The organism is Rhodococcus sp. YH3-3, assembly GCF_001653035.1.
Classification (GTDB): Bacteria; Actinomycetota; Actinomycetes; order Mycobacteriales; family Mycobacteriaceae; genus Rhodococcus_F; species Rhodococcus_F qingshengii.
In genome coordinates this window covers 379,264-436,934 of the sequence record NZ_BCWH01000001.1, presented here as the reverse complement: position 1 = coordinate 436,934, position 57,671 = coordinate 379,264, and the positions used below count along the sequence as shown (strand labels likewise).

Genomic DNA, 57,671 nt, shown 5'->3' with positions numbered 1-57,671 from the left:
TCGCTACCCGGGCCACCCTTGCCGGCGCCTTCGGAGCCGAGTTCGTGCTCGGTGCGCTTACGCACCACGTATGCACGACGCTCGAGATCCATGCCGGTGTACTTGTCACCCTCGGAGCCGATGAAGATCTGACGGAACGTCGGCATCGCGTCGCGCGCCAGTGCGCCCAGCGAGGAGTCGTCGGTTCCGACCTCGCGCCAGCCGAGAACCTTCAGGCCCTCTTCGACGACGATCTTCTCGACTGCAGCAGCAGCCTCGTGTGCATCGGCATCGCCCTGCGGGAGGAATGCGATACCGGTTGCGTACGCGCCTTCGGCGGGCAGCGCGAAGTCCACAACAGCTCGGAAGAACTTGTCGGGAACCTGCAGCAGAATGCCCGCACCGTCACCCGTGTTGGGTTCTGATCCGGCAGCGCCGCGATGCTCGAGGTTGACCAGAGCGGTGATCGCCTTTTCGACGATGTCCCTGCTGCGGCGACCATGCATGTCGACAACAAATGCGACTCCACAGGAGTCGTGCTCATTGGACGGGTGATAGAGGCCCTGGGGGCCTGGAAGTTGCTTCATACCCAGCCTTCGTATGCCATAAAGATGCACCGACGACCAGCAGCGCTGATGGCCATCAACTTGCAATGCAAGTCCTTCAAAGCACCGACACGACGATGTGTTCGGTACCACCGAAGTAGCCGCCCTGCGCAGACGCGATGGTGTGCGTTCTGGCACCCGGCGACGTGAGTCTTCGGTCGGTTGAAACTTTTGTGAGTCAACCGTGTAACGAAAACGATAATTCAGAACCCCGGCACGGGCGCAACTAAGGTCGCCCTATAATTGCTCTGAACTGCGGCGATGCAGGGAGCCAGAAGGCCCCTCGACAGATCTCGGAGCTGCGTCTGTGCAGAGAAGTTCCGATTCACAGGATACCGAATCCGCAGGAAACAGGCGCGATGGGCGATGAATGCAACAACTGGCCGCAGCGATAAGAATCAGCTGCGGCCAGTGCGCCTCGAACTGTAACAAAAGTTGATCGATCAACCAAGGTCTAGGCCTGAATTGTTTGCTCGCAGAATGCCATCGCTGTAATTTCCGTAGGCTCACACCTGAGAAGACGGGTGGCGAAGAGCAAATGACAACAGCAGTAGTGGTGGGCAGTGGCCCCAACGGTCTCGCGGCGGCGATCGAACTCGCCCGCGCAGGAATCGACGTTCATGTCATCGAGGGTGCGGACAAGATCGGCGGTGGCACCCGCAGTAGCGAATACATAGTCGACGGACTCGTCCACGACGATTGCTCCGCCTTCCATCCCACAGCTTTGGCGTCTCCCTACTTCAAGGAACTCGACCGCGAATTCGGGCTCGCCAAGCACGGCCTGACGTGGCTGTGGCCCGAGATCCAACTGGTCCATCCACTCGACGACGGCACCGCCGGGGTTCTGTGGCGCGACATCAACCGGACCGCTGAGGGACTGGGTGTCGACGGTAAGAGGTGGCTCGACGTCTTCGGATACCTCTCCGAGAACTTCGACGAGTTGGTGCAGGACGTCTTCAAGCCGATCGTGCACGTTCCGAAGCACCCGCTGATGCTCGCGCGTTTCGGGACGGGCGCTCTGCTTCCCGCGACGGGTTTCGCGCGGATGTTCAAGACGCCACAAGCGCGGGCGCTCTTCGGTGGCGTCGCGGCGCACATGTTCGGGACGCTCACCCTTCCCCTGTCCAGCGCTGTCGGCTCGATGCTCACTGCTGGAGCCCATGCTCACGGTTGGCCTGTGGCACAAGGTGGTTCGGGGTCAATTGCAGCCGCGCTCGCCTCGATTCTGCGCAGCCTCGGTGGCACCATCGAAACCGGGAACTGGGTCACCAACTACTCCCAGATCGCCGACTACGACATCGTCATGCTCGACATCGCACCCGATGCGGCCGGGCGCCTGCTCGACGGCCGGCAGCCTGATCGCATTGCCCGGGCCTACCGCAAATTCCGCTACGGCACCGCCGCCTACAAGGTCGACTACGCCGTGCGCGGTGACTCCGACGGAAGCGTCGTGCCGTGGACGAATCCGCATGCCCGCAAGGCCGGCACCCTGCACCTGTCCGGGACGATTTCGCAAACTGCTGCTGTCGAACGTCAGACCGTTCGGGGTCAGATGCCGGACAAGCCCTTCATTCTGTTGGGCCAGCAGTTCTTGGCCGACCCTTCCCGTTCCGTCGGAGACATCCATCCCGTGTGGGCGTATGCGCATGTGCCGCATGGCTATCCGGGCGACGCGACCGATGTAGTCACGCGTCAGATCGAGCGGTTTGCGCCGGGGTTCCGGGACCGGATCGTGGGCGTCCACGTGCGCAATGTGCCGCAGATGCAGGCGTACAACCCCAACTACGTGGGCGGCGACATCTCCGCGGGTGCGAACACGGCGCGGCAGATCATCGCGCGCCCCAGGTTCGGACTGGACCCCTATGCCACCGGGGCCCCGGGCGTCTACCTCTGCTCGTCCGCAACTCCCCCGGGCGGCGGGGTCCACGGGATGGGTGGGTTCAATGCTGCGCGGGCGGCGCTGAAGGCGCGGGGTTGAGGCGTCCCCGATGGGGACGACATTTCGGACAAACGCCTTCGGAGGAGCCCCTGACCCAGCCGGCGAACACGGACGAGCCGAAGACGCCCGGCCCAGTGGCCGAAGCGAACCCACGACAGAGCAACTAAAGGCATGAGACGCAGGACATGCATTGCTGGTCAGGCACCTCGCCGTTGGTGTCGAACCACCCCGCTCCGACCTCGAGGGATTCCGCGACTAGGGTGCGGATGCTGTGGATTCCCATGTTGTCGAGCTCGCGCTGAGCTGCCTCGATCTGGTCGAGTCCGGCGGCTACCGGACCGGTGCCGACGCGCGCGACAAACGCGAGCGTGACCGGTGATCCGGTGAGAGCGATCATCACGACGGAATTGGCGGGAATGAATCCGAGCAATGCCGGGATTGCGGCCAAGACGTCGGTGGCGGCCCTCAAACAGATGTTCTACATGTCGTTCCCCTTGCTGTGAAAGTGACCGGGCCCCGTGCCCCGCCAATTTTTTCGCCTTCTGGTAAAGGAGAATCGCGTCGGTATGAGGGCCGGAGTGCCACCCCCGGGCCGAGAAAATTTTGGTGGGAGCGTGCGAGTGGCGAAAATTTCTCGGAGCCACCGGCCGGCGCTTGCGCCGCCAGGGGTTGTGTGCAGGTCACCGACGACGAGAAGCGGAAGGCCAGAAGTGAAAACAAATCAATGCTTTTCACAGGACGGAGCGCAGCGGATTTCATTTCAGGGGACACCGAAGGTGGCCGGTCGCCGGTCAGGTGGATCCAGATCGTGAGTTTGGCAGCTCTGCGTCGCTCGCCACTTCGGTGGCAGCCTCTACCGGTCGTCGTCTCTGTTAACTGCGCTGAAGCCGGGTATCCCATCCCAAAGACAGGGGTACGCGATGAGATCACACCATGGCTTACGGCGAACATCGACCGTCGCCGGCATCGGGGTCGCGCTGCTCTTCGGCGCACAACCTGCCGCTGCCGCACCGACCGACACCGTCTTCCCCGTTCCTGTCGTGGGGGCATCGGTCACTGCGACCGGCCTCCCTTCTGTGGGCGCCATGTACGTCATCGCCAGTACCGATCCGGCGGCGCCGGGCGTCACCCGATTCATCGCAGACCGCTACTGCTGCGTCTTCATTCACTGGCGAAACATCTCCACCGGAGCGGCGGGCATCGCGTACCTCGGATATCCGAGCGTCGAGGCCCAGACAGGGGCGGGCATCGTGGTCGCCGCCGTCACAGTGCCGACCGGGCCGCCGAATTATCCGGCAGTGATGATTCAGCCCGGTGGTGGTGCCTGGACGGTCCCCTGACCGAACCGGTAGAGCGCGTTCACCGGCAACTGCTGGGACAACCTTCGTGGCGTTGCCAGACTTAGTGCTTCACAAGGACGCTGCCCTTGGTCCGGAGGTCTCTAAGGCGCTTTCGAAGGGGCATGGAACCGGAGCCGTCCGGCGAAGTAGCGGCGTGTCGTCCCCGGAAGGGTCGCAATTTTCCCCTCGACGATATGTCGGCCACCCCAGATCCCAGCCGCTTCCTACCGGTCGAGCGCACCCGTCAAACACTGATGAAGGTGAGAGCATTTGCGGCACAACGCTATTGCAGTCGACAGTTCGCTGCGGACCGACGAGAGCCACAAATCCGGGTCGTAGGATCGACACGGAACCTCTGCACTGTCCATGCCGTCATCCTGACATGAACGCGGCCGTCATCCTGACATGAACAAGAAGGTTCACATCGTTGCGGAAGGACTCCTTACCCATGTCCACAGTGAGAACCTGCACAAGGCCGGACCTCATGGTTTCACTCGGCTGAGAAGCGCTCGAAGAAACCGGCACACCGCGGTCACCGCAAAGAGAGGACACTCGGAAGTGGTCCGGTTCTGTGCTGAATCGAGCCGCTAGAACCCGTCGAGTACTCTCTCATTCGTACTCGGCGGGCACAGCACGAGACCTTCTTCGGTGCTCGTCGATCTCGAATGCGCCGCTGTTCCAGCCGAAACCAGGTGGAGTGAGCGGGCGGCGACGGTGCGATGTGCCCCGACAACGACGTGCGAGGCACTCCTCACAACAAAGCACTGGCGGGTTCTCGCCACCGTGTTTCGCGGCAGATCTGCCCAGCAGTCGTCATGAGGATTAGGTCGCCACGTAGACCGATCTGCACGGTTTGTGCAGGTCAGGACTTCAGCTTTCGCTGCGGTCAGGTCAGAGTGGCGACCTGCTGCTCGTCGCGGTTCCAAGAATAGTTCAGGGTCCGACAGTGATGATGTCCCTAGTTCCTGACGGCCGAACCTCTAGGTGCGCCTGTCGCCGAGTAGGGCGGTGGTTTCGCTGTGGCGTGTTTTGGCCGGAAGACTTCCCTTGTCCAGAACCGGCACTGTAACGCACCACTATCAGGCGCGATGAACGAAGTAAGTCGGGGGGAGGAGAGATGCATGATCGGACGCCTACCTGATTTTCCCGAAGAAGTGCTGTTCTGGTACGCATTCTTGCTGCCACTGGCCGCCTGGCGGAATCCACTCTGAGGAGACCAACGATGATCGGATACTTACCTGACCTGTTTGTCATGCCTCCCGTCTGGGGGTGGGTCAGCACAGCCTGGAACGCATTTGCCACATGGTGGAGTCAGTTCTGACTTCGCTTAATCGCCACCAATCCCGCCCTCGATACAGCCGAATTGTCAGCGTGGAATATTTCAGAAATCAAACCATCAGTTGGTTTGCACTGATATCAAGAGTTGCACTGATATCACGAGACTGAGGGGCGGTACGGGTCTGGAAGTCGAATGTTTCAACGAGGTACCGCACTCTTCCTGAATTTTGGTGTGATGGGCGGTAAATGACCGGGGTTCGTCCGCGGCGGACGGTTCGCCGGTAGGTCAGTTACGGTTCTCGAGTTTGTCTGCTACTCGCTTGCCTAGGAGTTTGTCCACGGGGTGCCGATCGATCTGATTCAGTGTTAGGGACGACTCGGGGTGGGTCAATCGGGTCACGATCGCGGTCGATGGCTCCGGTACCTCCAGTGCGACCTCCCGTGCTTCGGTGGAGTCGATGTTCTCGTACACCCATTCGTTCGCGTCGTCTTCTCGTCCGAAGTCGGCGGTCAGGAACCAGTTTGCGATGAACATGCGGCTTTTCGGCAGCAGCGTCCACACTTTTTCGCGGTCGATCGCAGCGCGTGCGCCCGGTCGCGTGACGGCGAGCCATTCCAGTGCGCCGCTCGACGCATTGCTGACCCGCCAAAATTCCCAACCATCTTTAGCCACGTACGTCACTTCCTCGTTCTGATCAGTGGTCCACTGGGTTCGCCGAAAACTTACCTTGCCGCACCTTCATCATTTCTGCTGGCAAGTCAACGTCCTTCGCGATACGCCTGCGGCATTGGCGAATTGATTTGATACTTCTCGCGATGCCGGCGCAGCTATACGCAATGCAAGCTGACCCAAGGTGTCGGAGAGGTATGAGAGCATCCGATATGGGCCGACGACGGAAGAAGCAAAATTCGGTAGAGCCGCCAAGTGAAAGCAAACGCCAGAGGGTTGCACGTGCCGAGTTGAAGCAGGTGGAGCAGTTCTTACGAACGGCGACCGACGTCGCATCTGCTCGTCCACTCTCCGAGCGTGAGCGCGAACTGGTTGCCGAAGCTCGTCGACTGCGCCGGCAGTTGTACGTGCGGCTAGGTCCGAAGCCTCTTCCTGTCGCGAAGAAAGTTCCGCATTGCGGAAGGCCGGCCCCGGCCGGAGGGATCCGCTTCGTCGTTTCCGGCGGTCTGCCCGGAACGAGTAAACGCCGATAAACAAACGGCTGACAGTCCCGCAGGGCACACCTCCTACTGTGATCCCGGTCCGCCCACCGGCCGTCTGTGAGACGTACAGTGCACTCGCTCTGTATGAACGGCACTGCGCAGGTTCTGCAAGTTCGCCAGTCCACTCACCGGCGTCCCCGGCGTGCAGAATCACGCCAATGTTGCCCGAACCGCGTTCGACCGAGAAAGAGGACATCGACCAGCGCATCACTCAGCGGCGGCTACGGGACTCGACTTGGTAGCGATCGAGATCCCCGCGACAGCGTAAACCATTGCTGTGCAGCATCTCTCGCAGTTCATCTGACATAATCTATGTTATCGGCGACCCAGGGGGCTCGGTGCCGCAAGCAGAACTCGACGAATGTGCGGGCAGCGTTTTCACTCCACCGGGTAGGGATGCCAACCATGTTGACGCCATCGCCTAGTCCGCCGAGCCTTCTTCAGCTCCGCGACACTGGTTCCGACGTAGCGGGTTTCCAGTTCCGGATCCGCCGGGCCGGAGAACCGCCACGCTCCGCCCTGCCCGCTCTGTTCCCAACTAGAAGCCCTATACACCGCTCGGACGATGTCTGCGGCAACGAAGAAAATCGGAACATTCGCTGTGTTGCGAATAACCGGGCCGGCGTGCCACCAGCCTCGACCTTCTTCGTAAATCTGCTCCTTGGAGTTGTCTGGGTTCAGTGCCGCGTTGACAATGAGAACAACGAACGGCCGTTCGATCTCAGGCGCCGCGGCCGCGGCGTAACGCCTGATCAGTTCCGGTAGCGGGATCACGCCCCACTCTGTGGTGGTGTGACCGCCCGCGATGTTCGCCAACACTGCCGTACCCATAGGCGCTTCTATCAGGCGGAGCGCATCGATCAAGGTTTGCTCGATGGCGTATGCGCTCTTGTCGGCTGTCGCGTCGGGTTCGATCCGATGCCGCAGGATGACGTGTTCGACTGTTTTGCCCGACTGATAGATATCTCGAATGCGTTGGTTCTTTGCGGATTTCACTGCGCGGGCTTCGCGTTCGATTCCGTCTTCGATGAGGTCAGTGGCTCCCATTGCGGACCAGACGTGGCTGTAGACGCGATCTCCGACTCCTTTACCGACGTAGAAGATGGAGCGATCTCGTGGATCGATCAGCGCGTAGACGTAGACACCGAGTTTCTCGGTGACTCCCGGCGCCATTCTCGGCGGTAACACGTACTCGCCGACGATCTGCTGGGTATGGAGTTGGTCCAGGACCCCTGCTCGGAGAACCGATGAAATACCGAAGCCGCCGCCATCGTCGAACAGTGCCTCCGATGCCGCCTCCGCGGTGGTGAAAACGCGGCCCGCGTGATCTTCGAGATGTCGGAGCACTGAACGCAACTCGGCCCATCGCATCACTGGATCGGGATTGATTCCGTCGATCTCAAGGGTGATGAAGTCAGCGGCAAGTCGCGAATCGCGAAGCTCGCGAGCGGAGTTGTCCGTCACTGTCCATACTGTCTGCATCAGTGCACAGTACTCACGGGTCCCGACGAATTTTCAGGTGTGATCCGGGCATCGCAGCTCAGGCAGTACAGTCCATCCACTCGCGGTGATCCACTGCTGCACCGGATCCGGCAGGGCGCCACTGCGTGCGGTCTGTGCGAAATCGCCGGCGAGGATTGGTCCGTCGCCGCACACCGTGCATGCGACATCGAACGCCGGCGGCCCCGGCTCGCACTGATGGCAATGCGATCGGGCGATCACCGAACCAGGATCGGCCGGATTGTCGGTATGAGGATGCAGCCAGATCACGGCCAGATCGCCGCGTTGATGGGCTGCTTCGGCTCTGGTGCTCGGCTCGTACCCGCAGGACGGGCAGATCCGCGACGTTTGCGCCGGCGCAACAGGGACCGCAGCTACCGTGCTCACCGGATCAGTCGACGCACTCGCCGCCCGTGTGCGCTTGTTCAGGTGTCCGTAGACAGTAGTGCGGGGAACATTCAACATCGCCGCGATCTGTGCCACCGTCTTCTGCCCCACGTCGTAGAGCTGCTGGGCGAGCACGATCTGATCGCCGGACAGTTTCGACGGACGGCCGCCGGTACGGCCTCGGGCGCGCGCTGCGGCCAATCCGTCGCGGGTGTTGGCAACGATCAGCTCACGTTGGAGTTCGGCGAGTACGGAGAGCATCCCGAACATCGCTCGCCCTTCCGCGGTGGCGGTGTCGATGCCCTGCTCGAGGACCTTCAATCCGATTCCCCGCTCGCGTAAATCGGAACCGAGGGTGATCAGATGCAACACCGAACGCCCCAACCGATCCAGTCGGGTGATCACCAACGTGTCACCGCTACGTAGACGGGTCAGCACCGCGTCGAGTTGCGGTCTCGATGCTTTCGCACCACCCGCGTGGTCGGTGTGGATGTTTGCGGCGTCGATCCCCGCCCGCGTCAGGGCATCGATCTGATGGGCAGGATTCTGGTCTGCGGTCGACACCCGCACGTAACCGAACAGCATGTGTCGAAAACTACGCCTGTTTGAGGTTTTCGACAGAAGTTTCAGCGCACGCTCCCTCGAAAAACTCCCGGCTCCGAACGAACGCGGCGACACCGCCGTACGATGGCCGTGCCTGTCAAGCTGCACCGGAAGCAATCACCTCAGGCTGCAGCACTGCACCCGAATCGACCCGATCCGAGCACCGGTTCGTTCCAGCAGACCGGCGAATGCAGGTTGGCCGCGACCCGAATCCACATCGAAACCACCCGGCCAGCGGGCATTTTCATCGCCTTCCTGCTCTGTCGGACTGCAGGTCTCCACCGCACTACCTATCGATGCTCTGTAGCGAGGCTGTCGTGGCCGGGCATGCAAGGATGGGAAACGAGATCGGGACTTCGATGTGAAACCCGGATCAAGTGTGTAGGGAGTATCGGTATGGCACAGGGCATCGTGAAGTGGTTCAACGGCGAAAAGGGCTTTGGTTTCATCGCTCCCGACGACGGAACACCGGACGTGTTCGTTCATTACTCTGAAATCTCGGGCAACGGCTACAAGTCGCTCGACGAGAACCAGCGTGTGGAGTTCGAGGTTGGCCAGGGCCAGAAGGGTCCTCAGGCCACCGATGTGCGCGCTGTCTAATCAGTGACACAAGAAGAGGGCCGCACCGCAAGGGTGCGGCCCTCTTCTGCATAGCGGAGGCCCTGTCGGTACGGCCAAGCTAATCGACTGTCCGTCGTCGAAAACCTCACGATACACAGCGACCTGACATAGTTTTCCGACACGAATTTATCGACGGATCCGAACCGCACAAACTCTATTTTCAACTTCGGTGGCAGATTCAGGTTCCTTTGCACTCAGCGATCCCCGTCGTCGACAAGCGCAATCGCTGGGACAATCGGGTACGACCGGCACTGATTGAGATCGCTGTTTCCACAGTGAATTTCATCTGGATCCACCGTCGACAGTCACGTGGGGCGGGAATCGACGTGCCGGACCGTGGCAGGTTACGACCGGAAGTCCGGGCGGCGCGGCGCAGCGCCTACCCGGGATAACGACTGTCGCGCGTTGCCCGGCGGTATGCCCACGCATATTCGGATTCGATGTTCGGGTGTGCTTGGCCCAGGTCCTGGCGCCGAGTAGCGGTTCAACCGACGGAGGGGTCAGAGAGGTGATGTCGTGTCAGTGACCAGCGCAACCGAAAGTTCCAATCGGTGTCACCATTCTTTTCGAGAAACGTAATTTTGGGACCAAAAGAGGTATTTGTCGCATCGCGATGGTAGAACTAATCGAATTTTAAACCGCAAGGGAGCTGCGAGCGAACTCTGCGAACAAATAAGAAGAAGGACACATGAATCCCGACCCGAACAACCCAGCTAACAGCAGCGACCCACAAAAAGCGCCGCAGCAGCCGTACGGACAACAACCCCCTCAGTACGGGATGCCGCAGCAGCCATACGGACAACAACCCCCGCACTACAGGATGCCGCAGCAGCCATACGGACAGCCGCCGCAACCGCCAAAGAAGAAGCGATGGGGTTTGTGGATCATCCTGGCGATCGTTGCATTGTTGTTCGCAGGTTGCGTGGCCGCAGTCGCTGGTGGGGGTGACGAGCCAGCGACAGTAGTGGACAACAACGGATCAAGTTCTGCGGATTCCGACAGCGCAGCCAGCCTGGATTTCCCAGGAAAGACGAGCAAGGACACCGGCGCCGACGCGGGAGCTACCGTCGATAAAAAGGGCGTTCAAATCACTGCTGCACCTCTGGAGTCGGCAGAGCGTTCATACGGTGGTCCTCTTCTATGCACGAACGTCACCGTCGTCAACGGCACTGACAAGCAGCAACGTTTCAATGGTTACTTGGATTGGAAATTGCAGGATCCTAACGGTGTCTCAAAAGACGCGACGTTCGTCTCCGACCGCTCCACGCTGGAATCGGGTGAGTTGGCTCCCGGAGGTCGGGTCGCAGGCGACGTTTGTTTCGACGATCCGGCAGCCTCCGGACAGTACGTAGTGCTTATGGAAACACTGCTCTCCTTCGACAGCTCACGCATCGGGTGGATCAACCAGATCTGAACGCCCCGATACAACCCTGGGGCAGGCGAGCGTTCATTGACGCTCACCTGCCCCAGCCCGATAAGTATGCAAGCCACGCCGTGGCCCTGGCCGGACACCACAGCAACCGCAGCGAATACGAGCTCCGGCGACGCACCATCGCCAGCCCACTCGCCGACGTTCGAGGACCCGAGGGTCGCAGCCGCATTGGTCTCGACGAATTACCAGGTGCGGTCCGGGCACCGCAGCTCAGGCAGTACAGTCCATCCACTCGCGGTGAGCCACTGCTGCACCGGACGTGGCAGGGTGCCATTCCGTGCGGTCTGCGCGAAATCGCCCGGCGGACGGAAACGATCCGACGGTGCCATCACCGACATCGCCAGGATGCTTTCCACCGGAAACCATCACACCAGCAGAAAGCGGACATCGATGAACGAGACGCCCTCCTCGAGCAGTTCACCGTCAGAGTCCACTCGATCAGGCACTGCTGCAATGGACCTGTTCGCCAGCACCGACTCCGGCAGCGAACTCGCCGTATCCGTCGAACCAGAAGGCATCCTCGTTGCCGGGAACCCGGAGGTCGTAGCCGGATACCTCGCTCGCCTGACCGACATCGCCGGCGAAGCACTCACCGTGTCCGGAGTCAGCAAAACCTCGATGGCCAATGTCGCCGCCGCTGCCGTCGGAGCGAAATCTGTTGCCGCCCAGGCCGGTCAGTTCGTGCGGTTGTCCCCGAACAGCGTCCAGGCGTTGAACACGTACAAAGCGTTGCCCGGTGACAACGGCTTCTTCCGAATGACCGTCGTCGACCAAGCAGGGAAGTTCCGTCACCAACTGCAATGGCAGAAAGTGTCCCTCGGCCCCACCCAAGCATTGTCCTTCCAACTCATCGCAGTGCAGGTCGCACTCTCGGCGGCCATCGCATCGGTGAACGAATCGATCGCCCGCGTCGAGGGCAAGGTCGAACAAGTCCTCGTCCTCGCCCAAGCTGCCCGTGTCGGTGACGTGGTCGGGCACTTCGCAACCCTGGATCGGCTCGTCACCACACTCGACGAACACGGAGCACTCCCGACCACGGACTGGGAATCTGTAGCCGGTCTCCGCCCCACCCTGAGTATGACGATCGAACGACTCCGAGAACACGTCAAACGCACCTTGGCCGGGTTCGATGCCACTCGCCCGGTCCAGGACCGCGCCGACTACCTCCGCCGCGCAATCGAAGAGAACCGGCTCGGCGAAACCCTGCACCTGTTAGTGGTCAGTGAGCAATCGCTTTATCTGTGGCAACGACTCCGGATCGCCCGCGTGCAGGCCACCGAACCGCAACATCTGCAGATGGTGCTCGACGACGCACGCACACTATTGGCAGAGCATTTCGAACGCGACGGCGAACTGCTGCTGCACGCGCGGTCGGAACTCTCGAACTTCGCAAAAATGCACCGACTCGACGGGTTCCGGTGGGGCGCCGCCCACAACCTCAAACACGACATCGTCACCCTCAAAGACGACCTCGACAACTTCGCGCAGGCACGCGACAGTCAGGTCATGGGCTGGACCGAACACGAGAGTCCCAGCGTCGTCGACGCCCTGGCGGAAGTCGGAAGTCGGGCAGCGTCCGCAGGCAGCGCTGTCGCCGGCGCGGCTGGCAAAGCGATCGGTGCCGGCGTCTCAGGAGTCGGATCCGGACTCGGTCGATTGGGCCGCGGGATCGGAAACCTCGTGGGTTCGGGAAACCAACAAGCAGACAAAGCCGAGATACCGACACCCACAACGGAACATCATGTCGAGGGTGCAGTCACCGCAACCACACAACCTGACGAGCCGAATCCGAACTCGTGCGACGGCGACGGCGACGGCGACGGCGACGGCGACGGCGACGGCGACGATTCGACATCCGAATCCTCAATGCTCACAAACCAACCCGATCGAATCATGCCGTCTTCCGCCCCGATCGCTTACGACGATGACATCTTGCAGCTCATGCTCTTCGGCCATCTACAGGTCGGCGACCAGCTGACGTATCACGACGGCGGCCGCGGGCTCACCTACGTCGCAACGATCACGCGGGACGGGGCCCTCGAAGTCGACGGGAAACGCTACGGGCCACCCTCGGCGCCGTTGACGGACATCATGGGCCGGCAACGGCACGGATGGAGGGCCTGGCAACTGGCCGTTGGGCGGCAACTTCGACAGCTGCGGCGCCAGGCGTACGCAGAAATGCGCCGCTGACACCCGTCCTAGCTCTGCCACCACACGCCGACCCGTCCACAGAATGAAGCGATCGCAATGAAAATGAAAAAGGCCTGGCTAGCAGCGCCGATCCTCCTTCTCGCGCTCAGTGCGTGCAGCGACCAGGGCTCGTCTACCGAACCTGCCTCGTCTGAGAGAGCAACTGCGACCGCCACGGCGCCGAGCTCGTCAGGGACGCTCACACCGGTTTCCAGTGCCACGATTGTGGAACCCACGACGGAAACCATCGTCGAACCGCCCACCGCTGAGGCAACATTCATCGACACGCCAACGCCGGTGGTGACCAAGCACATCGACTACTGCACGTCGCCCGGTCCGAACACCGCGTTCACGGACGGAACATACGGTTGGACGGACGAATGCGCCGGCCCCGCAGCCATGAACCGGGTCAGCGAAATCACCGCCAACTGAGGATCCTGCGACGGAACTACGTGCACCAACTCACTCGGAATGCCCTTCCCCGACCCTCGGGCCGAAGCCGGAATGACCGATGCACCGCCAACAGCTGGCGCTCCTCGGACCACGACAAGCACGCCGACAGTAACGAATCCGCCGAACCATCCCCAGGTCCTGTGGTCGAATTGCCTACAGCAAGGCAACACCCCGGAACAATGCCGCGAAATACTCGACAACTGATGTCACGCCCAGCGAAAGCCCGACCAGTCCTGAGCACTTTGGAGCTGCAATTCCGGGGCGGTCTCGACACTCTCGCCCAACTTTGATCCACTCATTCACTGAGTAGGTCCTGTGGTTTGACTGTACGTTTTTCCGCATCAGCACTCGAGTACCGTCCGACACTGATGGACACGATATTCGACTACGTTCTGCACACGGGTTCTCGACGGCACGAAGAGAAACCCGCTGCGGAGACCAGAACTCGGATCTCACTGCATCCTCGGCCACCCCCATGATTTCACTCCTGCGCACCACCTTGCTCGGTCACGCCCAGCACGGCAGCGACATCACCGAACCCACCCTGCTCGGACTGCTCGCCATCGCCGGCGTCCTCGAAGAACGCCTCACCAGACTCGAAGCAACACTCCAGCCCGCAACCCCCGCAACCACCCCATGCCGCATCCGCCATCGTCGCCATCCTCTGGTGGGCATCCAGATATATTCCAAGCCTGTCGAAAAGCTGAATAAGATAGGTTATTCGACATAGATTGTCGACACGAGTTCTCGGCACCTCGACTTGGGAACGAGCTGGCGATACGTAATCTTCGGGAAAGTGTCGAATTCCGATCGATTTTCAACGCAGCGAGGGCACCCGTCGTGATCATCGTTAGCCGCGGAGACCTTCGACTCCGTCATCCGATGACGATGCGCCTCTCGACCATTCAGTCACGGGCGACGTCGGCGGGTTCACGTCCGTCGACGTCCCCCGTCAATTCGCTTCCCGGATATACGTCACGCCGAATGCCCGAGCCTGGCGAAACTCCTGTCGCGTACTGCCGAAGTCGAACCAGCCGCCTTCTTGCTTCTGAAAGATGTCGAGGCCCCGGCCGAGGTTGATTCGCCATCCGTTGTCCGTGCGGATCCAGCGATCATGACCGCCAGGGTCCTTAGCCACGTCAAGCTTGATGCCCTGTTGGGCAGCCCCCTGAATGATCTGGCCGATCATCTGCAACTGTCTCTTCTGATACTCAGGGTCGGTCTCGAGCAGGGTGTAGAGCTTGAATGTCACCTCGTCGGCGGGGTCTTTGGCCGAGGCGATCAAGGCCAGTAACTCGACGAGATTCCGACCCTGGTGGTTCATCCGGATGTACGGGTCGTGCAACTCGATCTCGGACGCGCCGCGCAAGTACGGCATAAGGAGTGTTTCGTAGGAGACGCCGCGTTGATTTTCGATGAAATCTCGGTGTCCTTGATACAACTCCTCCTTTATCGGGACGGAGACGACCGCATTCTCCGAGCCGGCCGCACCCACCACAGGTTGGGCCGGACCGACAAGGTCCTCGATCTCCTCGACAGCGTCTGGTCGATCGCGGTAGTAATGCCGGGGGTACTCGTCTTCCTCCAGTGCCGTGACAGCGGTCCACTCACCCGCGAGCGATTGGTACCCGAACTTCACCGTTGCCATAGTGGCGTCCATGCGCAGGATCTGGTCCTTGACGCGCTTGCGGCCCTCGATCGCGAAGCGCAAGATCTCTTCGATCTCCTGGGCGGTGGCCTGCTCGTGCGGGTAGAGCAGCTTCATCAGACCGGAGAAGGTCTTGTGGATGCCGTCTCGGTCGCGAGTGGAGATGTCGGAGCCGAGTGTGTAGTACTGCTGGTAACGATCGGAGTAGTCGAGATTTCGCATCGACTTGAGGACTTCGGCGATGTAGTCGACTACGAAACCGTAACCGCTGGAGAACATCTCGCCGCGGATCGTGTCAATTTCCCAACCAGGGATGTAGAAATGCAGGCGGTCGAGGTAGGCCGAGTCGTGGTAGCTCTCGGGGAGCTCGTCGAAGAGGTCGGAGTGTTTGAGCATGTACGGAACGGTGTGCGAGGTGTTGCCGACGAACACCATGGAGGCCTCCGCGCCGAGCGTCTCGACACCGCGGGAGAAGGACTTGTTCGCCATGTAGTTCTTCATGATGTCGACCAGCGCCTTGTCGGTGCGTTTCTTCTTGCCTGCGAACTCGTCGAACGCGACGACGTCCCAGTAGCCGACGAGGCCGATCTTCCCGTTGGCGTTGTTCACGAACAGTTTCGGCACGGTGATCTCACCGCCGGAAATCAACATGCCGTGGGGCGAGAACTCAGAGTAGATGTGCGATTTGCCGGTGCCCTTCGGGCCCAATTCGACGAGATTGTAGTTACGTTCCACAAACGGGATCAGCCGGATCAACTGAAGTAGTTTCGCGCGACGTCCGAACATCTCGGGGTTGAAGCCGATTGACTGGATCAGGAGGTCTACCCATTCATCGGTAGTGAACTCGGCCCGGGCCTTGAGATACCCGGCGTAGTCGAAACTCGACATCTGGATCGGCTGCAATCGACCCAGAATCCAGGGCACCGCACGGGTGTCGTCACTGTGCAAGTACTCGATGTCGCACAGGCACCACACGCCGCCCACCAGTAGTTTCTGGTTCGCGGTCACCGTGCTCGAATCCACGAGCACCCCGCTGATGCCGACGTTCGCGAACGACGCCTGATAGACGTCGGCCTTCTCATTCAACGTCACGCTGACCCGGTCAATGATCCGGAAGCGACCCTTCTCACGAATCTTCGACTTCACCAGCTCCGACTCGTTGCGGTGGACATAGTGCTCGGCAAGAATCCGGCGCACCTTCTCGATGCCCTCCTGGATCGTCGCCTCGTCGTCGGACGCAGCGAACTGCCCGAGCAAGTACTCCAGCACGTACGACGGCACGATCGCGTTGCCTTTGACCGCCTTGACGAGGTCCTTGCGCACGACAGCACCCGGGAACTGCGCGTTGATCTTGCGGTCCAACGCCGTCAGCTCGGCCACGGCACCGGCAGGCCCCTCCTCAGGAGCCTGCGCGAGGAGGGCCGCTTCGGTGAGGCCGATGTGATCGCTCATCAGAAATCCCATCCATCGTCACTGGCGAAGGCACGTCTGACCGTGTACGGGGCGCTCTTGTACTTCTTCCACTGATCGGTACCCTCGATCGGCTCCGAGAGGCGGAACTCGACGCTATGGTTGTTGGCCTCGTCCGCGTCCTTACCGAGAAGCAGTGTCACACTCTGGAATCGATCGCGTCCAGCATCACTGCTCGAGTCGAAGGTCATCTCCTGCTCGTTTGAGATCAGCGTGTCTCCGAAGTAGAGACCGGCACGCAGCCGCCGCGCGGGTTTGTGCGGCTCCACCTTGGCCGATTGGTACAGCTTGACGACGATCTGCCCGGTGGTGATCCGATCCGACTCGGGGTGGATGTCGACGTTCACCGGCTCGACTGTGTCGCTGCGCCTCTTGTTGATCTGGATCACCGGCACCACAATCTCCTGCAGGGAGGCGCCTCCGTGCACGAACTGGTATCCGGCTCCGGGCTGCACGATCCGCTGGATCGAATTCGGGATCTGTACTTCCAGGTCGCTAGACAGTCCCACTTGGTCGGGCGTGAACGTCGTGAACGCCGTGTCCTTCTTCAAACCTCGCCCCAGCACGTAGCGACGTGTTGATTTCACGATCTGCTCACCCTGCGGTTTCACCGTCAGGTTGAACTGCTCAGCCAGCTTGGAACGCTGATAGAGGAACCCGTGATCGGCGGTGACGATGATGTTCGTCGCGTTCGCGCTCGCGAGCTTCTTGACGATGTCGATCAGCTCACGGACCGCGTCCTCTGCCGCCGTGAACGTTCGGTGCTCGGAGACGGCTTTGTCCCCGGTCGCATCGATCGTGTCGTGGTAGACGTACAGCACCTGATTCGACGAGTACAGCTCACGACGATCGGCTGGCTTCATCTCGATGAAGTCCTTCGCCTGAATCGCCGCCCCTCCAACTGCGCTGAGGATCTTGCTGCGGTTCGCGGTACCGTCGGACCTCTGCCCATCGACCAACACCGGATCACCGTCTGAGGAATGCGCCAGCGTGGTGTGCGGGAGCAGTGCCGCCATCCCGAGTTGTGTGTACGACGGCAGGACGCCGAGCATGGCGTCGATGGAAGCGGAGAACTTGTTCTCTCCTCGGATTTTCGCACTCAACTCATCGGCAACCTCGTAGCGGAGTGCATCGGAGACGATCACGACGGCCTTCTTGCGACCCTTAAGGCTCGGGGCAACGTAGTGGTCGTAGAACGACGATTGCGAGGTCATGTTGATGGTGCGCCACTGCGCGACCGCATCGACTTGCTGCTGCCAAGCCACCCCGATCGGGGCGAGAAAATCGGTAACGTAAGCCTTCTCGACCAGATCGGCAAGAATCTCGATCGGCTGCTTGAACTCAGCAGTGAGATATGCATGGGTGAACTGGCGATAGCGCTGATCGATGCGGAACCACTCGTCGCGATACCGTGTCAGCCCCTCATCAAAGCCACTGATGGTGAACGCTGCGTTCCGGATCGTCGGAATCAGTTCGGCCGCGGCACTCAGCGCCGCGTACACGGTCGCGTAGTCGTCGAACCAGAAGCTATCGCGACGTCTGGCGTTGATCGCATCGGCGATGTCACGATACGACATCGTCTGCGCACTGATCCCCTCCACCAGGCGACGGATCACCTCACGCTCACTGGCGGCAAATATGTCCGCGTCCTTCATTGTCTCCCAACCGATCTCACCGATGTGATCGGTATAGTCGAGGTTCTCCTGGGCAGCCTGGGCCAGCGACTTCATCGCTGCACTGCTGCGCTTGGAGTCACGGAAACCGCGGAAGTCGAGCGCCAGGTTCCGTGTCTTGTTCGACTCGGCGACTGCGAACCCGTCGGTTGCGCGCTGGAACATCCACAACACGAACCCCGCCACCGTCGGCGCCTGTGAGGTGAACCCGTAAATGCCGGAGGCTCCGGCCCAGTAGAAGTCCGCGAGGCCGTGGGAGGCAAGCGCGTCAAATCCGGTGGTATCACCGTCGGCGTGCTGCATCAGCAGCGTGCGGGTGAGTTCTGAGAAGCTGTGCTCCTTCTGGTTCAGAAGCACGGCGCACATCTGCGCCCGCACTACCGTCAGATCGCCGCCGTTCAACGGCAACGATTTGAGCCTCGCCACCAGCGTCGCTTCGTTAAAGAACGACTGATACCTGGCAATCAACTCCTCAGAACCCGGCGCTGTGAGCCCGAGGTCGACCCTCATCAACGCGTCACGGTCTGCAGTGAACACCGGGCCGTAGGCCAGTTCGATGTCGAGTAACCAGTTCCCGACCCCTTCGGGCACGCCGCCGGATCGGTACAGCAAGAACTTTGTCGCCGGCTCTTTACGCAATACCCGATGCTTGACTGCGAATTCGTCACCCGAGATGCGCAGCACCGTCACGTCGCTCGGTGCGAACGCGTCGAGTCCGGCGGCGTAGCCGCCGTCGGGATCATGCCATACGACGATGCGCTTGGAGTCGAAGCGAATCGTGAGGTGGTCCGCGATCGTTGGGTTCTTACTCATTCACAGTCCTCGCCATCACGAGCCGGCCAGTGTTCGCGGAGCGCGACTCGTCACCCATCGCTGGATTCCAAGCCAACGATCTTCTTCACCGCTGGGTAGAACTTCGGGTAGTTCACCTTGACGCCGTCGTCGAGATCAATCTCGAGCTGCTGGGTGGCAAGCGGATAAAGAACATCGTGTTCATAGTCGCGCAGTTCAGCGAGCACCTTGCGTAGCCGGTCAGCTTCCTTCTGGTCCTTCGTCGATGCGCCGACGGCGGCCGCCGTCTCTGCACGTTCGAATGCCTTCTGCAGCTTGTTCTCGTACTCTCGCAGGTACTCGTTGAGCACAGTCGAGACTGTCGACGGCGTGTAGCGATGCAAGTAGATTAGTGCGTTGAACGAACCCTTAGGGCTGGAGAACATCCAGTAGATCGGGCGCTTCTTGTAGCGCTTCACGTGATCGTCGTAGAATTTCGACCTCCCAGACTTCGTAATGAAGTAGTCGCGCAGCGTCTTGACACCCAGCGACTCCTCCACGAATCGCAGATTCTCCTCGAAGTGTTCCGTACCGAACGCGGCCTTGAGGAACTCCCGGAACCTCTCGACGACATCATCTTCGAACCAACCGTCGTCGACGAGCGGGATCACGTTATCGGAGTCGGGCATGAACGTGATGTCGTCGGTTGAGAGCGCTTCTTGGCTGGGTGAGCTCGTTGAAACCACTTTCATTAGGTAGTCCTGGAGGGTCGCGCCTTGATCCGCAAGGACAAGTCCAGGTGCGTCAAGGCTGTAGCGGCCGAAAATGCAGCCGACAGCATAAGAGATGAGTTCTTCTCCTATGGAGGACAGCATCTCGGCTTCTCGGGCAGTCTCAGCACGAACCGATGAGAAACGAAAGTCGCGATTACCGGTAAGCGTTACTTCTTCAGGCGCGACACTGGTCTTCAGAGTCTGACCAAGTCCGTACACGTCCGCGAAGTAAACGTTGTTTTCTTCCTCCAACGATCGGAGCTCTTCGACCATTGCACGTTGGCGGGAGCGCAAATGGCCAATTGAATCGCGTAGCTTGTTTGTGTCCCGCCCCTGCTCCCCGATAACCGGTGAAACCTCAAATTCCCATGATTCCTCCTGAGAATTCCAGTCCTCTCGCGCAATCTCGATGCACCGGCTACTTCGCTGTAGCGCAGCAGTGTCAGGAGTCGGGTCAAAAGGTAAGCGACCTACAGGCCCTTCATGAAAGTCCAATGTCGGTGAACTTATACCGAGGAAGTAGTCAGCAACGGTGCTGTTTGCGTAGGCGATTACAGTTTGCAGGGTCGCTGGATCTTCTGTGAAGCAGATCGCACCCTTTGTCTCAGAAATAAACCCAGGAGGGCTGTAACGCATCGCAAACGAATTTGCTGAGATCGTCGACCAAGTCCCACCCTCACGGAAATAGAATTGCATATTTTTGATGGTCCGCGTTGGCGATCGATAGAGTGTCGTGGCCAGTTCCAGCATTGCCGCGCCATCATGTTGCCAGTCAATGACGATTGTGTGATTTCCGTACCACTTCCGATATGGCCCGCCCTTCTGGCAGGGAAACCAACGCTTACGGGACTCCTTCGCAGCATCTCGACTTTCCAAATCAAGACCCAAGGAGGCGAATCCTGGCTCCCACCAGTATCGCAAAAATCGATTGTTATCAGAAGTTGCAAGTCCCTGTCTCGGTTTTGCAGCCTCAGATAACTGAGGGAAATTGCGAATCGCATTCAATGCAGCATCGGCTACCCAGTAAGCAAGTGGTCGGCCAGGAATTGCGCTAAGGTCGGCGAGAGATATTGTGAAAGTACATTCCTGCGAGGTTCTGTCGATGCATGCGCGCAGTGCACGATCTTTTTCTGCTTCACTTCTTCCCTCCGTCAATCTAAGGAAGATTGATTCCTGCGACTGGATGCCGCCAGCTTTTAAGACAAATGCAGCAGTAGAGACTACTGCGCCGCCGATACTATCGAAAGCATTAGTACCTAAATGGGCAAAAATTTCGAGCGATGCCGTCGATAGAACTGCGCACCGCAGCTTTTCGTATGATGATAGGAAGGCCCAACCTTGCATCGTAATCATCGCTAGCATTCCGCCTGGGCGAATAATTCGGAGTGACCGGTCAAGAAAGATCGCATACAAATCGGATTTACTATTCGGATACCAATCCTTGACGAACTCGGCGAGATTAGCATCCATGTTCTTAGTGCCCATGTATGGCGGGTTGGCAGTGGCGATTGAATAATTGCTGCTAAGTACCCCTGCCTGCGCGACAGCCTTGCGCGCTCGGATCAGGGTATCGTAGTAGAGCGTCTCCTCTTGGTCCTTCAGCCTGTCCAAAACCGCTGCGGCCTGCTTGGTCTCATCTGCGTCCGGCTGGATCAGCGAACCTAAGGTATCTGCATTGCGGAATTGACTCCAGAATGTCATTTCTGCATCACGGTTCCCACTCTTTGTAATCAGTAGATCCAACTCATCCGGCGTGAATGAAATCGACTCGATTACACAGATCTTCGGCTGAGCCCTTACGCGGGTGAAGAAGCGACGGTCCTTTGCTCGCGCCTTCATGGTGAGCGCGAACGCCGCGAGCACCCCGGCGCGGGGGTCGATCTCGGTGCCGTAGAGATTGTGGGTGAGGATGAGACTTGGAATCTCCGATGGGGCGTAGCCCGCTTCCTCGTAGATCGCATACAGCAAATCGAAGGCGTAGGTGAGCATGTGGCCCGAGCCGCAGGCCGGGTCGATCACCGTCAACTCTTCCGGCCCCGCAACCTTAAGGAAGTCGCTCTCTTCCTCGACCGGCGCGATGTAGTAGTCCATCTGGTCGACCAATCGCGAGGACGGCCGGTTGAGCATCCAGAGCCGGCCGAGCGAGTTCTCCAGGAGGTAGCGGACGATCCAGTGCGGAGTGAAAAGCTGAGTGGCGGCAGGGATCTCGTCGGCTCCGGCCTTCTTGTTCTTCTTGAACCCGGCGAAGACCTCGGCTTTCCGCTCGGAGATGTAGAACTGGTAGAGCCAGCCGATCACCTCGACGTCGTCACAGACATCCTCGGTAAGCACTTCGCGGACCCGGGACAGTAACGCTCCATCGGCGAGCAGACCAGCGGGCACAAGCAACTCGGTGTAAGCACCCTCGGCCTCGAACATGAACGGCATCGTCTTGTGCCAATGCCGGCAATACTCGGTGAGCAACAGTGCATAGGCCTCGCTCTCAGCGTCGGTGCTGCGGCGGGTACCGTCCAGCAGACCGATGATCGCCTCGTGAGCGCTGGCATTTGTGACGACCTCGGTGTCGACGTCGCCGCGTTTCGCGTCGGCCAGGATCTCCGGCTGGCCGTGGGCCTGGCCTGGTGCTGGCGAGACGACCCCGGCATCGGTGTAGCCGCGGGCGTCCATGAAGCGCAACGCGATGAGACGGTTGAACCAGGTGTAGGCAACCTTGTCGATCACGTGCTCACGACCGTGGTCGGCGATCTCCGATTCAAGGAGGCGCACCGTCTCGGCGCGCTCGCTACGCGCGACGGATCCGGCGGCGAGCACCGTCGATACCCGTGCCTCGACGGCGACGATCAGTTCGCGCCTGGCGGTCTTCGCGAAGCTCTCCAGTGGTTTGGTGTCCATGCTGCGTCCTTAAACCGGCGTCTTTGAAGAGGCTGGGGCTAGAGAGTGATGCGCTTGTTGTCGTTGATCGTCTCGAGCAAAGTCGCGCGAAGTTGATCCAGATAGGCGTCAACCTGCGCCTCCGTTTCGAGCACCTCACCGGCTCCCGGCAGCGAGAGTTTCTTGATCGAGATGCTCTGCTTCACCAGGGACGTCGGCTTGACCGGAACCCGCGTTTCATCGTCGGAGTCCTCCCAGCCGGGGGCCGGCGCAGCTTTCGCGGCTTCGAGCGTGTCGAGGATCGCGGGATAGATCGTGTCGTCGAACTGCGCAGCAAGGTGACGGATCGTAGGGATCTGCCTCTCCTGTTGGACGCGCGCCAGCATCTGCTCAGTCTGGCGGGTCACCGACTGACGAGCCGCCTCCGTCGCGGCCGCATACGCTGCGCTGACCGGAACCTGCTTCCAGTAGTCGTCGATCTTGGCCGCCGCTGCGTCCCGCTCAGCAGCAACCACGCCATCGAGTTGCGTCCTCACAGCCGTGACCGCGCTGCCGAGCTGTGCGGTCTTATTGCCGCGGAAGATCTGGGCGTCTTCGAGCGCGGTCTCGATCCCGTCGGCGACTCCGGCGGGTAGGTAGGCGATGTTGGTGCTGTTCGCTTGGTTGAATGAGCGGGCGTCGTCGTAGACGCTGCGCTGATTGCCGTTGAGGAACGCCTTGATCGGATCAATCACGTTGTCCTTGGCATCGAGCAGATCATCGGCACCGGCGAAATGCTCAACGAACCAGGCCGCGGGATTGCTGCTCAGCTCCGCGAGTAACCCGATCGGTTCGTCGAGCTGGTCGATAAACGGGTAGGCGGCGGCGCCTGAGCGCAGTGCCTTGAGCTCGGCGAGTTTGGCTTCGAGATGTTCTTTGCCGACGCGGCCGAGTTCGGCGGCATCCTTTGTGATGGCGCCGTCGTCGGTGAAGTCGATGACGAACTTGCGGAACAGGTTCACGATCTTCTGGTCGTAGACGCGCTGCGGAGCAACGATCAGATTTGGGTAGCGCTGGGTGTTGCGCAGACTTCCGACGATCTCCGTCCGGGCGAGAGTCTTGCCGTCTACCTGGATCTCGATCTTTGTCTGCGCTGCGAGATGGGCCACCACGGCGGCGATGGACCACTGGTCCCAGCCGTACGGCTTGGTGGTGTAACGCTCGATAAGCTGTTTCATCGTGACCATCTCGTGCCGCTTTCCGCGCATCTCCAGATGTCCGAGCAGGTCGCCTGCGGGGACATCGAGGATGCTGTCGGCCTCCTCGAAGATGCCATCGGCTGGGTTCACCAGTCCGGTCAGGCTCTGCTCGCTGAATGTTTTGCCGCCGAGCATGCTGAGGTTGGTGTAGGTGGCGGCGATGACCTTGCCGAAGCCGTCGTTGATACGAGTTTGCGCATCCGTAGCGGTCATATCGAGGACCCCGGCGTTGTGGATCAGGGTCGACGCCCCGATGGCTGTCCGGAGACGTTCGACGATTTCCTTCTCCCGCTCGGCGTTCTGGGAGCCTTTCTCGCTGAGGATCCTGGTCTCGATCGCGGTGCGGCTGGACCCCTGAGCGCGCTTAACGTACTTCTCCGTCTTCAAGAGCAGGCGCAGGTCGGCGAGGATTCGGTTCGCTTCAGCCGGGAGCGCGACGCGAAGCTCGTCGAACCCGGCGCTCTGCATCTTGATCTGATCCAGACTGAAATCTGTCTCGGGGCTGATGAAGTGCAGCGACAGCTCGTACTGCTTGCCGTAGGGCACGCCGTCGAGTTTGTAGCCGAACGAGAAGTTCTGACCGTTCTTGCCGACAGCCTTCGTGGTCTTGATCACCGACTCGGCGAGCAGCTTGTTGAGTTTCGCGGAGGCCTCGGAGCTGTCGATGTCGACGTCCTTGATCTCCTGCTCGATCTTCTGCTCTTCATTGGTCAGGTAGTCGTACAGGTCGCCATTGCGCTGAATGTAGGTCTGCGCCTGCAATGTGTTCAGCGCCTCGATGACATCTTTACCGAGCTGGATCAGATCGGTGCCGAAGCGGTCGTAGACCAGCACAGTGAGGTTGCGGGGCGTGGCTTTGAAGCTGTCGACGTACTTCACCAGGAACAGCGCTTTGAGCAGCCGCACCGCGAGTGTGCTGAGTTTGCCGCTGTCGCGGGCGTTCTCGGCGCCCAAGATCGCACGCTGATTCGCGGACTTCAGCGAGGCCCGGATACCCTCAAACATCTGGTCGAAGGTTGCGAGGGCGCCGAGCGGCTGGTCGGCGAGGCCGGTGGCGACTTCCTGGACGACGCCGAGCATGGAGCGTTCACCGACCGAGCTGTTTCGGCCCTCGAAGATGTTGTGGTCGCTGATCGACTCGATCGCGGCCTGGAAAAGCGGGAACTGGTAGCCCACGAACGGGTACGTGCCGACGAAGTGCCGCTCGTCGCGGTAGTTCCGATAGTGGCGGCCCTCGACGAAGTCGAACAGGGTCTTGAAGTTCGCATGCTCCGCGTCGTAGATCGCCTCGATCTCGGTGCTCGCACCATCGACCTTGGCCAGGAGACGCTTACGGATGACCTCTTCGACGTCCTGGCTGGTGAGTTTGAGCCGGTTCTTGAAGCGCGCCTGGATCTTGGAGAAGTCGTTGGCCTGCTGTTTGGTGCGGTCGCCGCCTACCTTCTCCATATCCTCCTGGGAGGTCACGAAGATCCACGCCCGCCCCTGGCACTTGGTGGCAAGCGATTCGGCGATGGTCTGGAGGTTGAGCATGAGTTGGGTGTGGGTGCCGATGAACTGGCCGACCTCGTCGACGAAGAAGTTCAACCGGTAGCCGTCAGGCTGTTGGTCAAGCCAGGCGGCGACCTCGTCGGCGAAATCTTCGATCGAGACCGAGTAGTTCGCGCTGTACTGGCGGATGATGCCGAGGCTCTCGGAGCCGTTGACCTTGGCAAAGGCCTTGTCAATGTTGCCTGCTTCAAGGGCCGTTTGCTCGCGTCCCTGTGACCAAGGGATTCCCGCAATCTGTTCGAAGGATTCCTGGAAGGCCACGTACTGGTCACGGAAGTCGAGGTCGCGCTCAAAGCGAGCGATGTGTCCCTGGTTGCCGTAGTAGCCGCGGGACTCGTCGAAGATCTTCACGAACACCTTCAGCAGGGCGTCGTTCTGGTCCTTCGAGATCAGGGTGGCCTTCTGGTCGATGTTGAATAGCAGGCTCTTCGCTTCGATTCGTTCGGCCTTGTCGATCAACGCCGGCAGGAACGCGTCGTCAGCCTTTGTCCGAAACTGGGTGCAGGCCTCGGCGCGCGGGTAGTCGTGGCCGTCGATGTCGCCGAGCAGGTGGGCCAGCATCTTCAACAGGTGCGACTTACCGGAACCGAAGAAACCGGAAATCCACACGCCGTTGGCGTTCGTGTAGTTCGTGTACGCCTCCAGCACCTGCTCGACACCCTTGGCTGCCTCGTTGGTGAGGACATACTCCTCCACCTCAGTGGCGAGTTGGGAGGTGTCGTCGGCCTTGATGACGCCTTCGATCGAGCGGTCGATCGGCTTGGCGAAGATCTCATTGATCACGGTCATACTCATGTCTCCTGCTCGAGGATATCCTTGGCCCGGTAATAGCTGTCGCTCGCGCCAAGGTTCAATGCGCGGAGCTGGTGCCCGGTCGACCGGGTGAACTCGTACGTGCCCGGGAACCACGCCAACATCGGGCGACCCACGACCACGCTCTGCAAGTTCTCCAGCACCGTGTGTGTACGGATAAACGGAAACACCTCACCGATGCCTGTGAGGAAGACCACGGGTGTGTTCGGTTCAGCTCCTGGCTCAGCGTCGAGCCGAGCTCGGATCGCCGGGGCGAGGTGATCGTGCGGGTCCAGCATGCCCTGAAGCATGTCGCGGAAGTCAGCCTTGTCCATCGTCGGCTCCGCTTGGATAACGCGATCCCAGACGCCCCGTTCGATGAGGAGTTCGACGGCAAGGTCGTACAGATTGATCTCGATCACGCTGATGCCGTCGTCGGTCTGGAGCTTCGTGGTGACTCGGTCGCGCATACTGTCGACGTCGAGGGTCCAGGCAGGCGGAAAATGGTAGATGAAGAAAGGAACTTCCTTGGAGAGTCCCTCCATCCTCAAGAACCGATCGCTACGCAACACGTCATATACGTGTTTCTCTTCGTGAGTGAGGTTTCGCTGGGTTGTTTTCATCGCTCCACCTGGTCGCCTGAGGATGTGAATGGTGTGACCATCGGAAAGAATCGGAGGTCGCTGGGCGTGCGGCGGTCCAGGACCTCAGTGACGCGCCCAGAGATTACGGCGGGGATGATGTGGCCGGCGTCGGTGTACAGACCTGCCTCGCGGAGCATCCGAAACAACGTCTGCCGAAGCTTCTGTCGCGTCGACGACTTCAGGCATTCGAGCTCGGGGTGCCACAGGCTCTTACCGGTGATGAACCGGTCGAAGTCCTCGACGTCGAGCGTCGGCCGCATCAGGAGGAATCGCTCGCGCAGCACCTCTTCGGCAAAGTCGCCGATCAGCACGTAGCGGCGGCAAGCCGCGGCCCACATCAGGTGATGCTGCTCCGAGGGACTGCCCTCGACAAGCAGTTCGATCTCATCATCGCCGAGCGCAGCGAGCCGCTGAACGGTCTCGCGGGAGACCCTGCCGAGCGATGAGGTAGTGCGAGCCTGCAACAGGTTGCCGTCGACAACTCGGACCCGGGTCGCCTGCCAGTCGCGAGACTCAAGGTATATCGCTGCGACGGACACACCCTCGCGGGCGAGGAGGCCACCACTGGTGAACGACAATGCATAGCGTGATTGCGCTTCGTCAGTCACGTGGTGCAAGGCCTCTCTTCCTGTCTTCAGAACAGCACCAAGACTATCGGGAGCCTGCGACAATCTTGGGCAGGCTGAGATCTCCCTCTGCGTGTCCAGCCGTGGACTTCGCTGGCGCGATGCTCCCCTGGGCCTGCCTCGGACGAGGCCACGTCACGTGCAATCGGCGACCTGCGGTAGGCCCCCGTAGATCACAGCCGCGATGAAGCCGTTATGGACTTTCGCATGCTAGCCGATGGTGGTGCGGTCGGCGGCGTTCTTGCTGCTCTCGGGGTCTTTCTTCAGACCCCACTCCATCTTCGACGCCCAGACGTCTCACGGTCTTCTGCCGAGGAACCCGACTTAGTTGTACGCCAAGGGGATATCAAAGCGGTGACTACAAAACGCATCATTGTGAAGTCCTGCAACGGTGATCAGGCTGCACCCCCATCCCGATAGCTCCAGAACGACGAAGGGCTTCGTGCCGAACCACCCCGCCATGGCGGGAATGTCCGTTATCTTCCTCGGTAGTGGTTGCAATCTCCTGGCTGCTTCGCATCCCGCGCACGGATGCTGTCACCACGAAAGGGAGCACATCTGTGAATGGACTCGAAACGCCTAATCGTTTGTCCCGGACCACCGCGGCCCTCGGCGTCGGCGCGCTCGCTGCCGCGATCACCTTCGGCAGCGCAGTTGGTACTGCATCAGCCGACACCCCGATCGTCGACCTCGGCAGTATCTCGTTCTCGGTGACCAACGGTCCCGACAACACCATCTACGACATCAACGCCATCATCAATCTCCCACCCGGCACCCTGCCGCCAGGGATGATGACCCCTCAGATCACGGCGCCCGCCGCGCCCCCTCAACCAGTCGGCGACCCGTTTGCGGGCACCGCATTGGACTTCGTCCTGAGCTTCATCCAGGCTGCGGCCAGATAGCCGACAACAAAAACGAGGCTACAAACTCGCTAGAGTTTGTAGCCTCGTCTTGTGGTGGGCGAAGGGGGACTTGAACCCCCACGTCCCGAAGGACACTGGCACCTGAAGCCAGCGCGTCTGCCATTCCGCCACTCGCCCGAGCAACGCCGAAACATTATCACGACAAACTTTGAAAGTTCTATTCGTGCAGCTCAGGGCACGAATCGGTGAACACCGAGCACCCAAAAGCCCAGAACCGATACCATGCTGAAACAGCGGCCAGGTACTGCCGAAGCGACATTTGACAGTACCGTGGAACCTGTACAGCAGTTTGGACGACACGCGACAAGGCGGTGCCGGCGCTACTTGCCGAGCATTTTGCCGTCGTAGATGCGAGGCGAGAGGAGGGCCCGATGGGCATCGTGCAGCGATTCGAACGAAAGCTCCAAGGAGCTGTCGGTGACGCATTCGCGCGGGTCTTCGGTGGTGGTGTTGTGCCGCAGGAAGTAGAGGCGGCGCTCCAGCAGGAGGCACGTGACCGCGTCGAGCACCTCGGCGGCGGAATCCTTCTCGCCCCCAACAACTACGTGATCACCATCAACAACTCCGACCACGAAGAGTTGGCAGCAGATCGCGAACTGACGACCAAAGCTTTCAGCCGACACCTGCAGGATTTCATCCGCGATCAGGGTTGGCAGACGTACGGCGACATCTCGGTCACCTTCGAGCCTTCGCCTACGCTCCACACCGGTCAGTTCCGCACCCGCGGAACCGTCGACCCGGATGGTGACGCCGAGCAGGCATCCCCGCCGTCGCATGTTCCGCAGGTTTCGTCGCGGCCTCCACAACGGCCGCCTCAGCGACCCGCACCGATTGTTCCCCCTGTTTCCAATCCAGTCCCGTCACAACCAGGAGCCGGCCCCATGACGCAGAACTCAGGCTACGAACCAAGCCGCGAACCGGCGGGTCGCCAGCCCGAACCGCAGCAGCCGGCACGGAACGGGTACTCCCACGACGACGGCGGTTACGCCGCTCCGCAGGGCCAGGAAGCGCCGTACCAGAACGGTTACGACCGCGGCGACGGTTACCGCACGGGCGACGACCAGCAGGGCTACAACCAGCAGCAGGGTGGCTACGACCAGCAGGCGTACCCGAACCAGCAGCAGCCGTACGAGCAGGCCGGTTACGACCAGCAGGGCTATGACCAGCAGGGCGGCGGCTACGACCAGCAGGGTTACCAGCAGCAGCCGTACGACCAGCAGGGCTACGGCCAGCAGGCGTACCAGGGTGGGTACGACCAGCAGGGCTACCAGCAAGGCGGCTACGACCAGCAGGGTTACCAGCAGCCGTACAACGGCCAGTCCTACGATCAGCCGGGTTACGACCAGCAGAGCTACCAGCAGGGCGGTTACGACCAGCAGGCGTACACACAGCAGCCGTACGAGCAGGGTGGCTACGAGCAGGGCGGCAACTTCGAGCAGACGCAGGCCTACCCGCAGCAGGGCTACGCCCAGCCGCAGGGCGGTTACGCACCGACGGCCCAGAGCCTGACGGCAACCCTGCAGCTCGAGGACGGCAGCGGACGCCACTTCCAGCTTCGCGACGGCAGTAATGTCATCGGCCGCGGCCAGGAAGCTCAGTTCCGCCTCCCGGACACGGGCGTCTCACGTCGCCACATCGACATCCGTTGGGACGGCCGCACTGCGATGCTGTCCGATTTGGGATCCACGAACGGCACCACCGTCAACGGAGCGCCGGTCCAGGACTGGCAGCTGGCAGACGGCGACATCATTCGTGCAGGTCACTCGGAGATTCTGGTTCGCATTCTCTGAGCTGAGAAACGGACGCCAGGATTTTTCCGATAACAATCGAACATTCGGCGGTCCGTCGGCGCGCCGCCGTCACGCGGCTGTCAGTATCGTGATCTTCGGGGCCCAGAGCCCCCTATGATGCTGCCAGTCGACGCCCCCCGGGGGGGGGGGGCGGGAGCCATAGAAGGAGGTGGACAGCCGTGCAGGGCCTGATTCTGCAACTCACACGGGCGGGCTTCCTGCTCCTACTGTGGCTGTTCGTCTGGGCAGTCCTCCGCACTCTCCGCTCCGACATCTATGCCGGCTCCGGGGTCAGGGTTCCGCCGCGGTACACCCGCGCCGGAAAGGTCCTGCCCTCGCTGGGCAAGGCGAAGGTGCCTCGGTACCTGGTGGTCACGCAGGGCGCCCTCGCCGGCACCCGCATCACCCTGGGTTCTCAGCCCGTCATGATCGGCCGCGCCGACGATTCGACGCTCGTTCTCACCGACGATTACGCGTCGACGCGCCATGCGCGGCTCTCGCAGCGTGGCGCCGACTGGTACGTCGAGGATCTCGGTTCGACCAATGGCACTTATCTGGACCGCGCCAAGGTCACCACTGCGGTGCGCGTCCCGCTGGGCACCCCGGTTCGCGTCGGCAAGACGGTAATCGAGCTACGCCCGTGACCCTTGTTCTCCGCTACGCGGCGCGCAGCGACCGCGGTCTCGTGCGCTCCAACAACGAAGATTCCGTGTACGCCGGTGCCCGTCTGCTGGCCTTGGCCGACGGTATGGGCGGCCACGCGGCCGGTGAGGTCGCGTCGCAGTTGATGATTGCCGCCCTGGCGCATCTCGACGACGACGAGCCCGGCGAGGATCTGCTCGGCAAGCTCGAGGCAGCCACCCGCGAGGGCAACGATTCCATCGCCGATCACGTCGAGGAAGAACCCGAACTCGACGGCATGGGCACCACGCTCACCGCGATCCTCTTCTCCGGCAGCAAGCTCGGCCTCGTGCACATCGGCGACTCGCGCGCCTACCTTCTGCGCGACGACCACCTGACGCAGATCACCCGCGACGACACTTTCGTGCAGTCGTTGGTCGACGAGGGCAGGATCACCGCCGAACAGGCACACACGCACCCGCAGCGATCCCTGATCATGCGTGCGTTGACCGGCAACGAGATCGAGCCGACGCTCACCGTGCGCGAAGCCCGCGCCGGCGATCGCTACCTGCTCTGCTCCGACGGCCTCTCCGACGTGGTCAGCGACGAGACCATCGAGAACACGATGCGCGAGGGCTCGCAGGAGCAGTGCGCCGACCGTCTCATCGAATTGGCGCTGCGCAGCGGCGGTCCCGACAACGTCACCGTCGTCGTCGCCGATGTCATCGACCTCGACTACGGCCAGTCGCATCCCATCGTTGCGGGCGCCGCGTCGACGGAAGAGGAAGAGGACTCCCCTCCCCCCAACACCGCTGCCGGCCGCGCCGCTGCCATGCGGCCGCCGCGCGCGACGCCCAAGCGAGTTGTCTCCCAACCCGAACCGGAACCGAAGAAGAAGCGGAACCGGTTGTGGTGGGTGGTCCTCGCCGTGGTGCTTATCGCACTGGTCGGCGTCGGCGCCGTGATCGGCCGCGCCGTCATCCGCAACAACTACTACGTCGGCGAAGACAACGGCCGCGTGACTGTGCTGCGCGGAATCCCCGGTTCGGTGCTCGGCTACTCGCTGCAAGACGCGGATCTGGTGGGTTGCGTCGGCGACGACGACGTCCTCACTCTCGTTTCCCCCGACGCGATTCCCAGCAACTGCAACATCCTCGAAGTGACGGATCTGCAGCCGTCGGCGCAGGAGCAGGTGCGCGCCGGGCTGCCGTCCGGCAAGCGTGAAGATGCGCAGAGCCAGATGATCCGTCTCATCGGCGGCGATCTGCTTCCTCGTTGTGAGCCGGTTCCGACGACGACGGCCACGCCCACTCCCCCGCCGGCACCGGAGACCACGCCGCCCCCCGCACCGGAGCCTGCTGCGCCGACGACGGCAGCACCCACGACTACGCCGACGCCGACCGAAGTTCCCGGTCAGACTTGCAGGACGGTCAACTGATGTCGTCCAACGCAGCTGCGGGGACGGCTTTTCCGAGTCCGCCCGGAGGTTTTGCCCCGGCGCCGGTCCAGTCGACCCGTCGAAACATGGAGCTGCTGCTCCTGGGCTTCGCCGTCATCATCACGACGGTCTCGCTTCTGCTCGTCGAGGCGAGCCAGGAACAGAAGATCACTCTCGATCTGGCCAAGTACGCGCTCGCGTACACGGGCTTGTTCCTGATCGCGCACTTGGCAATTCGACGGTATGCGCCGTACGCCGATCCGCTGCTACTGCCGATCGTCGCCCTGCTCAACGGCCTGGGGTTGGTGCTCATCCACCGACTCGACCTCGCCGACGAACAGACTGCGCTCTACAACGGCGTCGAGGCACCGTCACCGGATGCGAACCAGCAGGTCATGTGGACTGCACTGGCGATCACCGGTTTCGTGCTGCTGCTCGTGTTCTTGAAGGACTACCGCCTGATGGCGCGGTTCAGCTACACCCTCGGCCTGGCGGGCCTGGTGTTCCTGGCGATTCCCGCGATCCTGCCGGCGAAGTTCTCGAGCGTGAACGGCGCGAAGATCTGGATTCGCCTGCCCGGATTCAGCATTCAGCCAGGTGAGTTCGCGAAGATCCTGCTCATCATCTTCTTCGCGTCGGTGCTCGTCGCCAAGCGCGACCTGTTCACCTCGGCCGGTAAACACTTCCTGGGCATGGATTTTCCGCGTGCCCGCGACCTCGGCCCGATCCTGCTCGCCTGGATCGTCTCGGTGGGCGTGCTCGTCTTCGAAACCGACCTCGGTACGTCGTTGCTGCTCTTCAGCACCGTGCTGGTGATGCTCTACATCGCGACCGAACGTGTGGGCTGGCTGGTGATCGGCGGCGGACTGCTCGCCATCGGATTCTTCTTCGCCTACAAGATGTTCGGACACGTGCGCGTGCGCGTCGACACCTGGCTGGACCCGCTCGGCGACTACGCCAATACCGGATATCAGATCTCGCAATCGCTGTTCGGCCTGGCCACCGGTGGTATCGCCGGAACAGGTCTGGGCAGCGGCCGCCCCAACCAGGTGCCGTTCGCGAAGACGGACTTCATCATCGCGACCATCGGCGAAGAGCTCGGCCTGATCGGCCTGGCCGCTGTGCTGATGCTGTTCCTGCTCCTCATCGTGCGCGGCCTGCGTACGGCACTGGCAGTGCGCGACAGCTTCGGCAAACTGCTCGCCGCCGGTCTGTCGTTCACCATCGCGATCCAGATCTTCGTTGTCGTCGGCGGTGTCACCAAGCTGATCCCGCTGACGGGTCTGACAACACCGTTCATGTCGTACGGCGGCTCGTCGCTGCTCGCGAATTACCTACTGCTGGCCATCCTCGTCCGGATCTCGGACGCGGCTCGTGCGCCGGTAGTGACGAAGAAGAAAGGTCCGCCCCCAATCGCTGACGCCAATACCGAGATGATGCCGCGCGTATGAACACTCCACTGCGCCGCGTCGCGATGGCCGTCATGGTGATGGTCGTCGCGCTCCTCGCCAACGCCACGTACGTACAGGTCATCAAGGCTGACGACCTGCGAGCCGACCCGCGCAACTCGCGGGTGCTGCTCGACGAGTACTCACGCCAGCGAGGTCAGATCTCGGCTTCCGGTCAGGTGCTTGCCGCCTCCCGCGCCACCGACGACCGGTACAAGTACCTGCGCGAGTATCCGAATCCGTACCCGTACGCACCGGTCACGGGCTTCTACTCGATGCAGTACGGCAGCGCCGGCCTCGAGCGCACCGAGGATCCGATTCTGAACGGCTCGGACAACCGGTTGTTCAGTCAGCGCTTCTTCGACCTGGTGTCCGGACGCGATCCGCGCGGCGGCAACGTCGTCACGACGCTCAATCCGGCCATGCAGCAGGTGGCGTACGACCAGCTGACCAGCAAGGGTTACACCGGTTCCGTCGTCGCGATCGAGCCGAGCACCGGACGCATCCTGACGATGGTCAGCACTCCGAGCTACGACCCGAACCTGCTTGCCAGCCACGACGGCGCCGAAACCACCAAGGCGTGGGACGAGCTCAATGCCGATCCCAACGATCCGTTGGTCAACCGCGCGATCTCGCAGACCTACCCGCCCGGCTCGACGTTCAAGGTGCTCACCACGGCTGCAGCTCTTGGCAACGGTGCGACGCCGGACGACCAGCTGACCGCGGCTCCGCAGATCACGCTGCCCGGCACCAGCACGACCCTCGAGAACTACAACGGCAGCACCTGCGGCCCCAACCCGACGGCGTCGTTGCGTGACGCGTTTGCGCGCTCGTGCAACACGGCTTTCGTCGAACTGGGCATCAAGGACGGCGCCGACGCCATCAAGGACGAGGCCAGCGCCTTCGGTATCGGACCCAACACTCCCGCGATCCCGCTGCCGGTTGCAGACAGCACGGTCGGCGACATCTCCGACGACGCGGCTCTCGGCCAGACCAGCATCGGCCAGCGCGACGTCGCGGTGACCCCGCTCGAGAATGCAGTGATCGCCGCGACCGTCGCCAACGGTGGTGTGCGGATGCAGCCCAACCTGATCTCCCAGTTGCAGGCACCGGATCTGACCGATCTCAGTACGCCGTCACCGGTGTCGATGGGTCAGGCGATCTCGCCGGCAGTGGCCGCAACGCTGACTGATCTGATGATCGGCTCGGAGAACTTCACCGGCGGCGACGGCAAGATCCCCGGAGTTCAGATCGCGTCCAAGACCGGTACCGCCGAGCACGGCGTGAACCCGCGGGAAACTCCGCCGCACGCCTGGTACATCGCTTTTGCACCGGCGCAGAATCCGACGGTCGCCGTGGCCGTCATCGTCGAGAACGGTGGTGACCGCGGACTCGCCGCTACCGGTGGCTCGGTTGCTGCGCCGATCGGTCGTGCAGTCATCGCAGCCGGAATCCAAGGGGGCTGAACCGTGGCGTTGAACAACGGCGCTTTGATCGCCGATCGTTACCGATTGATCCGTCTCATCGCCACCGGTGGGATGGGTCAGGTGTGGGAAGCCACCGACTCCCGGCTCAACCGTCGCGTCGCCGTCAAGGTACTCAAGTCCGAGTTCTCTTCCGATCCGGAGTTCTTGGAGCGCTTCCGCTTCGAGGCCCGCACCACCGCACAGCTCAACCATCCCGGTATCGCCGGAATCTACGACTACGGCGAGACCCGTGACAGCTCGGGTGATTCCACGGCGTACCTGGTGATGGAACTCGTCAACGGTGAACCGCTCAACGCCGTCCTGGCACGCGTCGGCCGCCTGGCGGTTCCGCATGCCCTCGACATGCTCGAGCAGACCGGCCGCGCCCTGCAGGTCGCACACGATGCCGGTGTCGTGCACCGCGACGTGAAGCCGGGCAACATCCTCATCACGCCTACTGGCCAGGTGAAGATCACGGACTTCGGCATCGCCAAGGCCGTCGAGAACTCTCCTGTCACGCGCACGGGAATGGTGATGGGCACCGCCCAGTACATCGCGCCCGAGCAGGCTCTCGGTCAGGACGCGACCGCGGCGAGTGACGTGTACTCGCTGGGAATCGTCGGATACGAAGCACTTTCGGGTCGACGCCCGTTCACCGGTGACGGCGCGCTGACCGTCGCGATGAAGCACGTGCAGGAAACCCCGGCGCCGATGCCGGCCGACCTGCCGCCGAACATCCGCGAGCTCATCGACATCACGTTGACCAAGGATCCGGCCGGCCGCTACGCCAGTGGCGGCGAGTCAGGTCATGCCGCCGACGTACGCGGGCCCGGTGACGGGCGCAGCTGTTGCGGACGACGCGGCAGCCGGCGGAATGACCAGTGGGCAGAAGGCCGTGGCATGGGCCGGCGGCGGATTGATCTTGTTGGCGTTGATCATCGGCGGAGTCTGGATCGCAACCGACGGTCCGAGCGACCCGACGCCACCCGTCGTCACGTCCACGACGTTGCCGACCACCACGACGACCAAGCCCACCACCACGACGACTCGGCCCACGACGACGACCACCGAGCCGACAACAACGACGACTCGGCCGACGACAACCACGACCGAGCCGACAACCACAACGACAACGCCGACCACGACAACAACAACTCCGACGACCACAACCACCACCACGACGACAACGACGACCACAACGACCACTGAGCCGTTGGCGGATCCCGGAGACGCTGAAGAACCGCTAGGACAAGACCAATGACGACACCCCGCAATCTCTCCTCCCGCTACGAGCTGGGTGAGATTCTCGGCTTCGGCGGAATGTCCGAGGTTCACCTGGCGCGCGACCTCCGACTCAGCCGCGACGTCGCGATCAAGGTGCTGCGTGCAGACCTCGCGCGCGATCCCACGTTCTACTTGCGGTTCCGTCGTGAGGCGCAGAACGCTGCTGCGCTGAACCATCCGGCGATCGTGGCCGTCTACGACACCGGTGAAGCCGAGACCGATGCCGGGCCGCTGCCGTACATCGTCATGGAGTACGTCGACGGCGACACGTTGCGTGACATCGTGCGCAGCACCGGGCCGATGGCTCCGCGCAAGGCGATGGAAGTGATCGCGGACGTCTGTGCCGCTTTGGACTTCAGCCACCGCAACGGCATCGTGCACCGCGACGTCAAGCCCGCCAACATCATGATCAACCGTGCCGGCGCCGTGAAGGTGATGGACTTCGGTATCGCCCGTGCCATTTCCGACGCGTCGAGCCCGATGACGCAGACGGCCGCCGTGATCGGCACCGCTCAGTACCTCTCGCCGGAGCAGGCGCGCGGTGAGCAGGTGGACGCGCGTTCGGACGTGTACTCGCTCGGTTGTGTGCTGTTCGAGATTCTGACGGGCGAGCCGCCCTTCAAGGGTGATTCACCGGTCGCCGTGGCGTACCAGCATGTTCGTGAAGATCCGCAGACGCCGTCGGAGATCAATCCCGACATTCCGCGCGAGCTGGATTCGATCATTCTCAAGGCAATGAGCAAGAACCCGGCCAACCGCTACCAGAGCGCCGGCGACATGCGCAGCGACTTGGTGCGTGTCCTGGGCGGTCAGCGTCCGAGTGCGCCGATGGTGATGAACGACGAGGACCGCACCACCATCCTCGGCGCCGTCGGCTCCGACACCGGGAACTACCGCACCGCTCCCGATCCGGTCGAGCCGGTTCCTGCGAGGACAACTCGCGCCGCCGAGCCGCCTGCCAAGAAGAAGGGCGGACGCTACGCCCTGATGGGCATCGCGGCGCTTCTGGTGATCGGTCTGGTGACGTTCTTCCTCATTCGGGTGAACTCGCCGAAGGTCGAGATGGTGACCGTTCCGGGTGACCTGACCAACCAGCCCGCCGACGTCGCCGAGGCGACGCTGACCAACGCCGGATTCCAGGTGGAGCGTCAGCAGAAGACGGACAAGGTGATCGCCGCCGGAAACGTCATCACGACGCGTCCGGTTGCCGGGGTGCGTATCGAGAAGGGCAGCACCGTCACCATCGACGTGTCCACCGGACCCGAGCAGGTCGCGATCCCACGCCTGACCGGGCTGAGCCAGGACGACGCGGAGAAGAAGCTCAACTCCGTCGGACTCCGACTTGATCCGACCATCGGCAAGGCGGCATCGACCGTCGCCGAGGTCGACAAGATCGTCAATCAGGACCCGGCCGTCGGAGTGTCGGTTGTTCTCGATTCCGCGGTCTCGATCACCGTCGGCACCGGACCGGAGCAGGTTCGTGTCCCGGATGTCACCGGTCAGCGTGAAGAGGTGGCGAGGCCCAACATCGAAGGTGCCGGGTTCGTCGTCCAGATCACGGAGATCGATTCGGGACTGCCCAAGGGACAGGTTGTTTCGACCGACCCGACCGGCGGTACTTCGGCCACCAAGGGTTCGACCGTGACGCTACGAGTGTCCAACGGCAACCAGGTCGCGATGCCTGATCTGACCAACAAGACGGTGTCCGAGGCGTTGAGCACGCTTCGCGCAGCCGGCTGGGCGGGAACTGCATCGCAGCTGGTGCAGAACCAGAGCACGACGCTCACCCCGGAAATGGTGGGCAAGATCGTCTCGCAGACGCAGCCTCCGGGCTCGGAGATCTCCAAGGACGCAGTCATCACCGTCAGCGTCGGAGCGCTCGGAATCCCCGGCCGCTAGCAAAGTGAAAAAGTGCCTCCCGGAGATTTCCGGGAGGCACTTTTTTGTGGACAGGTGTCAGAGAATTGCGGGCAATGCGCCGCCGAGCGCCGACGCGACCTCGGCCTCGAGGGCTGCGACGAGCCCTTCCGGCGGCGCCTCACCGCAGACTGCGAGCCAGTTCGCGAGCATCCGGTGTCCACCCTGGGTGAGTACGGACTCGGGGTGGAACTGGACGCCGTGAATCGGCAGTTCGCGGTGGCGCATCGCCATCACGACGCCGCTCTCGGTGTGGGCGGTCACCTCGAGTTCCTCGGGAATGGTGTCCTCGAGAACCGTCAGCGAGTGGTAGCGGGTAGCGGTGAACGGATCGGGCAGTCCGGCCAGGACGCCGACGTCCTTGTGGTGAACCAGACTCGTCTTGCCGTGAAGCAGTTCGGGCGCGCGGTCGACGGTTCCGCCGAAAGCCGCACCGATCGCCTGATGTCCGAGGCAGACGCCAAGCAGCGGGGTCTTGGTGTCGGCGCAGACCTTCACCAGATCCATCGTCGCTCCCGCGCGCTGCGGAGTTCCGGGGCCCGGGCTCAGGAGAATGCCGTCGAACTGCGCTACTGCACCCTCGAGGTCTGCCGTCAGTTGTGGATCGTCGTTGCGCCAGACCACGGCTTCGGTTCCGAGCTGGCCGAGGTACTGCACCAGGTTGAACACAAAGCTGTCGTAGTTGTCGACGACGAGAATCCTCATGAGAGCAGGGTAAACGCCCGTGCTATCCGCCGGTATAGGCGGGGACCGTGATCTGCGACGGCGTTGCCTGCGTGTACCCGAGGCCGAAGCGGGTCGCGTACTGCTTGTAGATCCGAATGCCCGGTTCGGCGGCGAGGGCCGCCTCGAGGCGCGCAACGTCACCGATGGCGCTCATCACGTAGGGCGGGCTGTAGGTACGTCCGTGAAGAAGAAGAGTGTTTCCGATGCACCGCGGCGCCGACGTACTGATGATCCGTTGGTCCTGCATGCCCACCGCTTCGGCCCCGCCGGCCCACAGTGCGTTCAGGACGCTCTGAACGTCCTGCTGATGCACGACGAGGTCGTCCGGGGTGGCGTCGACCGGATACTTGCCGTCGGCGTTGCGCGGAGCGTCCGTCATCGTGACGACAACACCCGGGCCGGTCATCTCCGTCAGTCCCGCGTCGGCGGAGATGTTCTTGATGTCACCGAGCGCGGCGGCCACTCCGCCGTCGGACCGAGCGGCGTCTTGCTGCAGCGAATCGAGCTGGGCGGCAAGTTCGTCCCGGTCGGCCGAGACTTTTTCGGCATTGGCCTGGGCGCTGCGAACCAGATCGGAGAGCCTGGTGCTTTCGGTGACCTGGAGCTGGTTCTCCTCGGCGGATCGTTGCGCCGTGGCGACCATCAGACCGGCTACCAGGCAGACGGCAAGTACACCGATGTGCCAGACGGTTCGTGAAGATTCACCCGAAGACACGTGGCTCCTCCCGGATTGTGCAGGTCGGCCGGTGACCAACTGGACACAGCTACGTTAGCGTGTAGGTAACACATGCAGGTCACACCGTAGAGCGAGGACGTCATGCCCAAGTCGAAGGTCCGTAAGAAGAACGACTACACAGTCAACCCGGCAAACCGCACTCCGGTGAAGGTGAAGATGGGTCCGTCGAGCACGTTGTACGTCTCGGTGATGCTCGGATTCATGCTTGTCGGCCTGGCGTGGCTGATTGTGTACTACTTGGCCGCGGATTCGATCACGTGGATGAACGACTTGGGAAACTATAACTTCCTCGTCGGCTTCGGTTTCATGGTTGTCGGCCTTGTCATGACCATGAGATGGCGCTGACCAGCGAGTATCTGATTCGACCCGGATCGTGACCGTCATTCAATTACATGGGTGTCATTCATCCCCATTGTGGATAACTCCTGTGGACAACCTAGGAAGTTATCCACATGCTCGAGGATGAATTTCATCCACAGCCTCGTGACAACGTCACGGAGGTGATCTCGTGGGCCACTCCGATGGGTGTTGTCTACGCGATGTTCGGCGGCGGAATTGCCCTCGCGATCGCCTCGATAATCGCGCCCACGGAGCCTGCCGGACGCTTCCTGCTCGCCCTCGCGGTGATCGGGCTGTTCGTGATGGGCGGACTCGCCCTGCGTCAGCGTCCCCGCCTGGCTGTGATCGAAGACGCGGGAACCAAGTCGATCGCGGTGCAGCGACTGCGCGCCCGCCACGAGTTCACCCGCGAACAGATCGACCGCGTGCGTCTCGTCCGCTACCCGCGTCTGGGTCGACGCGTCCCGATGCTCGAGATCGACATCGTCGACCGTCCCACCGACACGGAGAAGCTGTTGATCTTCGGACGCTGGGATCTCGGCACGTCGCCGGAGGACGTCCTCGACGTGCTCGCTGTCCACGGATTGGTACCGCCCGAGAAATAGGCGCGGGTTACATGGCCAGTGCCGCGAGGTCCGGCTGCACGATGTCGAGAGCCTGCTGCGGCACCGCGACTGCGTCGCTCGACCATCCCCAGATCGAGTACAGCTCACGGCCGGGGTCGGTGTATCCGTCGCGGCCGTGCAGTACCCGGTAGTTGTCGATGCAGATCATCTCGCCGGCTTCGGCGCGGAACATCGGACCGCTGTCGCGCACGTGAATCACAGCCTCACTCCACTGCTTCACCAGCGGCCACTGCGCTACTTCCGATTCACCGGCGATCGGCGCGAGGTACGGGTGATAGCGAACCTGGTTGCGTCCACTCGGCACCGTCCTGGCGATCGGCGCAAATGTGTTCTGCGGGAAGTTCGGTTCCGAATGGTCGATGTCTGTGCTCCAACAGAATTCGGCCAATTCAGCGGTTGCGGGATCGAAGGCGAGCAACCGCGTCAGTTTGAGCGCATCGATGAGAAACGAGTCGCCGCCACTCGGATACGCCGGACGCTTGCACCACAGAAACAGATAGTCGGGCGCGTAGTCACCGAACGCAAAACCGTCGTTGTGGGCGGTCATCCGCTCGCCGGAGATGCCGAACGAGCGCTTCCTGCCGCGTTCGTCCACCGGTTGGGTGTCGACGACAGCTGCTTCGGCATCCTGACTCTTGGCACTCGCCTCGAACTGACGGCCGACGCGAATGCACTTCTCACCGAGCAAATTCGACGCGAAGGCAATGGCATCTTCCTCGGTGTGCAGGCCACCGAAGACCGCGGCCCCGTCGAGAGCGATTGCCGCCCGGACGGCCTCGACCGTGTCCACGCGCCGCGGAACAACACTTGCCAGCGTCAAATCGGAAGAGAACATTCATGACTCCATACGTCGAGTTGGCCAAACGGTTCAACTCGAGCGTAGGAACTCGTCATTTCGACGGCGTAACTCCGGAAACCGATTCGGTTACGGAGCCGGCCTTCAGATCACCCGGCCTTTCAGATCACCTTGCCGGGGTTCATGATTCCGTGAGGGTCGAGTGCGCCCTTGATTGCATGATGCATCGCGACGACGGCCGGTGACAGTTCCTGTGCCAGGCCACCCATCTTCAGTAGGCCGACGCCGTGCTCACCGGTGACGGTTCCGCCCAACTCGAGGGCGTTGTCGATGATCTCGGCAAAAGCGGCCTGAGCGCGCCTCCGCGCCGCTTCGTCGTCGTGTGGCGTGATCAGCAGCGGGTGCAGGTTGCCGTCACCCGCGTGCGCGATGTTCGCGATGTGCGTGTCGTGCCGGGCCGAGATGGCCTCGATGCGCGCCAACATCTCCGGAACCGCCGCCTTGGGGACACAGATGTCCTCGGTGAGCACCGGGCCGAGCCGCTCGAGGGCGGGGTATGCCAGACGCCGGGCGGAGAACAGGGCGTCGGCTTCCTCCTGGTCGGTGGATCTCGCGCTCCAGGTAGCCCCGGAACGGTTGAAACAGGCCAACATTCGCTCGGCTTCGGCGTCGCCGATCTCGCCCGGTGTGTCGATTCGGCCGAGCAGGACCACCTCGGCATCGGCCGAGAGGCCCATGTTCTTCCAGGCATCGACGGCAAGCAGGCACTGCCGATCGATCAACTCGAGGGCCGACGGCGTGAGACCGTCTGCGGCGACGGCTTCGACGGCCTTGCCCGCAGCAACGATGGAGTCGAAGTATCCGACGATGGTGCGTTCGGGATCGCGCTGAGGACGAAGCTTGACGGTCACCTCGGTGATCACCCCGAGAGTGCCTTCGGAGCCGACCATGAGTGCCGAGAGATCAACCCCAGCCACTCCCTTGGCAGTTCGACGCCCGAGCCGAACCAGCTCACCGGTTCCGGTGACCACCTGCATGCCCAGTACGTAGTCCTTGGTGACGCCGTACTTGACGCAGCACAGGCCGCCGGCATTGGTCGCGACGTTGCCGCCGATCGTCGACCAGGGTGCGCTCGCCGGATCGGGTGGATACCAGAGGCCGTGCTCGGCGCAGGCGTCGCGGAGGTGATCGTTGACCACTCCGGGTTCGACCACGGCCAAACGCTCGAGGGTGTTGATCTCCTTGATGGCGTTCATCGCGTCGAATGCGATCACTACGCCGCCGGCGACCGCGTTGGCTCCACCCGACAGACCGGTGCCGGCGCCGCGCGTGACGACGGGCGCACCGTGGGCGATGCACGCCTGCACAACTGTCTGTACCTGCTCGGCTGTGCGCGGGCGGACCACTGCGACCGGCATCTCGTAGGGAGCCCACTCGGCGTCGTCGTGGATGTAGCTCGCCATGATGTCGGGGTCGGTGATCAGTCGATCCGCATCGATCTGCGAGCCGAGCGCCTCGAGGAGTGTCATGCCTCCACGATAGTGACGGCCGCTACACCACCCCATGTAGATTTACTCCGAGAAACCGGAAACCGTATGGACATTCTCTCCATACTCATCGTTGGCCTGACAAGTTGGCCTGACAAGGGAGCGCGGATGCACGAGAACTGGCTACAGCTTCTCCTGGCCGAGGCATCCACCGAGGAACTGATCGAACACCGCGATCAGTTGGCCGCTGGGTCAGGCCCCGAGGCCGCCGCCGAAATCGAGCGAGAAGCCCGATCGGCACTTCAACTACGAAGTCTCCTGGCTCAGCGCCGACAGCGCGCCACCGAACTCGGGGCACTCAACGACATCGCGTCACTGCTGACCACGATGCACGATCACCACGCCCTCCTGCAGGAGATCGTGGATCAGGCCAAACGACTACTCGGCGTCGACCTTTCGTACCTTGCTCTCATTCATGACGACATCTTGATCATCGAAGTCACGAGCGGGGCGTACACGTCGCAACTGCTCGGCCTCACAGTTCCGTTCCGTGAAGGCCTCATCGGTCGCGTGGTCGAGAACTCCTCTCCTGCTTGGTCTCCCGACTACCGAAACGATCCCTCGTTTGCACACATCGGACCGGCCGACGACGCAGCGCGAGCCGAGAACATGCGCGGCCTGCTGGCTGTGCCGCTGACTTTGAACGGCAAGATCCTGGGTGCCTTGTGCGCGTGCAAACGTCAGGAGCGTCGATTCGGCAATGAAGAAGTTGCGTTGCTGTCCGCACTCGCAGCCCATGCCTCGGTGGCCATCGAGAATGCCCGTTCTCTCGAACGCTATCGCGCGACGGTTGCGGAAGTGAACGCCGCGAACACCGAACTTGCCGAGCGCACAGCACTTCTCGAACAGACACTGACTTGGGATCGTTCGCTCACTCAGGTTGTCCTGCGCGGCGGCGGTGTGCGCGAACTCGTGGAGGAAACCTCGGCGTCGACGGGTTCGCCGGTGTTTTTCGTGACCGGGACATCCGAGATCCCACCGGGACTGCAACGGGTGAGCGAGAGTGTTCATCGGGTTTTCGACATCCTTGCTGCCGACCGACGCGAGCAGGAAGTGACGCTTATCGTCGGTGAGCAGTTCCTGTTCGCCACCGAAGTACGCAGTGCCGGTGACCAACTCGGAGTTCTGTTCCTACTCTCGCGCCAGGAACCCACCGCCGCCATGAGATTGGCACTCGAAAGGTCTGCTCCCGCCATTGCGCTGGCACTGGTCGGCGAACGGGCAGCCCGGGAAGCCACCCGCCGAGCACGCGATGCATTTCTGGTCGATCTGATCACCAGGCCTGCGCCGACGCCGGCCGAGGTCACCGGTCAGTTCCGCCTGGCCGGGCTCAATCCTGACCGCTCGTACACCGTCGTGGTGGCCCGCCCGGCCGACGCCGTCGACCGTGCGCGTCGCAGTATCGAGGAAATTGCATTCCCCTCGGGAACCGTTGTTGCCGAACATGGTTCACGAGTCATCGCACTGATTCCCGGAATGTCACCGGCAGCAGTTGCGGCGGCGTGGGTTCAGCCGGCGGAGAACCCGACAGTGGGAATCGCCGATCCCGCGGTGGGAGCGGAAGGTCTGGCGCGGGCGTATGTCGAGGCACAGCACACCGTCGACGTCCTCGAGACTCTCGGTCGGGCCTCCCACGTGGAACCGGCAAGTTCACTCGGCATCTACCGAATTCTCCTCAGCCGCACCGGCCGCGAAGAACTGGAAGCCCTGACAGAGCGTTCCCTCGGTCCTCTCCTCGAGGAGGAGCAACGACGCGGCGTTCCGCTATTGGACACCCTCGCGTCGTACCTGTCACACAATTGCAAGCACTCCGCGACCGCCGCCGCGCTCGCGATTCACGCCAACACTCTGTACCAACGGCTCGAGTCGATCGACCGATTGATCGGTACACAGTGGCGTCAGCCGGACCAGGCGCTCGATCTTGCGCTCCTGATCCGGCTGCGTGCCAGTGCCGGGAAACTCGGTCAGATCTGAGCGGGCTTGCTCGATCGCTTTGCCAGTGCCACCACAAGGATTGCGGCACAGAGCATCACGGCGCCCACCACCCACAGTCCTGCCTTGGCATTTCCGGTCACATCGGTGAGCCAGCCGGTGATGTACGGAGCACCGAAGCCCGACGCGTTGCCGATCGAGTTGATCATGGCGATGCCCGCGGCCGCGCTGGCACCCGTCAGGAACGTGGTGGGAAGGTACCAGAATACGGGGAGTGCACACAGCACGCCGACGGCGGTGAGCGAGACCGCGATCATGACGGTGAACGGTGAATCCAGGTACAGCGCAATCGGAATGGATACCGCGCCCAGGAGCGTCGGGGCTGCAACGTGCCACATTCGTTCACCGGTCTTGTCGGAATGGCGGCTCCACAGCACCATCGCGACAGCGCCGATCGCGTAGGGGACGGCCACGATCAGGCCTGTCTCGACGAGCGAGAAATCGGTGTTGAACGTCTGCTTGAATCCCGCGACGATGCTGGGCAGGAAGAAGCTCAAAGCGTAAAGGCCGTACGTGATTCCGAAGTAGACCAGACCGAAACCGATGACGCGGGGATCACGCAGGGTTTTGCCGGCCGACTGGTGACCGGCGTCGCCGAGTTCTTTCTCCTCGTCGGCCATCGACTTCATCAGCCAGGTGCGCTCCTCGAGGGTCAACCACTTCGCGTCGGCGGGACGGTCGGTGAGGTAGAACCAGACGACAAACGCCAAGATCACGGCGGGCAGACCCTCGATCAGGTACATCACGCGCCATCCGGCCAACCCGAACAGGCCGTCGCCGTACTGGATGATGGCCGCCGAGAGCGGGGCACCGAGCGCCGACGAGAGCGGAAGTGTCAGCAGGAACAAGCCCATCAGGCGTACGCGGTACTTCTTCGGGAACCAGAAGGTCAGGTAGAGAAGAACTCCGGGGAAGAAGCCGGCCTCGGCGATTCCCAGCAGTATGCGGAGGAAATAGAGGCTACCCACGTTGGGCACGAATGCCAGCGCAGCGGCGAGGATGCCCCAGGTGAGCATGATCCGCGCGATCCACAGCCGGGCGCCGAAGCGGTGCAGGGCCAGGTTGCTCGGCACCTCGAACAACAGATAGCCGACGAAGAAGAGTCCGGATGCGAGCCCGAACATCGTCTCGGTCATACCGAGGTCGGCGCTCATGGTGAGCTTGGCGAAAGCGATGTTCGTACGATCCAGATAGTTCACGAAATAGAGCAGGATCAGGAAGGGAATCAGCCGGCGCGCTACCTTCTTCACCACGCGAGTTTCGATCTCGCTCGGCGCAACCCCACCGTCAGTGGTGGTGCTATCGGTGGAGGTCATTGCAGGGGTACTCCTCGGAAAAGGTCAGCGTTGCTATCTACGAAGTGACTCAAGCCACAGTAGAAGCACGACCGAGCCCAACCTATGTGGACAATCTCTACAGAAGCCGTCTCTGCATGTGCGATTGCTCCCAAAGATCCGACAGATGATCCCGGGCAGCCCGACGAACGTCCCTGAACAGTCGAAGGCGACAAACCCGTCTGAGCTGGGGGTTTAGAGCTACGAGCACCAAGTCACTGGCTAGTGTTGTCGGCGAAACAGCCAGAGCAAGTGCGGACGCACCGCGTGACTTGAAGGACAGAACATGACGAAGTTGGTTCGGACCACGATGACCCGCCGGTCCTCCACCGCAGTCGCTGCCACCATCGCGGCGGTCGCTCTATTCGCCTCCGCCTGCGGCAGCGACTCCGACAAGACCAACTCCGACAAGAGCGCTGCCGGCGCCTCGTCCGCTACATCCTCGGCCACCGTCGGCGGGAAGACACTCGACGCCAAATTCGAGACGAAGTGCGCAAAGGACGGCGGCACGACAGTTATGACACTGCTCGACGCGGAAAATCCCACCTACGGCATGTTGACCGTCTCGGCCATCGTCGATGAATCCGGCACGGTTCAGACTGCTGGAATCGCCGGAAGCGAGGGTGGATCGAACGGTCTGCCGTACACCGCCGGATTCGCACCGGGACTGCCCGGCGGATCTGCCAGTGCCAAGCAGGACGGCAATACCTTCGTGGTGACGGGCGAGGGAATCGGCGCCCGGGACAAGGGCAACCCGACGGAGACGTCGAGCTTCGAGATCACGTTCGCCTGCGAGTCCATCATCGGCGGCTGATCCATAGAACGGCTGGGCCCTAGGATTCTTGCTAGCTGATTCCCAGCTGTTCGCGCAGTTGGACGACGCGGAGCACGATGACTCCGATTGTCACCACGGTGACGGCACCAAAAGCGATCCAGCCGATACGCACTGCTTTCACGCGGTTCTCACCGGCGCCCAACCACTGCGGGGCGTACAGGAAGGCAGCGGCCGTTGCGGCACCTGCCACCAGACCTCCCGCGTGACCCCAGAACGAGATCCCGGGCAGCGAAATGCTGATGATCACATTGATCGCGATCACCGAGATGATCGGGAGCGGGCTTCGACGCAAACGCAATAGAAGGACGGCCTGTGCGCCCATGATGCCGAAGATCGCTCCCGACGCTCCAGCGGTCCAGGACAGGGCCGTGAGCGAGGAGAACACCGGCTGGAACGCCATCACCGAGGCGGAACCGCCGAGGAGCGAAACCAGGTAGATGCCGACGTACCGGGAGCGGCCCATCACGATTTCGGTGTCGCGCCCCAGGATGTAGAGGGCGTACATGTTGACCGCGAGGTGCAAGATGCCGAAGTGCAAGAACCCGGAGCCGATGAGCCGGAACCAGTCACCGCTGGCGACCAGACCCGGATTGAGTGCCCAGTTCGCGAAGATCGACGAGCCGACCTGATTGTTCATGATGCTTCGCGACTGTGCGAAGGTGGCGAGGAACGCCAGGACGTTGAGCCCCATCAAGGTGTACGTCACGACCGGGACCGCACGGGTGGGGCTCACGGTGTTTCCGGCGACGCCCCGAACGGGACGGACATCACGCTGACCGGCAGCTACACAGTCAACACATTGGTATCCCACCGCCGCCTCGCGGAGGCAGTCCGGGCACGCCGGACGTCCACAACGATTGCAGGAAAGTGCGGTAGGTCGATCTGGATGGCGGACGCACCGCGGTTGGGGCGGGATGCCCTCACTCGCACCGCCGCCCCAACCGGGGTTCGTCATCTGCTTGTTTTACCTGTTCAGGAGATGGTGATGCTGTTGATCACGACGGGCTCGACCGGACGATCGCCACGATCGACGGCGGTGGAGGAGATAGCGTCGACAACCTTCTTGGAATCGTCGTCGAGAACCTCACCGAAGATGGTGTGGCGACGGTTCAGGTGCGGCGTCGGGCCGGTGGTGATGAAGAACTGCGAGCCGTTGGTTCCCGGGCCTGCGTTGGCCATGGCCAGCAGGTAGGAGCGGTCGAACTGCAGTTCCGGGTGGAACTCGTCACCGAACTTGTAGCCCGGGCCGCCGGTGCCGGTTCCGGTGGGGTCGCCACCCTGGATCATGAAGCCGTCGATGACGCGGTGGAAGATGGCACCGTCGTAGAACGGGCCGGTCTTGGTGCCGGCGGCGTTTGCGGTGGTGTACTCCTTCGAGCCGTCGGCGAGGCCGACGAAGTTCTCGACGGTCTTCGGCGCATGGTTGCCGAACAGAGCGATCTTGATGTCGCCGCGGTTCGTGTGCAGCGTTGCGGTTGCGGTCTGATGAGTTGAAGTCACACCACCATCGTGCCATTGCCAGCGTTCTCGTGGATGTGAGCCTGCCAATTCCGTGCGACGGGGCATGCGTCACTGCAGTTCGATGTCGGCGGCAACGACCGGATCGGAAATGTCGATTCCGTCCGCAGCTGCGCGTTGGTACAGCCGGTACAGAGCATGATCGAACTCGTCGCGCGTTCGCCCCGCCGACCAGTACGGCAATGCGACAATCCGGGACGGCGGTAGGCCGTTTTCGATCGCTTGGTTGCGCAAGCGGGCGACACAGCTTTTCTCTCCGCCGATCCACAACATTGTCGATTCTGTCTGCGCCTTGGTCCGATCGACTATGTCCACCCACTCGATATCAGGGAATCCGTGCTCGCCTGACGGACCCGTGAAACTGTGTATTCGGACTTGTTCGGCGAGATTCGTCAAGGATCCGACAGCAGGGCGCGCAGATCTGTCGCCGACTGCAACGACGTCAGTGACGCCCGGAACAAGGACGAGTTCGTGTTTGAATCCGATCACCCCAACGCGACTGCCTACGCCCGTCCGGTTGAGCCACCAACCCGGCTTCCCAAGATCCATGACATCGAACGTGATCCTTCGATCGCCAGGATTGAAATCGATTGCTGTGTAGGAACGCCCGATCGGACGCCGGGGGTCGGCCTCCCAACTGGGAACCGCGAGTTTGTCCGACCCCAAGGTGGGGAGCATCATCTCGTCCGCCGGCTCCCGAGGCACGAACAACTTGAACACCGGCGCGGCCCCACGAACGCTCAGGTTTCCGAACTCGCTCGACTGCAACACAACTCGAACGGTGTCGTCCGTTCGCTGTTCAACCTCGGCAATCGAGGCAACGGTCATGACCATGCCCGCAGGTAACCGGGATTCTCTCGCCCTGTCCACGCTCGACTAACCCAACTGTCCCAACGCGGTACCCAGGTTTCCCGGCAGCCACGTCTTTCCAAGTACACCCGCATTGTTGATCGCCTCACCCTGCGCATCACTGAGCCATACGACGCGGGATTTCAGATTCGACTCCCAGAAAGGCGATTGTTCGAGGTTCGCGATGGAATCCCGTGGTGACGGCATCAGAAGTACCGCTTCACCGTCGACGTCACCCGCAGTCTCACCCGAATACGTCACCGGAGTTCCCGTCGATTCCACCGCGGCTTGGTCCTCCGCCGGCTTCATTCCGAAGAGGCGCAGTATGTTTCCGCCCGATCCCAACGAAATCTGCTCCTTGTAGTAGAGCCCGAATGAGTACGGCCGCTTCGCAAGTCCTGGGTTCGACTCAGCCACACCCGTAAATTCGTCGACTGCCGAGGTGATCAACTCGCCACCCTGCTCGGATTTGCCCAACGCATCCGCGACCTGCTGAACGCCGACTCTCCAATCGTTGTCTGCGTCCTGCATGTCGAATATCAAAGTGGGAGCGATCGTTCGGAGCCGCTCCAACGTGGCGGGCTCGGTGAAAACCGGCCAGGCAGGCGCGATGATGAGATCCGGTTCGACCGCAAGCATCCGCTCGAAATTCACTTGCCCTGCATAGATGTCAGCCAAGGACTCGTCGAGCGCCTCGTTTCCCACGTAGTCCGCCAGATAGGGAAGCTTGTCGATGTTGGTCACGCTCGCGGCCACGGGGTGCGATCCCAGCGCCACGACGTTCTCGAACGCCGGGTTCCCCAAGGTCACGATCCGTTCAGGTGCCGACTCGATGATCACGTCTCCGGATTCCGTGCTCACGGTCACCGGATAGCTTCCGCTCGCTGCGGGACTTCCGTCAGCGTCCGGGTTCGTGTTCGATGACGAACATCCAGCGAGGGCGAGCACTAACGCGGCCCCGGCCGCGCCGAGGAATCTTGGCCTCCACCTGTGTCTATTCATAATTGCCACAGTAGCAATAATTAATGTGGGTTGCCTAACCTTCCTATCCCGGAAGGGCATCAGTGATCCGAAATGTGAGTCCAAGACGCGTCAGGAGTTGGAACGACCGCAGGAACGAGGCCGGAATCGATCATCGTTTCGGCACCGACAAGGAAGGCGTCGAGCGTCCAGGAAACAACAGCCGAGAGAGTGTCCGGCTTCGGATACTGCGAATCCGGGTAACGATTGCGCGCCGGTGTATGCAGTGCCGCCGAAATGATCAGTGTCCGAGAGCCGAGCAAATGTGCTGTTGCACGGTCGAATTCAGGCTTCCGTAGAAGTACCTCATTCATGATTCGCTCGAACTGCTCCAGAGTGCGCTCTTCGTAAGGCCCTCGAAGCACGTAGTCCTCGAGCCCAGGCGTGGCAGTCACGAGTTCAGCGAACCGCTGACCTAACGTCCGAAGGTAGTCCTGCCAGGACTTCGAATCCGAATCCAACTGCAGACGTCCGAAAGCTCTCGCACACGCCAACGAGTACAGACGATCGGTCGAGTCGACGTGATGGCGAATCGTCGCAGCGGAAACGCCCAGGACCTGTGCGACCTCCGCCCGCGTCAGGCGGTCCAAACCCACCCGTTCCGCTGCATCGAGAATCTCGTCTGTCGACGTAATCGCAGGTCGGCCTGGGCTTCGACGGGACCGTGCAGGGGAGGTCGACATTCATCCATCGTAAGTCCGATCTGCGACCGACCTACCCCGGCACAGCCCTTGTGGCAAAGTGAAGTCATGACACGAGTGACCGAGTCCCTCAGCACGCAGTTGCCCGACACCTTCGATCACGCGCGCGCCCGCGTCGAGGACACCTTCGACGAGACTGCCGCCTACCTCGAAGAGACAGCTGCTCGCATCAAGGAGTCCGAGGCAGCCGACAACGCTCGCCGTATCGCCGCGGTGGTCGCGACGTCGGTCGCTCGCGGCGCTGGGCAGGTCGGGTTGTTCCTGGGTCGTCAGGGCAAAGTCCTCGCCAAGAAGGGCGTCGAGCGCGCAAAGGCCATCCCCACGAAATCCACGGAACGCACCGAGAAGCCTCGCGGTCGCAAGCGCGTCACCGTGTTCGTCATCGCCGGTGTTGCGGTGATCGGTGGCGCGGTGTTCTTCAAGAGCCGCCGACGCGAGCATCCGCCGGTCGCTTCCGCACCCCCTCGCCTCGAGGAGAACTCCGCCGAGAAGACCGCTTAGTCGAGATACGAAAAGCCCCGGAACAGATTGTGTTCCGGGGCTTTTCGATGTTCACGTTCAGCAGTTGGACGGTGCCGGGACGTTGTTGAAGCGATCGATCATGTATCCGACGGATTCCGGGGTACCCACCAGGTACGGCGTCGCGTGATTGATTGCCAGTCCCGGAATGATCGGGGGCAGTTCGTTGACGGAGAACTGCACCGTCGCGCCCTTGCCGCACCAGTCTCGCGCCAGTTGCTGTCCCTGGCCGAACGGAACGATGTCGTCGGAGCGGCCATGCTGAATGAGCACGGGCGACTCCGGCGTCAGCTTGCCGATCTTCTGCTCGTCGAGGATTGCCTGCGCCATGGGTAGACGCGCCAGAACTGCGGAGAGTGATTCACCGGAATTGGTGAAGCTCGACGACTGCTGGAAGCCGAACTGCAATCCACTTTCGGCGACACACTGGTTCTTGGTGGCGGCCAACATCTGTCGGCCGCGATCGTTGATCTCGGCGTCGAGCAGCGGCTGAACCTCGGGGTACTGGGCAAGGATCCCGTTGAGCGCGTATCCGATCACTCCGGTGAGGAACGTGCCGTCGACCTGCTGCAGCGTCGCCGCCAGATCGGCGGGCGGAGCGCCTGCATACGTGCCCTTGAGATCAAGCTCCGGAGCGTACGACGGCTTCAATTCCGTTGCGGCAGCGGCAGCTCCACCACCTTGCGAGTAACCCCACAGTCCGACGGGGCCGTCGGCGGGAATGCTCGTGTTCGGGAGTTGCTGAGCGGCTCGCACCGAGTCCAGAACCGCGTGTGCTTCGGCTTCACGGTTGACGTAGGTGTGATCGCCCGGAGTTCCGAGGCCCTCGTAATCGGTGACAACGACGGCAATGCCGTTGAGCAGCAACGTGTTCACCCAGATGGACTCGTAGCCGACCATGACGTCCGTCGGGAACTGGTACTCGATACCGGTGTTGAACAGCTTGGACGGAGCGCATTGATCGCCCTGCCCGTGCGTTCCCACCGCTGCGGCAACCAGTGGACGCGCCCCCTGCCCGGTCCACGGGTTCGACGGTTCGAGATAGGTGCCCGTCACGGCAACGGGAGCGCCCTTGGCGTCCTCGCTTCGGTACATGATCTTGGTGGCGGTTGCCGGCCACGCACCGTTCGATCCGGGCACGCTCAGCAGCAGTGGTGACGGCTCACTCTTGATGAGATCTCCGTTGGCACCTGCCGGAAGCTCGACCGGCGGCGTGTAGAAATCCGCCGGCTCCGCCGTTGCGGCAGGGGCCGTCACAGCACCCATGACCAGTGCCGCGACGGAGACCCCGGCCGCCCACCATGCTCTGCTCTTCACGTTTCGATCTCCCCACGTTCGCTTGCGCTGTGGCTTGGCACACAGCGAACGCAGAGTAACACATACCTCACGTAACACTTTTTCGTGAGGTTTTCGCCTTAACAGGCTGAAATACAACCGTTTACGACTACTTCGTGGGCTCCAGATTGGTGGTCAGCAGCGCACGAAGCTTGTCGGTATCAGCCGAGGTCCAGGCCTCGGGGTGCAGGATCTTGGCCCACATGTCCGCTGCATCCTCGCCGTAATTGTGACCGTGCCCGGACGGGACGTCAGCCGAGAAGACCATGTCGAGGGTTACCTGCCAGAAGGTCACGAGAGGAACCCATGTCATTCCCGGATCCACGTCGCGACCCAGCGGTTCTTTGAGCCAATCCGGCTTGTTGAGCAGCAGGTCGAAGGACCACCACGTGATCGGGTCGCTGGCGTGCTGCCAGTACACGATGCGATCGTCGTCCCAGTCCGACTTCAGCTCCAGATCTTCCGGATCACCGGCAAACCGAATTGCCTGGCCACCGTCGATCACCGGCAGAATCTCCGGTGAGCCCGAGTCACGACTGTCCGTGATTTCCTGCCACTGAGCAGTGAAGTTGGGGGTTCCGACCCACAGTGCGCCGTCGACGCGCGTCATCATGTCCTGAGCGCCGGCAAATGCTGCCTGGCCACCGTAGGAGCCGAGGCTCTCACCGAAGACAACCAGCTCCGGTCGCGTCTCCACGGGCAGGTCGATCCACTTGGCGTACACCGCGTTGAACAGTGCGCGGCCGGCGATCATCGGCGTCTCACGGTCGGCGATGAAGGCCAACGGACTCGGAAGAAACGAGTACTGCATCGACGCGATCGCCGTGTCCCCGCCCTCGACGTACTCGAACGCCGACGCGACGTCCTCGTTCACCCAACCGCGGCCGGTGGTCGTGACAACTGCGAGGGTTCCGCGGTCGAATCCGCCGGTGCGCTCCAACTCGTCGACGACCCGCTGTGCGACACCGTTGATCGAGTCCGAGGATTCACGTCCGGCATACACCCGGATCGGTTGCTTCGCTTCACGTCCGGTCAATGCAGAGATCTCGGCTGCAGTGGGACCGCTACCCATGAAGGTGCGCCCCTCCTGGCCGAGAGAATCCCAAGCCTCGGCGGACATCGGCGAACCGCTGCGCTCTGCAATCATGGGCTGTTCGATGCCGTCCGGTGTTTCGTGATCCGCACCGGAGAAACTCCAGTTCGCGAATGCGATCAGCCCGTTGTACAGCGCACCGTTCACGATGAAGATGCCGAGGGCGAAGATGACGATCAAGCTGCCGACCTTCGCCGCCTCGAGGGGAACGAACCGAAGTGCGACGGCGGTGAGCTTGTTGGTGGTGAAACGAAGACCACGGCCTGCCTCGAGCAGGATGAACCAGATTCCGAGCGAAATCATCAGCACCAGAAGATAATTCGCCTGATTGGTGCGTGGAGCTTCCACGAGATCGCGAACGATCTGCTGCCACCACGAACCGAGGACCAAGAACGTCGGCACCAGAATGACGGCCGCGACCAACAGGATTCGCCAGCCGATCTTCTTGGTGCGATCCGACCACTGCGGTTCGACGCCGCACTTGCGGATCATCCAGGCGACCGTCACGCCGACGCCGTATCCCATCGCGAGCGAGATGCCCGTCGCAACGCCCTGCAGGTACCACGCGCGCGGCAACAGGGACGGACTCATCGACCAGGTGAAGAAGACCAGAGCAAAGGCAAGCCCGACCGGGTGCAGCGTCTTGCAATAGAGGCGCAGCCGTTCCCACACACGTTTCATGCCGGAATCGTATGCGCCCCGTGCCCGAATCAGGTCACGAGGCGCACACGCGTCCAGTCTGTTTACGGGGCGAAGCGCAAAATCGCGGCAACTGCGCCGCCGCCCGGAATGTCCTCCGCGCGAACAGCGAGCACCCGCGCACCCGTCAGGAGCGCACGACGAGCGATCTCGTCGACGACCCCGTAGGTGCTTCCGTTGGTCGACTCACCGGTCGTGAGAGCGCCCGTCTGGGGATCGAGACTTCCGGGTACGACGGAATCGATGTCGATGAAAGCGGTGTCGACCTGTCCGTACGTCGCGGCTGTTGCCACGTCGGCGACGTCGGTTTGAGTGCGACCTTGTTCCGTGCGCACATTGAAGGTGTCCCGCACCGCCGCCAGCTGCTCGGCATGGAAGTCGTCGAGCGCCGGACGCGAACCGTCCGCCACTTCCTGCGTCGACAAGGCTTCGGGGTTTCCCTCGACGGTTTTGTCGACCAGGTGGCGGTACGAATTCACGGAGCGATACACCGACGCGATGGGTTCCGCAGCGGCCAGAATCAAGGGGACGTCACGGCCGGCGAGCACACCGCGGACCTCGTGATCGACTGCGCGGGCGTACTGATTGACGCGCAGCTTTCGGCTGTCCGAACCCGAGAGCCGACCCGCCTCGGTGCGACTGTTGATCGACGACTTGCCCGCGTGATCCGCAGCGTTCTTCGGCATTCCCTGAACACGAACCTCGTCGGCCGGTTGATCGGCGGCGATCTCGATCAGTCGCACCGAACCCTCTGCCAGAGCGAGAACAAACGCCGTCTGGGGGAACGTCACCGAACGGAGCAGCGGCTTGAGATGAAACCGATCGCTGACCGTTTCGAGCGCCTGCAGACGGTTGGGGAGGCGGAAGGTCACCAGACGGTCCGGCGTCGCGTACGTGACCAATGAGCGCGACTGGAAGCGCCAGAAATCATCGTCGTCGTCGAGCTCTGCGTATTCGGCCTCGAACTGCTTGCGCTCGGCCGGATCCTCCACCGATGCGAGTGCCGAGCGGACCTGGTCCTTGAAGGCTATGCGCGCTTTGTCGTAATCCTGCGGCGCATCTTCAGTCGGAGTAACGATGGTGATGCAGGTGGGCCCCTCCACCTCCGCGAGTGCGGCAATTTCACCGTGGCTGGGAATGTCGTTGTGAAGCACTACGAACCTCCTGAAATTGGGTTCTCCTCACGCTACGCCCGGCTGGTTATGACCACTAGACTTTCCGGAGAATTCGGGACGAACGGTCCATAGTGGGCGCGGTTCCGGCCACCCCACTCCGAGCGAACGGCATGTTCATCGCCTTCAGTGCGCCGAAAGTGCCGTTCGCTCAAAAACGGGTGGGGTGGAACCACACAAGCCGGGCACCGGCCGGGGCGAGCAGAGATCGGGTACATCGGCATACAAAAACACCCTCCCGGATCCCGGGAGGGTGTTTTCTTACTGTGGAGCCTAGGAGATTCGAACTCCTGACATCTGCCTTGCAAAGGCAGCGCTCTACCAACTGAGCTAAGGCCCCGTTCGGTTTTCTGACCGGAGTCAGAGTACCTAGGTTCTATCCTGTTTCCAAATCGTGCCAAACCTTGTCTCCGCGCTGACTTTTGATCAGCTTGGTGACCCCGAGAGCTACCAGAATTCCGGCCCCGACAAGCAGGAAAACCTTCATTCCAGCAACCCTTCTTCGGCACATGGGAGTGGGCCTAGGAGGACTTGAACCTCCGACCTCTTCATTATCAGTAAAGCGCTCTAACCACCTGAGCTATAGGCCCCTGAACCGATTCCAAAGATTACCCCACCGGGCCGCTGACACCAAAACGGGCCCGGCGGAGCAATGTTTTCGCAGGTCAGTCGCGGTCGGCGAGAGTTACCTCTACGCCGCCAACCAGGTCGCTGCAGAGGTTGTAGATGAACGATCCGATCGTGACGAGTGCCGTGAAAAGCACCATGTTCGCGATGCCGATCAGCGCGGCGTAGCCGAACACCTGGCCGGCCGTCACCAGACCGTCGGAGCCGCCGTCGGCAACGATGTCGGTGAACGCGTTGTTCAGGCGATCCCAGACGCCCATGCCGTCGAGAACCACGTAGAGCAGTCCGACGGCCACCATCCACACAAAGAACAGCGACACCGAGATCACGGATGTGATCTTGAGCGTGGACCACGGGTCGATACGACGGATCTGGACCGTTGCGCGCAGTGGCGCACCGTCCACGACCGAGGCCGATACGGCGTGAGTTTTCTCACCCTTCACCGCAGCAGGCAACGGATGCTTGGCCTCGGAGAGGTCAGGCATGTCCTTCGGCAGATCCTTGCGATCGATGTGCCGAGTCGGCCCGTCGATCGCGGCGGCTTTTGCTTTCGGATTAGCGACCGTGGGATTGGCGACCGTGGCGTTTGCAGCCTTGGGATTTGCGCCCGAGGGTGTAACAGCCTTGGCTGCTGCCGCGCCGGCGACGCCACCGGTAGCTGCGGCAGCCGCCGTTCCCGTCACGACGGGACGTGCCGACGGGTTGCCGGCAGGACGACCCGTCG

44 protein-coding genes, 3 tRNA genes and 1 pseudogene (1 of these 48 running past the window's edge) are annotated in these 57,671 nt (G+C 62.0%); 19 read left to right on the top strand and 29 right to left on the bottom strand.

Features of this window, described 5'->3' with window-relative positions:
• Window positions 1-566 carry the 5' portion of a glutamate synthase large subunit gene (gene gltB, locus YH3_RS02110; protein ID WP_064442912.1) on the bottom strand. It extends 4,033 nt beyond the left edge of the window, so the window shows 566 of its 4,599 coding nt (coding positions 1-566); its start codon is at window positions 564-566; its stop codon lies off the left edge, out of view.
• 556 nt (window positions 567-1,122) lie between these two features.
• Here gltB and YH3_RS02105 point away from each other — a divergent pair.
• Entirely contained in the window at window positions 1,123-2,562 is a 1,440-nt protein-coding gene (locus tag YH3_RS02105) for an NAD(P)/FAD-dependent oxidoreductase (RefSeq protein ID WP_064442911.1), read from the top strand.
• A gap of 124 nt (window positions 2,563-2,686) precedes the next feature.
• Here the strand turns inward: YH3_RS02105 and YH3_RS02100 are convergent, their stop codons facing one another.
• Complete coding sequence (locus YH3_RS02100) at window positions 2,687-2,992, bottom strand: DUF4192 family protein (protein ID WP_064442910.1); 306 nt, start codon at window positions 2,990-2,992, stop codon at window positions 2,687-2,689.
• A 451-nt stretch (window positions 2,993-3,443) separates the two neighbouring features.
• Between YH3_RS02100 and YH3_RS02095 the strand changes: the two genes are divergently transcribed.
• The gene (locus YH3_RS02095; protein ID WP_064442909.1) at window positions 3,444-3,863 is read left to right on the top strand and encodes a hypothetical protein; all 420 of its coding nucleotides are present in this window, start codon (window positions 3,444-3,446) and stop codon (window positions 3,861-3,863) included.
• A 1,564-nt stretch (window positions 3,864-5,427) separates the two neighbouring features.
• Here the strand turns inward: YH3_RS02095 and YH3_RS02090 are convergent.
• The 3 genes from YH3_RS02090 to YH3_RS02075 all read right to left on the bottom strand — a co-directional run bounded on the left by YH3_RS02090 (window position 5,428) and on the right by YH3_RS02075 (window position 8,825).
• A complete protein-coding gene (locus tag YH3_RS02090) occupies window positions 5,428-5,814 on the bottom strand; it encodes a hypothetical protein (RefSeq protein WP_064443455.1) in 387 nt (128 codons plus the stop codon).
• Between the two features lie 917 nt (window positions 5,815-6,731).
• Window positions 6,732-7,835, bottom strand: a complete 1,104-nt coding sequence (locus YH3_RS02080; RefSeq protein ID WP_064442907.1) for a GIY-YIG nuclease family protein — start codon at window positions 7,833-7,835, stop codon at window positions 6,732-6,734.
• A 33-nt stretch (window positions 7,836-7,868) separates the two neighbouring features.
• Entirely contained in the window at window positions 7,869-8,825 is a 957-nt protein-coding gene (locus YH3_RS02075; RefSeq protein WP_064442906.1) for a recombinase family protein, read from the bottom strand.
• Window positions 8,826-9,239: 414 nt separating this feature from the next.
• On the opposite strand from YH3_RS02075, the gene YH3_RS02070 reads away from it, so the two are divergent.
• The 4 genes from YH3_RS02070 (at window position 9,240) to YH3_RS35475 (ending at window position 13,518) form a co-directional block, all read left to right on the top strand.
• The gene (locus YH3_RS02070) at window positions 9,240-9,443 is read left to right on the top strand and encodes a cold-shock protein (RefSeq protein ID WP_064442905.1); all 204 of its coding nucleotides are present in this window, start codon (window positions 9,240-9,242) and stop codon (window positions 9,441-9,443) included.
• A 709-nt stretch (window positions 9,444-10,152) separates the two neighbouring features.
• Window positions 10,153-10,878: a DUF4352 domain-containing protein gene (locus YH3_RS02065; protein ID WP_082920522.1), complete on the top strand. Its 726-nt coding sequence runs from the start codon at window positions 10,153-10,155 to the stop codon at window positions 10,876-10,878.
• A 408-nt stretch (window positions 10,879-11,286) separates the two neighbouring features.
• Window positions 11,287-13,086, top strand: coding sequence for a hypothetical protein (locus tag YH3_RS02060; RefSeq protein WP_154100276.1), 1,800 nt, complete (start codon window positions 11,287-11,289; stop codon window positions 13,084-13,086).
• A 57-nt stretch (window positions 13,087-13,143) separates the two neighbouring features.
• The gene (locus YH3_RS35475) at window positions 13,144-13,518 is read left to right on the top strand and encodes a hypothetical protein (protein WP_154100275.1); all 375 of its coding nucleotides are present in this window, start codon (window positions 13,144-13,146) and stop codon (window positions 13,516-13,518) included.
• Window positions 13,519-14,020: 502 nt separating this feature from the next.
• Here the strand turns inward: YH3_RS35475 and YH3_RS35920 are convergent.
• From YH3_RS35920 to YH3_RS02020, 7 genes are all read right to left on the bottom strand, one after another.
• Entirely contained in the window at window positions 14,021-14,191 is a 171-nt protein-coding gene (locus YH3_RS35920; RefSeq protein ID WP_193777143.1) for a hypothetical protein, read from the bottom strand.
• A gap of 300 nt (window positions 14,192-14,491) precedes the next feature.
• Window positions 14,492-16,639, bottom strand: a complete 2,148-nt coding sequence (gene brxL / locus YH3_RS02045) for a BREX system Lon protease-like protein BrxL (RefSeq protein WP_064443454.1) — start codon at window positions 16,637-16,639, stop codon at window positions 14,492-14,494.
• Window positions 16,639-19,143 carry a BREX-1 system phosphatase PglZ type A gene (gene pglZ, locus YH3_RS02040; RefSeq protein WP_064442900.1) on the bottom strand — a complete coding sequence of 835 codons (2,505 nt, stop codon included), beginning with the start codon at window positions 19,141-19,143 and terminating at the stop codon, window positions 16,639-16,641. The genes brxL and pglZ overlap by 1 nt, the downstream gene beginning before the upstream one ends.
• Before the next feature lie 50 nt (window positions 19,144-19,193).
• Window positions 19,194-22,766: a BREX-1 system adenine-specific DNA-methyltransferase PglX gene (pglX, locus tag YH3_RS02035; protein ID WP_064442899.1), complete on the bottom strand. Its 3,573-nt coding sequence runs from the start codon at window positions 22,764-22,766 to the stop codon at window positions 19,194-19,196.
• 38 nt (window positions 22,767-22,804) lie between these two features.
• Window positions 22,805-26,323: a BREX system P-loop protein BrxC gene (gene brxC / locus YH3_RS02030; RefSeq protein WP_154100274.1), complete on the bottom strand. Its 3,519-nt coding sequence runs from the start codon at window positions 26,321-26,323 to the stop codon at window positions 22,805-22,807.
• Window positions 26,324-26,325: 2 nt separating this feature from the next.
• Window positions 26,326-26,949, bottom strand: coding sequence for a DUF1788 domain-containing protein (locus tag YH3_RS02025; protein WP_064442897.1), 624 nt, complete (start codon window positions 26,947-26,949; stop codon window positions 26,326-26,328).
• Window positions 26,946-27,578 (bottom strand): DUF1819 family protein, encoded by a 633-nt coding sequence (locus YH3_RS02020; protein WP_064442896.1) that lies wholly within the window; start codon window positions 27,576-27,578, stop codon window positions 26,946-26,948. The genes YH3_RS02025 and YH3_RS02020 overlap by 4 nt, the downstream gene beginning before the upstream one ends.
• Window positions 27,579-28,156: 578 nt before the next feature.
• Between YH3_RS02020 and YH3_RS02015 the strand changes: the two genes are divergently transcribed.
• Window positions 28,157-28,498, top strand: a complete 342-nt coding sequence (locus YH3_RS02015) for a hypothetical protein (RefSeq protein WP_064443453.1) — start codon at window positions 28,157-28,159, stop codon at window positions 28,496-28,498.
• A gap of 52 nt (window positions 28,499-28,550) precedes the next feature.
• On the opposite strand, the gene YH3_RS02010 is transcribed toward YH3_RS02015, so the two are convergent.
• Window positions 28,551-28,636, bottom strand: a tRNA-Leu gene (locus YH3_RS02010).
• Window positions 28,637-28,890: 254 nt separating this feature from the next.
• Here YH3_RS02010 and YH3_RS02005 point away from each other — a divergent pair.
• From YH3_RS02005 to pknB, 7 genes and pseudogenes are all read left to right on the top strand, one after another.
• On the top strand, window positions 28,891-30,309 hold the full coding sequence (locus YH3_RS02005) for a DUF3662 and FHA domain-containing protein (RefSeq protein WP_050656362.1): 1,419 nt from the start codon (window positions 28,891-28,893) through the stop codon (window positions 30,307-30,309).
• A gap of 179 nt (window positions 30,310-30,488) precedes the next feature.
• Window positions 30,489-30,953: an FHA domain-containing protein gene (locus YH3_RS02000; protein WP_003943418.1), complete on the top strand. Its 465-nt coding sequence runs from the start codon at window positions 30,489-30,491 to the stop codon at window positions 30,951-30,953.
• Complete coding sequence (locus YH3_RS01995) at window positions 30,950-32,368, top strand: PP2C family serine/threonine-protein phosphatase (RefSeq protein WP_042453352.1); 1,419 nt, start codon at window positions 30,950-30,952, stop codon at window positions 32,366-32,368. The genes YH3_RS02000 and YH3_RS01995 overlap by 4 nt, the downstream gene beginning before the upstream one ends.
• A complete protein-coding gene (locus YH3_RS01990; RefSeq protein ID WP_007735775.1) occupies window positions 32,368-33,819 on the top strand; it encodes an FtsW/RodA/SpoVE family cell cycle protein in 1,452 nt (483 codons plus the stop codon). The genes YH3_RS01995 and YH3_RS01990 overlap by 1 nt, the downstream gene beginning before the upstream one ends.
• Entirely contained in the window at window positions 33,816-35,282 is a 1,467-nt protein-coding gene (locus tag YH3_RS01985; protein WP_007735774.1) for a penicillin-binding protein 2, read from the top strand. The genes YH3_RS01990 and YH3_RS01985 overlap by 4 nt, the downstream gene beginning before the upstream one ends.
• Window positions 35,283-35,285: 3 nt before the next feature.
• Window positions 35,286-36,543, top strand: a pseudogene (locus YH3_RS01980) (serine/threonine-protein kinase).
• On the top strand, window positions 36,540-38,465 hold the full coding sequence (gene pknB, locus YH3_RS01975; RefSeq protein ID WP_042453355.1) for a Stk1 family PASTA domain-containing Ser/Thr kinase: 1,926 nt from the start codon (window positions 36,540-36,542) through the stop codon (window positions 38,463-38,465). Before YH3_RS01980 ends, pknB begins: the two are co-directional and overlap by 4 nt.
• Window positions 38,466-38,522: 57 nt before the next feature.
• Here the strand turns inward: pknB and YH3_RS01970 are convergent, their stop codons facing one another.
• A complete protein-coding gene (locus YH3_RS01970; protein WP_003942537.1) occupies window positions 38,523-39,188 on the bottom strand; it encodes an aminodeoxychorismate/anthranilate synthase component II in 666 nt (221 codons plus the stop codon).
• A 22-nt stretch (window positions 39,189-39,210) separates the two neighbouring features.
• Entirely contained in the window at window positions 39,211-39,924 is a 714-nt protein-coding gene (locus YH3_RS01965) for a DUF881 domain-containing protein (RefSeq protein WP_042453357.1), read from the bottom strand.
• Between the two features lie 102 nt (window positions 39,925-40,026).
• Between YH3_RS01965 and crgA the strand changes: the two genes are divergently transcribed.
• Window positions 40,027-40,290, top strand: a complete 264-nt coding sequence (crgA, locus tag YH3_RS01960; RefSeq protein WP_003942576.1) for a cell division protein CrgA — start codon at window positions 40,027-40,029, stop codon at window positions 40,288-40,290.
• 107 nt (window positions 40,291-40,397) lie between these two features.
• On the top strand, window positions 40,398-40,889 hold the full coding sequence (locus tag YH3_RS01955) for a PH domain-containing protein (protein ID WP_003942511.1): 492 nt from the start codon (window positions 40,398-40,400) through the stop codon (window positions 40,887-40,889).
• 7 nt (window positions 40,890-40,896) lie between these two features.
• On the opposite strand, the gene YH3_RS01950 is transcribed toward YH3_RS01955, so the two are convergent.
• Complete coding sequence (locus YH3_RS01950; RefSeq protein WP_042453359.1) at window positions 40,897-41,745, bottom strand: TauD/TfdA family dioxygenase; 849 nt, start codon at window positions 41,743-41,745, stop codon at window positions 40,897-40,899.
• 122 nt (window positions 41,746-41,867) lie between these two features.
• Window positions 41,868-43,235: an FAD-binding oxidoreductase gene (locus YH3_RS01945; RefSeq protein ID WP_238592504.1), complete on the bottom strand. Its 1,368-nt coding sequence runs from the start codon at window positions 43,233-43,235 to the stop codon at window positions 41,868-41,870.
• 126 nt (window positions 43,236-43,361) lie between these two features.
• Here YH3_RS01945 and YH3_RS01940 point away from each other — a divergent pair, with 126 nt between their 5' ends.
• The gene (locus YH3_RS01940; protein ID WP_064443452.1) at window positions 43,362-45,227 is read left to right on the top strand and encodes a GAF domain-containing protein; all 1,866 of its coding nucleotides are present in this window, start codon (window positions 43,362-43,364) and stop codon (window positions 45,225-45,227) included.
• On the opposite strand, the gene YH3_RS01935 is transcribed toward YH3_RS01940, so the two are convergent.
• Entirely contained in the window at window positions 45,218-46,561 is a 1,344-nt protein-coding gene (locus YH3_RS01935) for an MFS transporter (protein ID WP_007729201.1), read from the bottom strand. The genes YH3_RS01940 and YH3_RS01935 overlap by 10 nt on opposite strands.
• 304 nt (window positions 46,562-46,865) lie before the next feature.
• Here YH3_RS01935 and YH3_RS01930 point away from each other — a divergent pair, with 304 nt between their 5' ends.
• The gene (locus tag YH3_RS01930; RefSeq protein ID WP_064442894.1) at window positions 46,866-47,393 is read left to right on the top strand and encodes a lipoprotein LpqH; all 528 of its coding nucleotides are present in this window, start codon (window positions 46,866-46,868) and stop codon (window positions 47,391-47,393) included.
• A 31-nt stretch (window positions 47,394-47,424) separates the two neighbouring features.
• On the opposite strand, the gene YH3_RS01925 is transcribed toward YH3_RS01930, so the two are convergent.
• The 5 genes from YH3_RS01925 to YH3_RS01905 all read right to left on the bottom strand — a co-directional run bounded on the left by YH3_RS01925 (window position 47,425) and on the right by YH3_RS01905 (window position 51,484).
• Window positions 47,425-48,369 (bottom strand): rhomboid family intramembrane serine protease, encoded by a 945-nt coding sequence (locus tag YH3_RS01925; RefSeq protein WP_064442893.1) that lies wholly within the window; start codon window positions 48,367-48,369, stop codon window positions 47,425-47,427.
• Window positions 48,370-48,386: 17 nt separating this feature from the next.
• Entirely contained in the window at window positions 48,387-48,914 is a 528-nt protein-coding gene (locus YH3_RS01920; RefSeq protein ID WP_007729190.1) for a peptidylprolyl isomerase, read from the bottom strand.
• A gap of 69 nt (window positions 48,915-48,983) precedes the next feature.
• Window positions 48,984-49,766 (bottom strand): siderophore-interacting protein, encoded by a 783-nt coding sequence (locus YH3_RS01915; RefSeq protein ID WP_003942462.1) that lies wholly within the window; start codon window positions 49,764-49,766, stop codon window positions 48,984-48,986.
• 42 nt (window positions 49,767-49,808) lie between these two features.
• Window positions 49,809-50,642, bottom strand: coding sequence for an ABC transporter substrate-binding protein (locus YH3_RS01910; protein WP_157770410.1), 834 nt, complete (start codon window positions 50,640-50,642; stop codon window positions 49,809-49,811).
• A gap of 200 nt (window positions 50,643-50,842) precedes the next feature.
• A complete protein-coding gene (locus YH3_RS01905) occupies window positions 50,843-51,484 on the bottom strand; it encodes a TetR/AcrR family transcriptional regulator (RefSeq protein ID WP_154100273.1) in 642 nt (213 codons plus the stop codon).
• A 66-nt stretch (window positions 51,485-51,550) separates the two neighbouring features.
• On the opposite strand from YH3_RS01905, the gene YH3_RS01900 reads away from it, so the two are divergent.
• Window positions 51,551-52,003: a hypothetical protein gene (locus YH3_RS01900; RefSeq protein ID WP_039973062.1), complete on the top strand. Its 453-nt coding sequence runs from the start codon at window positions 51,551-51,553 to the stop codon at window positions 52,001-52,003.
• Window positions 52,004-52,060: 57 nt separating this feature from the next.
• On the opposite strand, the gene YH3_RS01895 is transcribed toward YH3_RS01900, so the two are convergent.
• From YH3_RS01895 to YH3_RS01870, 6 genes are all read right to left on the bottom strand, one after another.
• The gene (locus YH3_RS01895; protein WP_047272675.1) at window positions 52,061-53,338 is read right to left on the bottom strand and encodes a lipase family protein; all 1,278 of its coding nucleotides are present in this window, start codon (window positions 53,336-53,338) and stop codon (window positions 52,061-52,063) included.
• A 127-nt stretch (window positions 53,339-53,465) separates the two neighbouring features.
• Window positions 53,466-55,130, bottom strand: a complete 1,665-nt coding sequence (locus YH3_RS01890) for an alpha/beta-hydrolase family protein (protein ID WP_007729186.1) — start codon at window positions 55,128-55,130, stop codon at window positions 53,466-53,468.
• A gap of 62 nt (window positions 55,131-55,192) precedes the next feature.
• Window positions 55,193-56,302 (bottom strand): hypothetical protein, encoded by a 1,110-nt coding sequence (locus tag YH3_RS01885; RefSeq protein ID WP_047272674.1) that lies wholly within the window; start codon window positions 56,300-56,302, stop codon window positions 55,193-55,195.
• Between the two features lie 285 nt (window positions 56,303-56,587).
• Window positions 56,588-56,660, bottom strand: a tRNA-Ala gene (locus tag YH3_RS01880).
• A gap of 176 nt (window positions 56,661-56,836) precedes the next feature.
• Window positions 56,837-56,910: transfer RNA gene (locus tag YH3_RS01875), tRNA-Ile, on the bottom strand.
• 75 nt (window positions 56,911-56,985) lie between these two features.
• Window positions 56,986-57,671: DUF3566 domain-containing protein (locus YH3_RS01870; protein WP_193777141.1), on the bottom strand; the 686-nt coding region annotated here is incomplete at its 5' end.

Excerpts from the sequence above, each read along its gene's own strand:
- YH3_RS02105 (WP_064442911.1), top strand. The coding sequence starts at position 1,123 with ATGACAACAGCAGTAGTGGTGGGCAGTGGCCCCAACGGTCTCGCGGCG.
- YH3_RS02095 (WP_064442909.1), top strand. The coding sequence starts at position 3,444 with ATGAGATCACACCATGGCTTACGGCGAACATCGACCGTCGCCGGCATC.
- YH3_RS02080 (WP_064442907.1), bottom strand. The coding sequence starts at position 7,835 with ATGCAGACAGTATGGACAGTGACGGACAACTCCGCTCGCGAGCTTCGC.
- YH3_RS02075 (WP_064442906.1), bottom strand. The coding sequence starts at position 8,825 with ATGCTGTTCGGTTACGTGCGGGTGTCGACCGCAGACCAGAATCCTGCC.
- YH3_RS02070 (WP_064442905.1), top strand. The coding sequence starts at position 9,240 with ATGGCACAGGGCATCGTGAAGTGGTTCAACGGCGAAAAGGGCTTTGGT.
- YH3_RS02065 (WP_082920522.1), top strand. The coding sequence starts at position 10,153 with ATGAATCCCGACCCGAACAACCCAGCTAACAGCAGCGACCCACAAAAA.
- YH3_RS02060 (WP_154100276.1), top strand. The coding sequence starts at position 11,287 with ATGAACGAGACGCCCTCCTCGAGCAGTTCACCGTCAGAGTCCACTCGA.
- YH3_RS35475 (WP_154100275.1), top strand. The coding sequence starts at position 13,144 with ATGAAAATGAAAAAGGCCTGGCTAGCAGCGCCGATCCTCCTTCTCGCG.
- YH3_RS35920 (WP_193777143.1), bottom strand. The coding sequence starts at position 14,191 with ATGGCGGATGCGGCATGGGGTGGTTGCGGGGGTTGCGGGCTGGAGTGT.
- brxL (WP_064443454.1), bottom strand. The coding sequence starts at position 16,639 with ATGAGCGATCACATCGGCCTCACCGAAGCGGCCCTCCTCGCGCAGGCT.
- pglZ (WP_064442900.1), bottom strand. The coding sequence starts at position 19,143 with ATGAGTAAGAACCCAACGATCGCGGACCACCTCACGATTCGCTTCGAC.
- pglX (WP_064442899.1), bottom strand. The coding sequence starts at position 22,766 with ATGGACACCAAACCACTGGAGAGCTTCGCGAAGACCGCCAGGCGCGAA.
- brxC (WP_154100274.1), bottom strand. The coding sequence starts at position 26,323 with ATGACCGTGATCAATGAGATCTTCGCCAAGCCGATCGACCGCTCGATC.
- YH3_RS02025 (WP_064442897.1), bottom strand. The coding sequence starts at position 26,949 with ATGAAAACAACCCAGCGAAACCTCACTCACGAAGAGAAACACGTATAT.
- YH3_RS02005 (WP_050656362.1), top strand. The coding sequence starts at position 28,891 with ATGGGCATCGTGCAGCGATTCGAACGAAAGCTCCAAGGAGCTGTCGGT.
- YH3_RS01990 (WP_007735775.1), top strand. The coding sequence starts at position 32,368 with ATGTCGTCCAACGCAGCTGCGGGGACGGCTTTTCCGAGTCCGCCCGGA.
- YH3_RS01985 (WP_007735774.1), top strand. The coding sequence starts at position 33,816 with ATGAACACTCCACTGCGCCGCGTCGCGATGGCCGTCATGGTGATGGTC.
- pknB (WP_042453355.1), top strand. The coding sequence starts at position 36,540 with ATGACGACACCCCGCAATCTCTCCTCCCGCTACGAGCTGGGTGAGATT.
- YH3_RS01970 (WP_003942537.1), bottom strand. The coding sequence starts at position 39,188 with ATGAGGATTCTCGTCGTCGACAACTACGACAGCTTTGTGTTCAACCTG.
- crgA (WP_003942576.1), top strand. The coding sequence starts at position 40,027 with ATGCCCAAGTCGAAGGTCCGTAAGAAGAACGACTACACAGTCAACCCG.
- YH3_RS01955 (WP_003942511.1), top strand. The coding sequence starts at position 40,398 with ATGCTCGAGGATGAATTTCATCCACAGCCTCGTGACAACGTCACGGAG.
- YH3_RS01950 (WP_042453359.1), bottom strand. The coding sequence starts at position 41,745 with ATGTTCTCTTCCGATTTGACGCTGGCAAGTGTTGTTCCGCGGCGCGTG.
- YH3_RS01945 (WP_238592504.1), bottom strand. The coding sequence starts at position 43,235 with ATGACACTCCTCGAGGCGCTCGGCTCGCAGATCGATGCGGATCGACTG.
- YH3_RS01940 (WP_064443452.1), top strand. The coding sequence starts at position 43,362 with ATGCACGAGAACTGGCTACAGCTTCTCCTGGCCGAGGCATCCACCGAG.
- YH3_RS01935 (WP_007729201.1), bottom strand. The coding sequence starts at position 46,561 with ATGACCTCCACCGATAGCACCACCACTGACGGTGGGGTTGCGCCGAGC.
- YH3_RS01930 (WP_064442894.1), top strand. The coding sequence starts at position 46,866 with ATGACGAAGTTGGTTCGGACCACGATGACCCGCCGGTCCTCCACCGCA.
- YH3_RS01925 (WP_064442893.1), bottom strand. The coding sequence starts at position 48,369 with ATGACGAACCCCGGTTGGGGCGGCGGTGCGAGTGAGGGCATCCCGCCC.
- YH3_RS01915 (WP_003942462.1), bottom strand. The coding sequence starts at position 49,766 with ATGGTCATGACCGTTGCCTCGATTGCCGAGGTTGAACAGCGAACGGAC.
- YH3_RS01905 (WP_154100273.1), bottom strand. The coding sequence starts at position 51,484 with ATGTCGACCTCCCCTGCACGGTCCCGTCGAAGCCCAGGCCGACCTGCG.
- YH3_RS01900 (WP_039973062.1), top strand. The coding sequence starts at position 51,551 with ATGACACGAGTGACCGAGTCCCTCAGCACGCAGTTGCCCGACACCTTC.
- YH3_RS01890 (WP_007729186.1), bottom strand. The coding sequence starts at position 55,130 with ATGAAACGTGTGTGGGAACGGCTGCGCCTCTATTGCAAGACGCTGCAC.